This window comes from Pseudomonas arcuscaelestis, from assembly GCF_016881005.1.
GTDB classification, from domain to species: Bacteria; Pseudomonadota; Gammaproteobacteria; order Pseudomonadales; family Pseudomonadaceae; genus Aquipseudomonas; species Aquipseudomonas arcuscaelestis.
In genome coordinates, this window is sequence record NZ_JACOPV010000007.1 from 57,025 (window position 1) to 113,991 (window position 56,967).

General features: G+C 58.2%; 51 protein-coding genes and 2 pseudogenes (1 of these 53 only partly in view). 24 read left to right on the forward strand and 29 right to left on the reverse strand.

Annotation, left to right across the window (positions count from 1 at the left end; genetic code table 11):
- The 3 genes in view from dapD to H8F21_RS12205 are tightly spaced (at most 54 nt apart) and all read left to right on the forward strand, a layout consistent with a single transcriptional unit that may run on beyond the window.
- On the forward strand, positions 1-659 hold the 3' portion of the coding sequence (gene dapD / locus H8F21_RS12195; RefSeq protein ID WP_136477831.1) for a 2,3,4,5-tetrahydropyridine-2,6-dicarboxylate N-succinyltransferase. 376 nt of this gene lie to the left of the window's left edge; 659 of the gene's 1,035 nt are visible here — the last part of the coding sequence; the start codon falls outside the window, past its left edge; its stop codon occupies positions 657-659.
- 54 nt (positions 660-713) lie between these two features.
- On the forward strand, positions 714-1,919 hold the full coding sequence (locus tag H8F21_RS12200; protein ID WP_203584414.1) for an aminotransferase class V-fold PLP-dependent enzyme: 1,206 nt from the start codon (positions 714-716) through the stop codon (positions 1,917-1,919).
- Positions 1,916-2,326, forward strand: a complete 411-nt coding sequence (locus tag H8F21_RS12205; protein ID WP_203476075.1) for a SufE family protein — start codon at positions 1,916-1,918, stop codon at positions 2,324-2,326. The genes H8F21_RS12200 and H8F21_RS12205 overlap by 4 nt, the downstream gene beginning before the upstream one ends.
- Here the strand turns inward: H8F21_RS12205 and tcdA are convergent.
- Positions 2,305-3,126: a tRNA cyclic N6-threonylcarbamoyladenosine(37) synthase TcdA gene (gene tcdA / locus H8F21_RS12210; RefSeq protein WP_203476076.1), complete on the reverse strand. Its 822-nt coding sequence runs from the start codon at positions 3,124-3,126 to the stop codon at positions 2,305-2,307. The genes H8F21_RS12205 and tcdA overlap by 22 nt on opposite strands.
- A 287-nt stretch (positions 3,127-3,413) precedes the next feature.
- Here tcdA and H8F21_RS12215 point away from each other — a divergent pair, with 287 nt between their 5' ends.
- From H8F21_RS12215 to H8F21_RS12230, 4 genes are all read left to right on the forward strand, one after another.
- Entirely contained in the window at positions 3,414-6,005 is a 2,592-nt protein-coding gene (locus tag H8F21_RS12215) for a glycosyltransferase (protein ID WP_203476079.1), read from the forward strand.
- Positions 6,006-6,174: 169 nt separating this feature from the next.
- A complete protein-coding gene (gene dapE / locus H8F21_RS12220; RefSeq protein ID WP_203476083.1) occupies positions 6,175-7,326 on the forward strand; it encodes a succinyl-diaminopimelate desuccinylase in 1,152 nt (383 codons plus the stop codon).
- Positions 7,326-8,138, forward strand: coding sequence for a putative RNA methyltransferase (locus H8F21_RS12225; RefSeq protein ID WP_203584415.1), 813 nt, complete (start codon positions 7,326-7,328; stop codon positions 8,136-8,138). The genes dapE and H8F21_RS12225 overlap by 1 nt, the downstream gene beginning before the upstream one ends.
- An 18-nt stretch (positions 8,139-8,156) precedes the next feature.
- Complete coding sequence (locus H8F21_RS12230; RefSeq protein ID WP_136477838.1) at positions 8,157-8,534, forward strand: hypothetical protein; 378 nt, start codon at positions 8,157-8,159, stop codon at positions 8,532-8,534.
- 72 nt (positions 8,535-8,606) lie between these two features.
- Here H8F21_RS12230 and H8F21_RS12235 read toward each other — a convergent pair whose 3' ends face one another.
- Positions 8,607-8,816: a cold shock domain-containing protein gene (locus tag H8F21_RS12235; RefSeq protein ID WP_136477839.1), complete on the reverse strand. Its 210-nt coding sequence runs from the start codon at positions 8,814-8,816 to the stop codon at positions 8,607-8,609.
- 221 nt (positions 8,817-9,037) lie between these two features.
- On the opposite strand from H8F21_RS12235, the gene plsB reads away from it, so the two are divergent.
- The 4 genes from plsB to H8F21_RS12255 all read left to right on the forward strand — a co-directional run bounded on the left by plsB (position 9,038) and on the right by H8F21_RS12255 (position 13,173).
- Positions 9,038-11,524, forward strand: a complete 2,487-nt coding sequence (plsB, locus tag H8F21_RS12240; protein WP_203476095.1) for a glycerol-3-phosphate 1-O-acyltransferase PlsB — start codon at positions 9,038-9,040, stop codon at positions 11,522-11,524.
- Positions 11,525-11,605: 81 nt separating this feature from the next.
- A complete protein-coding gene (locus H8F21_RS12245) occupies positions 11,606-11,968 on the forward strand; it encodes a YbaY family lipoprotein (RefSeq protein WP_203476097.1) in 363 nt (120 codons plus the stop codon).
- A gap of 84 nt (positions 11,969-12,052) precedes the next feature.
- The gene (locus H8F21_RS12250; protein WP_203584416.1) at positions 12,053-12,451 is read left to right on the forward strand and encodes a YbaY family lipoprotein; all 399 of its coding nucleotides are present in this window, start codon (positions 12,053-12,055) and stop codon (positions 12,449-12,451) included.
- Between the two features lie 32 nt (positions 12,452-12,483).
- Positions 12,484-13,173 carry a DUF4197 domain-containing protein gene (locus H8F21_RS12255; RefSeq protein ID WP_203476101.1) on the forward strand — a complete coding sequence of 230 codons (690 nt, stop codon included), beginning with the start codon at positions 12,484-12,486 and terminating at the stop codon, positions 13,171-13,173.
- Positions 13,174-13,240: 67 nt separating this feature from the next.
- Here H8F21_RS12255 and H8F21_RS12260 read toward each other — a convergent pair whose 3' ends face one another.
- Positions 13,241-16,309 (reverse strand): efflux RND transporter permease subunit, encoded by a 3,069-nt coding sequence (locus H8F21_RS12260; protein ID WP_203542035.1) that lies wholly within the window; start codon positions 16,307-16,309, stop codon positions 13,241-13,243.
- Positions 16,310-16,315: 6 nt separating this feature from the next.
- Complete coding sequence (locus H8F21_RS12265; protein ID WP_203542036.1) at positions 16,316-17,416, reverse strand: efflux RND transporter periplasmic adaptor subunit; 1,101 nt, start codon at positions 17,414-17,416, stop codon at positions 16,316-16,318.
- Between the two features lie 161 nt (positions 17,417-17,577).
- Between H8F21_RS12265 and H8F21_RS12270 the strand changes: the two genes are divergently transcribed.
- Complete coding sequence (locus tag H8F21_RS12270) at positions 17,578-18,246, forward strand: TetR/AcrR family transcriptional regulator (RefSeq protein WP_236042991.1); 669 nt, start codon at positions 17,578-17,580, stop codon at positions 18,244-18,246.
- On the opposite strand, the gene H8F21_RS12275 is transcribed toward H8F21_RS12270, so the two are convergent.
- Positions 18,247-19,026 (reverse strand): class I SAM-dependent methyltransferase, encoded by a 780-nt coding sequence (locus tag H8F21_RS12275; protein WP_203584417.1) that lies wholly within the window; start codon positions 19,024-19,026, stop codon positions 18,247-18,249. It abuts the gene before it with no gap.
- 94 nt (positions 19,027-19,120) lie between these two features.
- On the opposite strand from H8F21_RS12275, the gene H8F21_RS12280 reads away from it, so the two are divergent.
- Positions 19,121-19,741 carry an energy transducer TonB gene (locus tag H8F21_RS12280; protein ID WP_203584418.1) on the forward strand — a complete coding sequence of 207 codons (621 nt, stop codon included), beginning with the start codon at positions 19,121-19,123 and terminating at the stop codon, positions 19,739-19,741.
- Between the two features lie 3 nt (positions 19,742-19,744).
- Here H8F21_RS12280 and H8F21_RS12285 read toward each other — a convergent pair whose 3' ends face one another.
- From H8F21_RS12285 to ppc, 7 genes are all read right to left on the reverse strand, one after another.
- Complete coding sequence (locus tag H8F21_RS12285) at positions 19,745-20,437, reverse strand: extensin-like domain-containing protein (RefSeq protein ID WP_203542039.1); 693 nt, start codon at positions 20,435-20,437, stop codon at positions 19,745-19,747.
- Positions 20,438-20,443: 6 nt separating this feature from the next.
- Complete coding sequence (locus tag H8F21_RS12290) at positions 20,444-21,274, reverse strand: isocitrate lyase/PEP mutase family protein (RefSeq protein ID WP_203584419.1); 831 nt, start codon at positions 21,272-21,274, stop codon at positions 20,444-20,446.
- Positions 21,275-21,306: 32 nt separating this feature from the next.
- Entirely contained in the window at positions 21,307-22,176 is an 870-nt protein-coding gene (locus H8F21_RS12295) for a DUF72 domain-containing protein (protein ID WP_203584420.1), read from the reverse strand.
- Positions 22,177-22,179: 3 nt separating this feature from the next.
- Positions 22,180-22,467, reverse strand: coding sequence for a hypothetical protein (locus H8F21_RS12300; protein ID WP_203476115.1), 288 nt, complete (start codon positions 22,465-22,467; stop codon positions 22,180-22,182).
- A gap of 129 nt (positions 22,468-22,596) precedes the next feature.
- On the reverse strand, positions 22,597-23,271 hold the full coding sequence (tsaB, locus tag H8F21_RS12305) for a tRNA (adenosine(37)-N6)-threonylcarbamoyltransferase complex dimerization subunit type 1 TsaB (RefSeq protein WP_203476122.1): 675 nt from the start codon (positions 23,269-23,271) through the stop codon (positions 22,597-22,599).
- 85 nt (positions 23,272-23,356) lie between these two features.
- Complete coding sequence (gene adk, locus H8F21_RS12310) at positions 23,357-24,007, reverse strand: adenylate kinase (protein ID WP_136477852.1); 651 nt, start codon at positions 24,005-24,007, stop codon at positions 23,357-23,359.
- A gap of 253 nt (positions 24,008-24,260) precedes the next feature.
- Positions 24,261-26,888, reverse strand: a complete 2,628-nt coding sequence (gene ppc, locus H8F21_RS12315) for a phosphoenolpyruvate carboxylase (RefSeq protein ID WP_203542043.1) — start codon at positions 26,886-26,888, stop codon at positions 24,261-24,263.
- A 134-nt stretch (positions 26,889-27,022) separates the two neighbouring features.
- Here ppc and H8F21_RS12320 point away from each other — a divergent pair, with 134 nt between their 5' ends.
- Positions 27,023-27,331: a hypothetical protein gene (locus H8F21_RS12320; protein WP_203584421.1), complete on the forward strand. Its 309-nt coding sequence runs from the start codon at positions 27,023-27,025 to the stop codon at positions 27,329-27,331.
- Between the two features lie 89 nt (positions 27,332-27,420).
- Positions 27,421-27,741, forward strand: a complete 321-nt coding sequence (locus H8F21_RS12325) for a hypothetical protein (RefSeq protein WP_054889485.1) — start codon at positions 27,421-27,423, stop codon at positions 27,739-27,741.
- Positions 27,742-27,774: 33 nt separating this feature from the next.
- On the opposite strand, the gene H8F21_RS12330 is transcribed toward H8F21_RS12325, so the two are convergent.
- Positions 27,775-29,547 (reverse strand): P-loop NTPase fold protein, encoded by a 1,773-nt coding sequence (locus H8F21_RS12330; RefSeq protein WP_203584422.1) that lies wholly within the window; start codon positions 29,545-29,547, stop codon positions 27,775-27,777.
- 53 nt (positions 29,548-29,600) lie between these two features.
- Complete coding sequence (locus tag H8F21_RS12335) at positions 29,601-31,238, reverse strand: hypothetical protein (protein ID WP_236042992.1); 1,638 nt, start codon at positions 31,236-31,238, stop codon at positions 29,601-29,603.
- A gap of 179 nt (positions 31,239-31,417) precedes the next feature.
- Between H8F21_RS12335 and H8F21_RS12340 the strand changes: the two are divergent.
- The 3 genes and pseudogenes from H8F21_RS12340 to H8F21_RS12350 all read left to right on the forward strand — a co-directional run.
- Positions 31,418-31,516: pseudogene (locus H8F21_RS12340) on the forward strand (pilin assembly protein); the annotation flags it as partial.
- Positions 31,517-31,769: 253 nt separating this feature from the next.
- The gene (locus H8F21_RS12345) at positions 31,770-32,183 is read left to right on the forward strand and encodes a DUF4398 domain-containing protein (protein ID WP_136477855.1); all 414 of its coding nucleotides are present in this window, start codon (positions 31,770-31,772) and stop codon (positions 32,181-32,183) included.
- 51 nt (positions 32,184-32,234) lie between these two features.
- On the forward strand, positions 32,235-33,023 hold the full coding sequence (locus H8F21_RS12350; protein WP_203584423.1) for an OmpA family protein: 789 nt from the start codon (positions 32,235-32,237) through the stop codon (positions 33,021-33,023).
- A 64-nt stretch (positions 33,024-33,087) separates the two neighbouring features.
- Here H8F21_RS12350 and H8F21_RS12355 read toward each other — a convergent pair whose 3' ends face one another.
- The 15 genes and pseudogenes from H8F21_RS12355 to H8F21_RS12425 all read right to left on the reverse strand — a co-directional run bounded on the left by H8F21_RS12355 (position 33,088) and on the right by H8F21_RS12425 (position 49,140).
- A complete protein-coding gene (locus H8F21_RS12355) occupies positions 33,088-33,414 on the reverse strand; it encodes a hypothetical protein (RefSeq protein ID WP_203542044.1) in 327 nt (108 codons plus the stop codon).
- The gene (locus tag H8F21_RS12360) at positions 33,411-34,334 is read right to left on the reverse strand and encodes an alpha/beta hydrolase (protein ID WP_203584424.1); all 924 of its coding nucleotides are present in this window, start codon (positions 34,332-34,334) and stop codon (positions 33,411-33,413) included. Before H8F21_RS12360 ends, H8F21_RS12355 begins: the two co-directional genes overlap by 4 nt.
- Positions 34,306-35,583, reverse strand: a complete 1,278-nt coding sequence (locus H8F21_RS12365; protein WP_203584425.1) for a flavohemoglobin expression-modulating QEGLA motif protein — start codon at positions 35,581-35,583, stop codon at positions 34,306-34,308. Before H8F21_RS12365 ends, H8F21_RS12360 begins: the two co-directional genes overlap by 29 nt.
- Before the next feature lie 24 nt (positions 35,584-35,607).
- The gene (locus H8F21_RS12370; protein ID WP_203584426.1) at positions 35,608-36,153 is read right to left on the reverse strand and encodes a hypothetical protein; all 546 of its coding nucleotides are present in this window, start codon (positions 36,151-36,153) and stop codon (positions 35,608-35,610) included.
- Positions 36,154-36,181: 28 nt separating this feature from the next.
- Positions 36,182-36,886 carry a TetR/AcrR family transcriptional regulator gene (locus H8F21_RS12375; RefSeq protein ID WP_203584464.1) on the reverse strand — a complete coding sequence of 235 codons (705 nt, stop codon included), beginning with the start codon at positions 36,884-36,886 and terminating at the stop codon, positions 36,182-36,184.
- A gap of 111 nt (positions 36,887-36,997) precedes the next feature.
- Positions 36,998-38,500 carry a lysine--tRNA ligase gene (gene lysS / locus H8F21_RS12380; RefSeq protein ID WP_101292663.1) on the reverse strand — a complete coding sequence of 501 codons (1,503 nt, stop codon included), beginning with the start codon at positions 38,498-38,500 and terminating at the stop codon, positions 36,998-37,000.
- Between the two features lie 95 nt (positions 38,501-38,595).
- Positions 38,596-39,691 (reverse strand): peptide chain release factor 2 gene (gene prfB / locus H8F21_RS12385; protein WP_203476138.1). Its coding sequence is split into 2 segments (ribosomal slippage): positions 38,596-39,618 and positions 39,620-39,691, totalling 1,095 coding nucleotides; the frame shifts between segments, so codons are not numbered across the junction.
- Positions 39,692-39,797: 106 nt separating this feature from the next.
- Positions 39,798-40,831, reverse strand: a pseudogene (locus H8F21_RS12390) (diguanylate cyclase).
- A 51-nt stretch (positions 40,832-40,882) separates the two neighbouring features.
- The gene (cheB, locus tag H8F21_RS12395) at positions 40,883-41,896 is read right to left on the reverse strand and encodes a chemotaxis response regulator protein-glutamate methylesterase (RefSeq protein ID WP_203476141.1); all 1,014 of its coding nucleotides are present in this window, start codon (positions 41,894-41,896) and stop codon (positions 40,883-40,885) included.
- Positions 41,893-44,187 carry a hybrid sensor histidine kinase/response regulator gene (locus H8F21_RS12400; protein ID WP_203476142.1) on the reverse strand — a complete coding sequence of 765 codons (2,295 nt, stop codon included), beginning with the start codon at positions 44,185-44,187 and terminating at the stop codon, positions 41,893-41,895. Before H8F21_RS12400 ends, cheB begins: the two co-directional genes overlap by 4 nt.
- Positions 44,184-44,849 (reverse strand): chemotaxis protein CheW, encoded by a 666-nt coding sequence (locus H8F21_RS12405; RefSeq protein ID WP_203584427.1) that lies wholly within the window; start codon positions 44,847-44,849, stop codon positions 44,184-44,186. The genes H8F21_RS12400 and H8F21_RS12405 overlap by 4 nt, the downstream gene beginning before the upstream one ends.
- Positions 44,846-46,120 carry a CheR family methyltransferase gene (locus H8F21_RS12410; protein WP_203542050.1) on the reverse strand — a complete coding sequence of 425 codons (1,275 nt, stop codon included), beginning with the start codon at positions 46,118-46,120 and terminating at the stop codon, positions 44,846-44,848. Before H8F21_RS12410 ends, H8F21_RS12405 begins: the two co-directional genes overlap by 4 nt.
- On the reverse strand, positions 46,117-46,653 hold the full coding sequence (locus tag H8F21_RS12415; protein WP_203584428.1) for a chemotaxis protein CheW: 537 nt from the start codon (positions 46,651-46,653) through the stop codon (positions 46,117-46,119). Before H8F21_RS12415 ends, H8F21_RS12410 begins: the two co-directional genes overlap by 4 nt.
- Before the next feature lie 6 nt (positions 46,654-46,659).
- A complete protein-coding gene (locus H8F21_RS12420; RefSeq protein WP_203584429.1) occupies positions 46,660-48,282 on the reverse strand; it encodes a methyl-accepting chemotaxis protein in 1,623 nt (540 codons plus the stop codon).
- A gap of 129 nt (positions 48,283-48,411) precedes the next feature.
- Positions 48,412-49,140, reverse strand: coding sequence for a tellurite resistance TerB family protein (locus tag H8F21_RS12425; protein ID WP_136477870.1), 729 nt, complete (start codon positions 49,138-49,140; stop codon positions 48,412-48,414).
- A gap of 156 nt (positions 49,141-49,296) precedes the next feature.
- Here H8F21_RS12425 and ydcS point away from each other — a divergent pair, with 156 nt between their 5' ends.
- The 6 genes from ydcS (at position 49,297) to H8F21_RS12455 (ending at position 56,600) form a co-directional block, all read left to right on the forward strand.
- Complete coding sequence (ydcS, locus tag H8F21_RS12430) at positions 49,297-50,448, forward strand: putative ABC transporter substrate-binding protein YdcS (protein WP_203476150.1); 1,152 nt, start codon at positions 49,297-49,299, stop codon at positions 50,446-50,448.
- 81 nt (positions 50,449-50,529) lie between these two features.
- Positions 50,530-51,570: an ABC transporter ATP-binding protein gene (locus tag H8F21_RS12435; protein WP_203584430.1), complete on the forward strand. Its 1,041-nt coding sequence runs from the start codon at positions 50,530-50,532 to the stop codon at positions 51,568-51,570.
- Positions 51,571-52,485, forward strand: coding sequence for an ABC transporter permease (locus H8F21_RS12440; protein WP_203476154.1), 915 nt, complete (start codon positions 51,571-51,573; stop codon positions 52,483-52,485).
- Entirely contained in the window at positions 52,475-53,281 is an 807-nt protein-coding gene (locus H8F21_RS12445; RefSeq protein ID WP_203542053.1) for an ABC transporter permease, read from the forward strand. Before H8F21_RS12440 ends, H8F21_RS12445 begins: the two co-directional genes overlap by 11 nt.
- Positions 53,282-53,299: 18 nt before the next feature.
- Positions 53,300-54,724 (forward strand): gamma-aminobutyraldehyde dehydrogenase, encoded by a 1,425-nt coding sequence (locus tag H8F21_RS12450; RefSeq protein WP_203476158.1) that lies wholly within the window; start codon positions 53,300-53,302, stop codon positions 54,722-54,724.
- Between the two features lie 13 nt (positions 54,725-54,737).
- On the forward strand, positions 54,738-56,600 hold the full coding sequence (locus tag H8F21_RS12455) for a flavin monoamine oxidase family protein (protein WP_203584431.1): 1,863 nt from the start codon (positions 54,738-54,740) through the stop codon (positions 56,598-56,600).
- The last annotated feature ends 367 nt before the right edge of the window (positions 56,601-56,967 follow it).

The window sequence follows — 56,967 nt, forward strand, 5'->3', positions numbered from 1 at the left end:
CTGGCATCTTCCCGTTGCTGCCTAACGTGGCCTGGACCAGCCAGGGCGCAGTGGACCTCGCCGAACTGGCCGGGCAACAACTGGAAGCGCGCCTGAAAGGCGAGCTGCTGGAAGTGTTCTCGGTAGACAAGTTCCCGAAAATGACCGACTACGTGGTGCCAGCTGGCGTTCGCATCGCCGACAGCGCCCGCGTGCGCCTGGGTGCCTACATCGGCGAAGGCACTACCATCATGCACGAAGGCTTCGTCAACTTTAATGCCGGCACCGAAGGCCCAGGCATGATCGAAGGCCGCGTCTCGGCTGGCGTATTCGTCGGCAAGGGTTCGGACCTCGGTGGTGGCTGCTCGACCATGGGCACCCTGTCAGGCGGCGGCAACATTGTGATCAAAGTCGGCGAAGGCTGCCTGATCGGCGCAAACGCCGGTATCGGCATTCCGCTGGGCGACCGCAACACCGTTGAAGCCGGCCTGTACATCACTGCCGGAACCAAGGTGAACCTGCTGGACGAGAACAACCAACTGGTCAAGGTCGTCAAGGCCCGTGATCTGGCTGGCCAGACCGACCTGCTGTTCCGTCGCAACTCGCTGAACGGCGCCGTAGAGTGCAAAACCCACAAGTCGGCCATCGAGCTGAACGAAGCGCTGCACGCTCACAACTAAGTGGTACCATCGGGTCTGGCCTAACGCCAGGCCCGATTTTCAGGTCCGACCATCATGTTCCAGCCTTCCCCTTGGCGCGCTGATTTTCCAGCCATCGCCGCTCTGCAGCGCCAGCACCAGACCTACCTGGACAACGCTGCTACCACACAAAAACCGCAGAATCTGCTCGATGCCTTGAGCCATTATTACGGCCATGGTGCTGCCAATGTGCACCGTGCCCAACACCTTCCAGGCGCCCTCGCTACCCAGGCGTTTGAACGAAGCCGGGAAAAAGTTGCAGGTTGGCTGAATGCCAGCGATGCACAACAAATCATTTTCACCCACGGCGCCACATCAGCGTTGAACCTGTTGGCCTACGGCCTGGAAAGTGGGTTTGAAAGTGGGGATGAAATCGCCATCAGTGCGCTTGAGCACCATGCCAACCTATTGCCGTGGCAACAATTGGCTCATCGCCGTGGACTCAAGCTGGTCGTTCTACCCCTGGACAGCCGAGGCCTGATTGATCTTGAAGTCGCGCTGCAATTGATCGGCCCGCGCACCCGGCTGTTGGCAGTCAGCCAACTGTCCAACGTGCTTGGCGCCTGGCAGCCACTTGCCCCGCTGTTGGCCCACGCCCGCGCGCAAGGGACGTTGACCGTCGTCGACGGCGCCCAGGGCGTGGTCCATGCTCGCCAGGACGTGCAACAGCTCGGTTGCGATTTCTATGTATTCTCCAGCCACAAACTCTACGGTCCAGACGGGGTTGGCGTGCTCTACGGCCGCAGCGAAGCACTGGCCCGCCTGAGACATTGGCAGTACGGTGGCGAGATGGTCCACGTGGCCGACTACCAGAGCGCCAGCTTCCGCCCGGCGCCTCTGGGCTTCGAGGCCGGCACGCCGCCAATTGCCGGTGTCATCGGCCTGGGTGCCAGCCTGGACTACCTTGCAGGGCTCGATGCCACTGCGGTTTGCGCACACGAAGCCGGCCTGCACCGCAGTCTATTGCGCGGATTGAATGATCGCGAAGGCATCCGTGTGTTGGGTCAACCACAGCTAGCCCTGGCCAGCTTTGTGGTCGAAGGTGTCCACAACGCCGACCTTGCGCACATGCTGACCGAACAGGGGATCGCCGTACGCGCCGGGCATCACTGCGCCATGCCGCTGCTCAAGTCCCTGGGCCTGGACGGCGCTATTCGCGTATCGCTGGCCTTGTACAACGACTCAGACGACCTACAGCGCTTCTTCGAGGCACTGGATCAAGCCCTGGAGCTGCTGCAATGAAGCTGTCCGACAATGCACAGAATGCGCTGCTCAGCTTCGAGCAAGCGACTGGCTGGGAGCAGCGCGCGCGCTTGCTGATGCAATGGGGCGAGCGCCTGGCGCCGTTGAGCGATGCGCAAAAGTCAGAATCCAACCGGGTTCATGGCTGTGAAAGCCAGGTCTGGCTGGTTGCCGAACAAGAGGATGGGCTTTGGCGCTTCAAAGGTGCCAGCGATGCCCGAATCATCCGCGGGCTGCTGGCGCTGCTGCTGGTACGGGTAGAGGGGTTGACCAATGCCGAGCTGCAACAACTCGACCTGCCCGGCTGGTTCAACCAGCTAGGACTCGGGCGCCAGCTTTCCCCTTCGCGCAGCAACGGCCTGAATGCCGTGCTGCAGCGTATGGCTCAGCTTGCCGCTGGCAACTGAGCCTGACGCTCACTTGGGCGACGTGCACCCGCTACCAATTTTTCCACCGCCTTGCTGGCGGCAACCATGCCAAACGTCGCCGTGACCATCATCACGGCACCGAAGCCGCCCGAACAATCGAGTTTGACCCCTTCACCGACAAAGCTCTTCTGCAGGCACACGCTGCCGTCACCCTTGGGATAGCGCAGTTGCTCGGTGGAAAACACGCAGGGCACACTGTAGTTGCGGGTGACCGTGCGCGAAAAGCCATAGTCGCGACGCAAGGTTGAACGCACTCGCGACGCCAGCGGGTCGTTGAAGGTCTTGTTCAGGTCAGCGACGCGGATCTGGGTAGGATCTATCTGCCCACCGGCACCACCGGTGCTGATAATGGTGACCTTGTGGCGCTTGCACCAACCAATGAGCGCAGCCTTGGCCATGACACTATCGATACAATCGATCACACAGTCGATGTGCTCGCCGATGTATTCAGGGAGGGTTTCCTTGGTCACGAAATCAACCACCGCATGTACCTTGCACGCCGGGTTGATCGCGCGCAGCCGCTCTGCCATGACCTCAGCCTTGGCGCGACCAATGTTGCCTTCCTGGGCGTGCAACTGACGATTGGTGTTGCTGACGCAAACATCATCGAGGTCGAACAGCGATATTTCCCCCACACCGCTTCGCGCCATGGCTTCAGCTGCCCAGGAGCCAACACCGCCGATACCGACGATAGCCACATGGGCCTCGCGCAGGCGCTGCAGACCGTTGTCTCCGTATAACCGGGCAACACCGGCAAAGCGTGGATCATCTGTACTCATGGCCAAACCCCGAAAAACCGGCGCGCATTATAGGCCTCTTGAAGCCTGATGCCATCCCGCATCGGACCAGTCGCCATGGGCACATTGGGAAGTCAGCGGTATTCCTGCTTTAATGTGCCAGGCAATCCCTGGTCCAGGACGACAACAGCACGGGCCGCAGAACTTCAACGTTTGAAGTCTATCTAACCTACAGCGCCCACCTGTGCCTTCACAGCATAGGCGCTCGTATAGCAGGAATAGCGCCATGTGGCGCTCGCCCGTTCCACCTTTCGGAACCCGAACTATCTATGTCATCGCGTAAATTTGGTATCAACCTGGTAATAGTCATGGCCATCGCCGCGCTATTCACCGGGTTCTGGGCGCTGATCAACCGCCCGGTTTCCGCACCCAACTGGCCGGAGCAGATTTCCGGTTTCTCCTACTCGCCGTTTCGCCTGGGAGAAAGCCCACAGAAAGGCCAGTACCCTACTGAAGACGAACTGCGCCAGGATCTGGAACAGCTTAGCAAGCTGACCGACAGTATTCGTATTTATACCGTTGAAGGCACCCAGGCTGAAATTCCGCGCCTGGCCGAAGAGTTCGGCCTGCGGGTATCGCTCGGCGTGTGGATCAGTCCGGACCTCGAGCGCAATGAGCGGGAAATACAGAAAGCCATCGAACTGGCCAACAGCTCGCGCAGTGTTGTGCGAGTGATGGTCGGTAACGAAGCCCTGTTCCGTGAGGAAATCACCCCTGAGGCATTGATTCAGTACCTGGATCGCGTGCGTGCGGCGGTGAAGGTACCGGTGACCACCAGTGAGCAGTGGCATATCTGGAAAGAACACCCGGAACTGGCCAAACACGTTGACCTGATTGCCGCGCACATCCTGCCGTACTGGGAGTTCATCCCGATGAAGGAGGCCGGCCAATTCGTGCTCGACCGTGCCCGCGACCTCAAGCAACAGTTCCCGCGTAAACCACTTCTGCTCTCGGAAGTCGGCTGGCCAAGCAACGGCCGTATGCGTGGCGGCGCCGACGCAACCCAGGCTGACCAGGCCATTTACCTGCGCACCCTGGTCAACAAGCTCAACCGCCAGGGCTACAACTACTTCGTCATCGAGGCCTATGACCAGCCGTGGAAGGCCAGCGATGAGGGTTCTGTTGGCGCCTACTGGGGCGTGTTCAACGCCGCTCGCCAACAAAAATTCAACTTCGAAGGGCCGGTAGTGGCCATTCCGCAGTGGCGGGTCTTGGCCGTCGGTTCAGTGGTGTTGGCGATGCTGTCGTTGACCTTGCTGCTGATCGACGGCTCGGCTCTGCGACAGCGTGGTCGTACCTTCCTGACCTTCATCGCCTTTCTCTGTGGGTCGGTGCTGGTGTGGATCGGCTACGACTACAGCCAGCAATACAGCACCTGGTTCAGTCTGACGGTAGGCTTTTTGCTGGCGCTCGGTGCGCTGGGGGTATTCATTGTATTGCTGACCGAGGCCCATGAACTGGCCGAAGCCGTGTGGATTCACAAACGGCGGCGGGAGTTCCTACCCGTTCAGGCCGACAGCGCGTACCGACCGAAAGTCTCAGTGCATGTACCGTGCTACAACGAGCCACCAGAGATGGTCAAACAGACCCTCAATGCCCTGGCAGCACTGGATTACCCGGATTACGAAGTGTTGATCATCGACAACAACACCAAGGACCCGGCAGTTTGGGAGCCGATCAAGGCGCACTGTGAAATGCTCGGTGAGCGCTTCAAGTTTTTCCACGTAGCGCCCCTGGCCGGCTTCAAAGGTGGCGCACTGAATTACCTGATCCCGCACACCGCTAAGGATGCCGAGGTGATCGCAGTGATCGACTCCGATTACTGTGTGGACCGCAACTGGCTCAAGCACATGGTGCCGCATTTCGCCGACCCGAAAATCGCCGTGGTGCAGTCGCCACAGGACTACCGCGACCAGAACGAAAGCACCTTCAAGAAGCTGTGCTACAGCGAGTACAAGGGCTTCTTCCATATTGGCATGGTGACCCGCAATGATCGTGACGCGATCATCCAGCACGGCACCATGACCATGACCCGGCGCTCGGTGCTTGAAGAACTGGGCTGGGCCGACTGGTGCATTTGTGAAGACGCTGAACTGGGCCTGCGGGTGTTCGAGAAAGGCTATTCGGCAGCCTACTCCCATGAGAGTTATGGCAAAGGCCTGATGCCGGACACTTTCATCGACTTCAAGAAGCAGCGCTTCCGCTGGGCCTATGGCGCCATCCAGATCATCAAGCGCCATGCTGCCAGCCTGTTGCGCGGCAAGGACTCGGAGCTCACCCGTGGGCAGCGCTACCACTTCCTCGCAGGTTGGTTGCCGTGGATTGCCGACGGCATGAACATCTTCTTTACCGTCGGTGCGTTGCTCTGGTCTGCTGCGATGATCATCGTGCCGCAACGGGTCGACCCACCGTTGCTGATTTTCGCTATTCCGCCCCTGGCACTGTTTGTGTTCAAGGTCGGCAAGATCGTGTTCCTTTACCGCCGCGCGGTCGGGGTCAACCTCAAGGACGCCTTCGCTGCGGCCCTGGCCGGTCTGGCGTTATCGCACACCATTGCCAAAGCCGTGCTCTACGGTTTCTTCACCAGCAGTATTCCGTTCTTCCGCACGCCCAAGAACGCCGACAGCCATGGCTTGCTGGTGGCACTCTCCGAGGCCCGGGAAGAATTGTTCATCATGCTGCTGCTGTGGGGGGCCGCTGCCGGGATTTACCTGGTCCAGGGACTGCCGAGCAATGACATGCGCTTCTGGGTGACCATGCTGCTGGTGCAGTCGCTGCCCTACCTGGCGGCGCTGATCATGGCCATGCTGTCGTCACTGCCCAAGCCGCTGAGTGCTGCCCAGCCAGCCCAAGCTTCCTGACGCACCCCGGTAGGGGCGGACTTGCCCCGCGATTGCGATCTGCCAACCACATCGCATAGCGGAGCAAGCCCGTTCCTGCCCAAGCTCACCGGCAACCCTCACTCGATCGTTTTGCTATAAGATAACGCCCCTCGAATTCGTGCCCTGCCTTGCCCCCGGAGTTCCTTCAATGACGGCCCCAGCCGACCTTTCGCCTACCTTAGAACTGGCCTGCGACCTGATCCGTCGTCCTTCGGTAACCCCTCTGGACTTCGACTGCCAGAAACAAATGATGCAGCGCCTGGGCGATGCCGGTTTCATGCTCGAGCCAATGCGCATTGAGGATGTCGATAACTTCTGGGCCACCCATGGCAACCAGGAAGGTCCGGTATTGTGCTTTGCCGGCCACACCGACGTGGTGCCTACCGGCCCCGTGCAAGCATGGCAAAACGATCCATTCAATGCGCTGATCGATGCCGATGGCATGCTCTGTGGTCGCGGTGCTGCCGACATGAAAGGCAGCCTGGCAGCCATGGTCGTGGCCACCGAGCGTTTCGTTGCCGACTATCCGAATCACCGCGGTAAAGTCGCCTTTCTGATTACCAGCGACGAAGAAGGCCCGGCCCACCATGGCACCAAGGCCGTGGTCGAGCGCCTGGCTGCACGCAAAGAGCGCCTGGACTGGTGCATTGTCGGTGAACCGTCTAGCACCAGCCTGGTCGGTGACGTGGTCAAGAACGGTCGCCGCGGCTCGCTCGGCGCCAAGCTGACAGTACGCGGCGTACAAGGCCATGTAGCGTATCCGCACCTGGCGAAAAACCCGATTCATCTCGCCACCCCGGCGCTGGCAGAGCTGGCCGCCGAGCACTGGGACGAGGGCAATGCGTTCTTCCCGCCGACCAGTTTCCAGATTTCCAACCTGAACGCGGGCACTGGCGCGACCAATGTTGTGCCGGGCGAACTCACAGCACTTTTCAACTTCCGCTTCTCCACCGAGTCGACCGTTGAAGGCCTGCAACAGCGGGTAGCAGCCATTCTCGACAAGCACCAACTCGACTGGCACGTGGACTGGGCGCTGTCCGGCTTGCCCTTCCTGACCGAACCGGGTGACTTGCTCGATGCAGTGTCTGCCAGCATCAAGGCGGTCACTGGCCGTGACACCCAGGCATCGACCAGCGGCGGTACTTCCGATGGTCGCTTCATTGCCACCCTGGGTACCCAAGTGGTTGAACTGGGCCCGGTCAATGCCACTATCCATCAGGTCAACGAGCGGATTCTGGCCAGCGATCTCGACGTCCTGACCGAAATCTATTACCAGACCCTCATCCGGTTGCTTGCCTGATGCTCACCTGCCCCCTCTGCAGCGCTCCGCTGAACGCCCTCGACAACGGCGTGGCTTGCCCGGCCGGACACCGCTTCGATCGTGCGCGGCAGGGCTACCTGAACCTGTTGCCGGTGCAGCACAAGAACAGTCGCGACCCAGGCGACAACCAGGCTATGGTTGAAGCCCGCCGCGATTTTCTCAATGCTGGGCATTACGCCCCGGTAGCTCGCCGGCTGGCGGAACTTACCGCTGAACGTGCACCACAGCGCTGGCTGGATATCGGTTGTGGCGAGGGCTACTACACCGCGCAGATCGCCCAGGCGCTGCCCAACGCCGACGGCTATGCCCTGGACATTTCCCGCGAAGCGGTCAAACGCGCCTGCAAGCGCAACCCCGCGTTGACATGGCTGGTAGCGAGCATGGCCCGCGTGCCGCTGGCTGACGCCAGTTGCCAGTTTCTGGCCAGTGTATTCAGTCCACTCGACTGGCAGGAAGCCCTGCGCCTGCTCGCACCGGGAGGCGGCCTGATGCGTGTCGGCCCAACCAACGAGCACCTGATCGAACTGCGCCACAAGCTCTATGATGAAGTGCGCGACTATGCCGACGACAAGCATTTGGCATTGGTCCCGGCAGGCATGCAGCACGCTCACAGCGAAACCCTCAAATTCCGCTTAAGCCTTGTCGATGGCAAATCCCGCGCCGATTTGCTGGCCATGACGCCTCATGGCTGGCGGGCCAGCGCTGAAAAACGAGCTCGCGTCATCGAACAGGCCGAGCCTTTCGAGGTCACGGTATCGATGCGATATGACTATTTCATGCGCCAAGACTGAGCACACCCGGAGCCCCCAATGCGCCAACCCGATATCGAGATTTACTTAAAAGACGCCGACGTCGATCACAAGCAGATCGCTGCGTGGCTGACCGAAGCACTGGGCCCTTGCAGTGAATGGCAGCAGAAAGGCCAGACCTACAAGTGCATGGCCGGTAACATTCCGGTTACCTGGTTACCGAAGGCTGTGGGCAAATGGAACAGTTTGTACCTGGAAAGTGACAAGACCCCGTGGGATGACGATATCGCCTGCGCTCGTGCTGCGTTCGCTGCGCTGAACGTCGAAGTGCGTTGCGCACCTGGCAGTTGGGTCGAAGAAGAAGGGGAGGAAGATGCCGATCGCTGGATTCGCATCAGCGCCGATGGCGAAGAAGAAATCACCTGGAGGACGCAGTAGCTCGACGCTGTGAGCTGCAAGCTACAAGTCGAGCACGATCAACTTGTAGCTTACAGCTTCATTCTTGCTGCGTCAGAGGCCTATAACGTCTTCTGCCTGCAGGCCTTTCTGGCCCTGAGTCAGATTGTATTCGACCTGCTGGCCCTCGATCAGGGTGCGATGCCCCTCACCACGAATGGCACGGTAGTGAACGAACACATCCGCACCATCTCCACGCTGAATGAAGCCATAACCTTTAGCATCGTTGAACCACTTCACACTTCCAGTCTCACGAGACGACATCTGAACTACTCCGAATTTTTATTTTGGAATCGCCTTGCAAGCGAAGGATCACCCTCCTTCGCTGACGCAGCTTGAGCATTACTCCTGCAAGCTGCGGACCGAGTATATGTCAGGCTAGAAATATTTTTTATGACGGCCGAGCATTTTGCTGAAGTTGCGCAGATACGTCACACTAACCGACTGAGCAATCACTCAAAAAAATCACCCAGAGCACACACTGTATGACCCGTTCTCCCCTGCGCCGCCTGATCTTTGGCGCCCTGCGTCGCCTGTTGTACCTGTGGGTTCGCTCCGAGACCATCAACCAGTCCTCCTTCACCCTGAACCTGGATCGCAGCCGACCCGTGTTCTATGCCCTGCAGTCACCTTCCCTGACCGATCTGGCGGTGCTTGATCGAGAGTGCACCAAAGCGGGGCTGCCACGCCCGGTATTGCCGGTCGCCGTTGGCACGCTGCACGAGCCCGCGGCGTTTTTCTACCTGACTCCCGAACCAGACTGGCTGGGTCGCCAGGACAAACGCGGCGCCCCACCGACACTGTCGCGCCTGGTCAATGCCATCAGCCAGCATGCAGAAGAAGACGCGCAGATTATTCCGGTCAGTGTGTTCTGGGGGCAATCGCCTGCCAGTGAGTCCAGCCCGTGGAAATTGCTGTTTGCCGATAGCTGGGCTGTTACCGGACGATTGCGTCGGTTGCTGACGGTGTTGATTCTGGGGCGCAAAACCCGGGTTCAGTTCTCTGCCCCGATCCACCTGCGCGAACTGGTCCAGCACAACAAGGGTCATGAGCGCACGGTACGAATGGCTCAACGCATGCTGCGGGTGCACTTTCGCAACCTCAAGACCGCGGTCATCGGCCCGGACATCTCGCACCGGCGTAACCTGGTCAAAGGCCTGGTTCACGATCCATTGGTGCGCCAGGCCATTGCCGACGAGGCGGAGCGCGAAAAAATCACACTTGCCAAAGCCGAGGCGCAGGCCTTGCGTTACGGCAATGAAATTGCCTCGGACTACACCTATACCGCCATCCGCTTTCTCGAAGTGGTGCTCAGCTGGTTCTGGAACAAAATCTATGACGGCATCAAGGTCAATAACATCGAGCAGGTACAAGGCATAGCCCCAGGTCACGAAGTTATCTACGTACCTTGCCACCGAAGTCACATTGATTACCTGCTGCTGTCCTACCTGCTGTTTCGCAACGGCCTGACACCACCGCACATTGCCGCCGGGATCAACCTGAACATGCCGGTGATCGGCGGCCTGCTGCGCCGTGGCGGGGCATTCTTCATGCGCCGCACGTTCAAGGGCAATCCGCTGTACACGGCGGTTTTCAATGAGTACCTGCACACCCTGTTTACCAAAGGCTTCCCAGTCGAGTATTTCGTCGAAGGCGGCCGATCGCGTACCGGTCGCATGCTGCAACCGAAGACCGGCATGCTGGCCATCACCCTGCGCAGCTACCTGCGTTCATCTCGCACTCCAATAGTCTTCGTGCCGGTGTACATCGGCTATGAACGCGTGCTGGAGGGGCGTACCTACCTGGGCGAGCTGCGCGGCGCGAGCAAAAAGAAAGAATCGATCTTCGATATTTTCAAAGTCGTTGGCGCCCTCAAACAGCGCTTTGGCCAGGTAGCAGTGAACTTTGGCGAGCCGATCCGTCTTGGCGCTTTCCTCGACCAGCAGCAACCGGGCTGGCGCGAACAGTCCTACGCGCCGCAGTTCCGCCCGGCTTGGCTTAATGAGACCACCTCACGCCTGGGTGAGAAAGTTGCCCAGCACCTCAACGAGGCAGCGGCGATCAATCCGGTCAACCTGGTGGCCCTCGCGTTGCTCTCCACCAGCCGCCTGGCCCTGGACGAACGCGCCCTGGCACGGGTATTGGATCTGTACCTGGCGTTACTGCGCAAAGTTCCTTACTCACCGCACACCACCTTGCCAGAAGGCGACGGCCTGGCCCTGATCAGCTACGTCAGGGGTATGGACTTGTTGGCCGAGCAAAGCGATGCCCTGGGCAGGATTCTCTACCTGGACGAACAGAACGCGGTCTTGATGACCTACTACCGCAACAATGTCCTGCACATCTTCGCCCTGCCGGCATTGTTGGCGAGCTTCTTCCAGAGCAGCTCGCGCATGAGCCGCGAGTTGATCCTGCAGTACACCCGGGCCTTGTACCCGTATCTGCAGTCCGAGCTTTTCATTCGCTGGCAGCCACAAGAGCTGGATGCGGTAATTGACCAGTGGCTGCAGGCGTTTGTCGAGCAAGGTCTGCTGCGCTATGAAAACGGTGTGTACTTGCGTCCGGCACCCAGCTCGCGGCAGTTTGTATTGCTGACATTGCTGGCCCGGGCCATCACCCAGACCCTGCAACGCTTCTACATGGCTACCGCCTTGCTGCTCAATAGTGGCCAGCACACCCTGAGCGCTGAAGAACTTGAAGACTTGTGCGTGGTAATGGCCCAGCGCCTATCTATTCTGCATGGCCTGAATGCGCCAGAGTTCTTCGACAAGACCTTGTTCCGCCACTTCATCCAGACCCAGATCACGCAGGGTGTTTTGCGCCCGGATACAAATGGCAAGCTTGGATACCATGAAAAACTGAGTGAACTGGCCGAAGGGGCGGCCAAGCGTGTGCTGTCGGCGGAAATTCGTTTGTCAATTCGCCAGGTAGCGCTGCACCGTGACGACGCCTCAGGAACCACACAAGAGTAAAGGTTTCTATCTGCAAGAGTCCCTTGGGAGGATTCAGGATGCACGAGCAATCTCGATCTGAATCCCTCCAAGGAGCACCACATGCACAACGACTGGTATAAATACCTTGATGTCGAAGTTCTCTACATGCAGCGCATTGGACTGCCACAAGGCGTCACGGTCAGCCTGGACCTGAACGACGTCTCACAGCAGGATGTCGCTGCGAAACCTCTGGCCTCTCAGAGCGTCAGGACCAATGGCAATGTACCTATCCACTTTCAGTTGCGCTACGACCCCAGAGTGGTTGACGCCGACCTCAGCTATTCCCTAACAGCTCGAATCGAACTGGACGGGCTGCTTCTATTCACCAACACCAACAGTTATCTGGTCACCCTCAATGGCAGTCAGGCTAAAATCATGATGGTTCTACAGGGTTCACCTTTAGGCTTTGCCGCACAGCTCTAACCCGTGCGTTTAGGCTCACACGAAAAAATCCGTTAAAGTTCAGGACGGTCGTGAAAAATCGACATTACTGCCTACGGAATTTTTATGAAAAAATTAGTTTTACTGTTATGTAGCTCTTTGCTTGCCGCCTGTTCGAGCTCCAGTCTCCCTTCTAAGGCCTCGCTCGACGGCGAGGTCTTCTACCTGCAGCGTATCGCTCTGCCACCCACAGCCACCCTGAATGTGAGCCTGCAGGACGTGTCGCTGATGGATGCCCCAGCGGTCACCTTGGCAAGCCAGAACGGTCCGATCAACGGCAGCGTTCCGCTGCCTTTTCATTTGAGCTATGACCCTGCGCAAGTAAAACCTGGCCATCGCTATGCAGTCAGCGCGCGTATCGAAGCGGATGGCAAACTGCTGTTCATCAACACTGAGCATCATGGCGTTCAACTCGACGGCAGCGATCCGCAGCCGGTACGCATCAAAGTTGATGCAGTTCGCTGATAACCGTTCCAACTACAGATAAGGATGCTGCCATGTTCCGCCCTGCTCTTACCTTGACCGGCTTGTGCGCCGGTCTGCTGCTCTCGGCCAGCGCCATGGCGCTGTCTCTCGGCGACCTGTCACAGAAGGACGCCTCTGGTGGCCTGAAGGACGCACTGACCCAAGGGGCTCAGGTCGCCGTAAAGCAACTCGGCACACCGGGTGGCTTCAGCAACAATCCTGAGGTACGCATCGAATTGCCGGGCAACCTTGGCAAAGTCGCGAAGAAGATGAAGCAGTTTGGTATGGGTGCCGAGGTCGAAGCACTTGAGACAAGCATGAACCAGGCTGCCGAAGCTGCGGTGCCACAAGCTCAGGCCCTGCTGGTGGATGCAGTCAAGAAGATGACCGTCGAAGACGCCAAGGGCATTCTTGCCGGCGGTAATGACTCAGCCACTCAGTACCTGAACAAGACCAGCCGCGAACAGATCCGCGCCAAGTTCCTGCCCATCGTCAAGAAAGCTACCGATCAGGTTGGCCTGGCCCAGCAGTACAACAACTTCGCCGGCCAAGCCGCGACCTTTGGGGTGCTCGATGCCAAGAACGCCAATGTTGAGGGCTATGTGACCGAACAGGCGCTCGATGGCCTATTCGAGATGATCGCCAAGCAGGAAGAAACCATTCGCCAGAACCCGGCTGCTGCTGCAACCGGCTTGGCCAAGAAGGTGTTTGGCGCGCTTTGAGCGCGCCAGCTACAAGCTGCAAGCCTCAAGCTGCAAGCGGGGTTGAACAACCCTTCGCTTGCAGCAGCTAGCCGCCCTTCCTGACCCTGAACCAGGCCGCATACAGTGCCGGCAGGAACAACAGCGTAAGCGCGGTCGCCACAATAAGCCCGCCCATGATCGCCACCGCCATCGGCCCGAAGAACACGCTGCGTGACAGCGGGATCATTGCCAACACCGCTGCCAGTGCGGTCAACACGATGGGACGAAAACGTCGTACTGTGGCTTCGATAATCGCCTGCCAACGGTCCAGGCCCGCGGCAATGTCCTGCTCGATCTGGTCGACTAGAATTACCGAGTTGCGCATGATCATTCCTGACAGTGCAATGGTGCCGAGCATCGCGACAAAGCCGAACGGCTGACGGAACACCAACAGGAACAGGGTCACGCCGATCAGCCCAAGCGGTGCGGTGAGGAACACCATCACCGTGCGCGAGAAGCTGCGCAACTGCAGCATCAGCAAGGTCAACACGACAACGATGAACAGCGGCACACCCGCATTCACCGACTGCTGCCCCCGCGTCGAGTCTTCCACCGTTCCGCCCACGTCCAGCAGGTAGCCGTCAGGCAGTTCTGCACGTATCGAGTCCAGGGTCGGAAGGATCTGCTGGACCAGAGTCACAGGCTGCTCCTTACCGTATATATCGGCCCGCACGGTAACGTTCGGCAGTCGGTTGCGGTGCCAGATGATGCCTTCCTCGAAGCCATACTCCAGCGTCGCTACCTGCGACAGGGCAACACTGCGGCCATTGTCAGTCGGCACCGCCAGGCTCGGCAGGCTGGCAAGTTCGCTGCGTTCCTGCTGAGTACCACGCAGAAGGATTTCGATCAGCTCGTTGTCTTCACGGAACTGGCTGACGGATGAACCGGTCAGCGAACTCTGCAAGAACTTGGCAAGGTTGGCGGTGCTTACGCCAAGAGCACGCGCGCGGTCCTGATCGATGTTGAGGTAAACCACCTTGCTCGGCTCTTCCCAGTCCAGGTGCACATTGACCACATGTGGATTCTCGCGCACCTTGGCCGCCACCTTGCGCGCCAGGGCACGTACCTGCTCGATGTGTTCGCCAGTAACCCGGAACTGCACTGGATAGCCCACAGGTGGACCGTTTTCCAGGCGGGTGACGCGCGAGCGCATTTCGGGGAACTGCTCATCGAGGGTCGCGATCAGCCAGGTTCTCAAGGCTTCACGCTCTTCGATGGTCTTGGCCAGCACCACGAACTGGGCAAAACTGGCGGCTGGAAGTTGCTGGTCCAACGGTAGATAGAAGCGCGGTGACCCCGTGCCGACATAAGCCACATAGTTATCGATGCCGGCGCGGTCCTTGAGCATTGTCTCCAGACGCTTGACCTGCTCGGCTGTGTTGCTCAGCGATGCGCCTTCGGCCAACTTCAGATCGACCATCAGTTCCAGGCGCCCGGAGGCAGGGAAGAATTGCTGGGGTACGAAGCGGAACAACACAATGCTGCCAATGAACAGCGCAATGGTCGCCACGATTACTGTCTTGCGCCGCTCCACACACCAGCCTACCACCCGCCGTACACGCTGATAGAACGGCGTGCCGTAAGGATCAGGTCCGCCGTCTGCCGTACCGTGCTTGGCGGCATGCCGCTTGGCGAGGTCCGGCAGCAGACGCTCGCCCAGGTAGGGCACAAATACTACCGCGGCAATCCAAGAGGCAACCAGGGCGATGGTGACCACCTGAAAGATCGAGCGAGTGTATTCACCGGTACTGGACTGCGCGGTAGCAATGGGCAAAAAGCCCGCCGCGGTGATCAGGGTTCCGGTCAGCATCGGGAACGCGGTGCTGGTCCACGCGTAGCTGGCGGCCTTGATACGGTCGAAGCCCTGCTCCATCTTGATAGCCATCATCTCCACCGCGATGATGGCGTCATCCACCAGCAACCCGAGAGCGAGCACCAGGGCGCCGAGAGAAATCTTGTGCAGGCCAATTCCGAGGTAATACATAGTGGCAAAGGTCATTGCCAGTACCAACGGTATTGCCAGGGCCACCACCAGACCGGTGCGCATGCCCAGGGAGAAGAAACTTACCAGCAAGACGATCGCCAGTGCTTCGATCAGCACCTGAACAAACTCGCCGACCCCGGTTTTCACAGCAGCCGGCTGATCGGAAACCTTACGCAGTTCCATGCCGGCAGGAAGGTTGTGGGCAATGCGCGCGAACTCAGCCTCCAGTGCCTTGCCCAGCACCAGTATGTCGCCGCCGGCCTTCATGGACACCGCAAGACCGATAGCGTCCTCGCCCATGAAGCGCATGCGCGGTGCAGGAGGGTCATTGAAACCACGACGAACCTGAGCCACATCGCCGATACGGAAGGTGCGATCCCCCACACGAATCGGGAACTGCTCGATCTGCTCGACGGTGTCGAAGCGACCACTCACCCGCAGCTGCAAGCGCTCGCTGGGTGTTTCAAAAAAGCCCGCGGTACTGACCGCGTTCTGCTCTTCGAGGGCCTGCTGCACGGCTGCCAGAGGTAAACCAAGGGTCGCCAGCTTGAGGTTGGACAGCTCGATCCAGATCTTTTCGTCCTGCAGCCCCAGCAGCTCGACCTTGCCCACATCCTTGACCCGCTGCAGTTGAATCTGCACGCGGTCGGCGTAGTCTTTGAGCACGGCATAGTCGAAACCTTTGCCCGTCAATGCGTAGATGTTGCCAAAGGTCGTGCCAAACTCGTCATTGAAAAACGGACCCTGGATGCCGGGCGGCAGGGTATGCCGAATATCTGCGACTTTCTTGCGGATCTGATACCACAACTCGGGTATGTCGGCCGAATGCATTGAGTCGCGGGCCATGAAGGTAACCTGCGATTCACCCGGCCGGGAGAACGAAATGATTTTCTCGTACTCCCCCGTCTCCATCAGCTTCTTTTCAATGCGCTCGGTTACCTGGCGCGAAACTTCTTCTGCGCTGGCTCCAGGCCAATTGGTGCGAATCACCATGGCTTTGAAAGTAAAGGGAGGGTCTTCGCTCTGCCCCAACTTCGTGTAGGACAACGCGCCGACAACAGCCAGCAAAATCATCAGGAACAGCACAATCTGCCGATTGCGCAGGGCCCAGGCGGAAAGGTTGAAACCCATCGGGACTTACTCCTTGGCCGCTAGATTCACCACACGATTGGACCGATCCACCGGCCGTACCTGTTGCCCCTCCTGGAGCACATGCACGCCAGCCGCCACTACCCAGTCCGAGGCACTCAATCCTTCAAGCACCGGGACAGTTTTTTCGCCATAGGCACCCACACGAACCGGAACGCGCTTGAGCGTGTTATCGGCCTCCACACGCCAAACATAGCTCTGGCCATTTTCAGCGGTTAATGCCGACAGCGGCACCGCTAGTGCAACCTGTTGCTCATGCTGGATAAAAACCCGTGCACTCTGACCAAGCTCTGCTGGCACCTTACCGGCGCTGAAAGCAATGCGCGCAGCAAAGGTCCGCGAGCGTGGATCGGCTGCCGGTGACAGTTCACGAATACGTCCGCTGAAGCGCTGATCCGGCTGCGACCAAAGCTCGACCGCCACGGGTTGACCGACCTTGAAGCGGCCGAACTGCTGCTCGGGCAGGCCAATCAACACCTCGCGCTCACCGTCGGCAGCCAGGGTGAATACGGTTTGACCTGCAGCGACCACTTGCCCCACCTCGACCTGACGCTTGGCGATCACCCCGTCCTGGGAGGCGCGGAGCACCGCGTACTCTGCCTGATTGCCAGCCACATCGAACTCAGCGCGCATTTGCTTGAGCCGGGCAAGACCGGCGCGATAGAGGTTTTCGCTGTTATCAAACTGAGAACGGCTGACCATTTGTCGCTCCAGCAAGGTCTGGTAGCGATCGCGCTCAGCTTTTACCAACCTTAGGTTGGCCTCGGCGGCAGCCAACTGTGCACGACTGGCCTCCAACTGCAGGCGCACATCCTGCGGGTCCAGCTCGGCCAGCGGCTGCTCAGCCTTGACCCGCTGCCCTTCTTCCACCAGGCGTTTACTGACTTTGCCACCAATGCGAAACGCCAGCTCAGGTTCGAAGCGCGCGCGCACCTCGCCCGGATAGCTATCGGCAGCGGCGCTGGCCGGTTGCGGCTGCACCACCAAGGCAGGGCGCAGGGAAGTCTGCGGCGCACTTTCCTGCCCACACGCTATCAGCAGCAAGGCAAGACCAATGGGCAGAGCGAGGGGCAAGGCATGGCGCAACATGATGAATGACCTTTCGCGAGTGACGCTTGGAATATTTATACTCGCGAGTATATTAAATCAGCGAATCAAACCGGGGAAGCGTCTGCCCAAGAGAAAAAATGTATTAACAGCGCTTCGTTATGACGATATCTGTCAGGCCTGTCATGGCCTGGCGATGTACCATGCTCACTTACCGGAATCTGTACAAGTCACCCATGCACAACGATCTCACCGCTCCCGTCGGCCCAGGCCGGCCCAAGGATCTGGCAAAACGCCAGGCAATTCTCGAGGCGGCCAAGCAGCTGTTTCTTACGCTTGGCTATGCCAGCACCAGCATGGATGCGGTCGCGACAGCGGCAGGTGTTTCAAAATTAACCGTCTATAGCCATTTCACCGACAAAGAAACGCTGTTCACCGCGGCCATTTCCGCCACGTGTACGGCGCAATTGCCGGAACTGATCTTCGAGCTGCCCGACGGTGTGCCATTGGAGCAGGTTCTGCTCAACATCGGCTGCAATTTCCAGGCGTTGATCAGCAGCGACCAGTCGGTGCAATTGACCCGCTTGATCATGACCCTCGGAAACCAGGACCCCAAGCTCAGCCAGATTTTTTTCGAGGCGGGCCCATTAAGGGTGTTGCGGGAAATGGAACTGTTGTTGCGCCGCGTCGATCAGCGCGGCCTGCTTCGTATCGAACACCCCGATAAGGCGGCGGAGCACTTCTTCTGTCTGCTCAAGGGCGCACCGAACTATCGCCTTTTGCTCGGTTACGCCCCGCCGCTGGACGATGAAGCCGCCAAGGCTCATGTCGCAGAGGTGGTTGAAGTGTTCTTGCGCGCCTACCGCTCCTGATCACTTGAGGGCTTTTTTCGGGTAGATATCGTAGCGACTCGACTTGCCTTCCAAGCTGTGACTCGGCTTGGGCCCCTCAATGATTGGCGCCTTGCGCGGACGCTTCACCACTACCCGGTGACTGGCCAGCGCCAGGGCTGCCTCAAGCAGTGCAGGTGCGTCCAGGTCATCGCCAACCAATGGCCGGAACACCCGCATCTCCTTTTTCACCAGAGCGCTCTTGTCCCGGTGCGGAAACATCGGATCGAGGTAAATGACCTGTGGCGGCTCGCCCTGCCAGCTACGCATGCGCTCGATGGCGTTGCCAGTGAGCAACTGCATGCGAGCCACGATGGGCCCCACCTCGGCATCACCCGCCGCCCGAGCCAGCCCATCCTCAAGCAGTGCAGCCACCAGCGGCTGTCGTTCTATCAGGGTCATTTGACAGCCAAGGCTGGCCAATACAAAGGCATCCTTACCAAGCCCTGCCGTGGCATCAAGCACCTGCGGTCGAACGCCTTGGGCGACGCCCACTGCCTTGGCAATCATCTGCCCGCTACCACCACCAAACACGCGTCGGTGCGCTGCCGCACCCTCGACGAAGTCGACGCGCACCGGGCCTGGGGCCTGAGCGCCGAGTTGCTGGATCTGCAGGCCGCTGGCGCCCACCTGCACGGCGAAGCCGGCTTGCGTGTCTTCCAGAGGCAGGCCCAAACGCTGTGCCCACTCTTGCGCCTTAGATTGATAATCGGCTGTCAGCGCCTCGACCCGGATACCGCCGTCTGCCTGTTGCTCCACCATCGAACCCTGTACTCAAAAAAATTAAATGATCGCCGGCCACTGCCGATATACGAAGTATTCGCTATTTTGCCAGACCTTACGGCCCGCGACTGCCATGACCGACATTCTTCAGCTCAGCTCAGGTTACTTATCGCCCGTTGGCGACTATGGCCGGCACAACACCCAGGCACTGGGCGGCGTCAGCCACCTGTGGCAGGATTTTTTTGCCCGCGCCCTGGCTGAGCAGCAAGCTGAAGTCGAGCCGGAAACGGCCCTCGCCATCGAACAATTCGACAAGGCCACTGGCGAACCCTTGGGTGGCAGCCAATTGCTGGCGCACATCCATACCCAGCGCCAATGCAATGTGCTGGACACCGAGATCGCCCCGCCCGAGCCCCTGTTCCTGCCGATTGCCGAATTCGAACCAGAGTTGCTGGAGAAACTGGCACCGCCGTTCGACGACGTCGAACTGATTGAGCAACAGCGCCAACTGGACATCAGCAATACCTGGATGCGCCCGGTGGTCATGAGCCAGGGTCAGCCAATCCCGGAACCTGGCCCTGGACCACTACCCAAATCGCTGTTCCTGCCTATCGCCGAGTTCGAAATGGACCTGCTCGACAAAGCACCTGAGCCATTCGACGAGCCTACGCTGGTAGCCCAGCAATCGGCACTGGACTTCGACACCCGCTGGGCTCGTCCGGTGGTGCTGAACAATGTGCGCATCGCTGCCTGAGTCTCAGCGACAGATCTGCCAGAACCCCATGTCCACATGAAAGTGATTACGGTGGGCGGCGTTATAGTCCGGCCCCAGAACCGTGTTGAAGCTGTCGCAGGCACTGGCATGAACATCCTTGAGAAAGCGCGCTTTGGCGCCCTCGCCCTGCCAGTCCTTGAGTAGATTGATACGCCGGCCATCCGCCAGGCGAAAGCCGGCGATGTCCAGCGCGTTGGCCGTGGCATGCTGGCTGAGCCGTCCCTCTTTGCGGTTGTACATGTTGCGACAGGCAAAGCTGCCGAGGTGATCGACTTGCACCACGCGCTGGGCAAATGCCCGCTGCGCGGCCGGCTGTAACGCATGGCGTTCGAACAGGGCATAGGCAACCGCCAAGGGGCAACTGGCGAGAAAACTGCTGCTCAGGCGCACGGATGAACCCTCGACACGCACCACGTTCTGCAACGGGCACTGCGCTGTGGGCGCGCTGTCGGCTTGCGGGCGATAACGCAGATCCGAACTTGCCAGGGCTTGTGCACAGAGCTGCGGATTATCCTGCAATCGCCCAAGCTTATAAGGCGTCAGCAGGTTCGGCGGCTCGCGCACATCGAGCACGGCCCATGGGTTCCATGCATCCGGGACACGCCAACCCTGACGCCAGGCGTATACCGTTAGGCCGATCAACACCAGGCACAGCAGGACCACGCCTTTACGCATACAGGATCAACGCCGAAACAGCTGATTCAAATGATCGAAAGGCAGTGCCTGATCGCCATAACTGAACGAGCCTTGATTGAAAATCTCTTCGGCACCACGGTAAAACGCTCCGTACGCAGCACGTGCCAACGACGACCCGACGCTGATACGCCGAACGCCAAGGTCTTGAAGTTGATTGACGCTCAACGCCACCCCACTCATGCCCATCAACACGTTGACCGGTTTAGGCGCTACAGCCTGAACCACCGCGCGAATTTCTTCTGCCGTGCGTAAGCCAGGGGCGTAAAGCACATCCGCGCCAACTTCAGCGAACGCTTGCAGGCGAGCGATGGTGTCGTCCAGGTCCAGGCGACCGTGCAAAAGGTTTTCCGCGCGGGCACAGAGCATGAAGGGAAAGTCCAGGCTGCGAGCCGCCGCCACAGCGGCTTCGACCCGCTCCACGGCGTGATGGAAGCTGTAGATCGGCTCCTCGGTGTTACCACTGGCGTCCTCGATGGAGCCACCCACCAAGCCTGCCTGCGCGCCCTGCAAGATAGCCTCGGCACACTCCTTGGCACTTTCACCGAAGCCATTTTCCAGATCGGCTGCTACCGGCAGAGCGGTCGCATCGACAATAGCGCGGGCGTTTGCCAAGGTTTCTTCAAGACTCATGGCGCCTTCGGCGTCTGGTCGACCCAAGGAGAAAGCCAACCCAGCACTGGTAGTCGCCAAGGCCTCGAAGCCGAGGCTCGCTAGCAGTTTGGCGGAACCGGCATCCCAAGGGTTGGGAATGACAAATGCCCTGTCGCGTTCATGCAGGGCTTTGAAGGCTTCGGCACGTAGCGTTTGTACATCCATGATCACAGCTCCCGGGCAAATGACAGGAGCGCTCAAAGCAGTCCGAGTTGTTCGGCCTCTGGCGCCCTGTCCAGTTCTGGCAAAGCCGGTAACCCGGGTAGGCGTTCCATCAGGCCGCGATGAAAACGCTGAGCCAGGGCAGCGGCCAGTCGGTTATCGGCAGTATGCAGGAAAACATAGGGGCTGCGACCCTCCTCGATCCAGGCTGCTACTTTGTCCAGCCAGGGCAGCAGAAAGGGTTCGTTGGCCGCCAAATCCGGATGACCAATGAACCGCACCTGTGGATGCTGGCTGAAAGCCGTCGGCCGCGGTGGTACCCGTGGCTTTTTTGATTGGGCGTCGAGCACTCCCGGGGCTTGCGAGGTACAACTGAACAAGGCGCGTGGATCGAGGCAGATTCGTTCGACACCCCGACCCTGCAACAAGCGATTCAACTCGCGCTCCTCATCACCCCTGGCAAAAAAAGCGCGATTGCGCACTTCCACAGCGACCGGTACATCGACCTCATCGAGAAAGGCTACCAACTCGCTAAGACGCGCCGGCCCGAAGGTTGACGGTAATTGCAGCCAATAAGGAGCAACGCGGGGCCCGAGGGGTTTGAGCAATTGGATAAAGGTCTGAGCAGCCGTCAATTGATCCCGCAAGTCGCCAGCATGGCTGATGTCACGCCCAAACTTGGCCGTGAAGCGAAAATGCGCGGGCATGACCTGTGCCCAGCGCTCGATGGTTGCCGGTGCCGGCCGGGCATAGAAGGTAGTGTTGCCTTCTACAGCGTTGAACACTTGGCTGTAGAGGCCCAACAGGTCACCGGTTTTAGCGTGCGCAGGATAAAGATACTCACGCCAGGCGCTTTCACTCCAGGAGGGACAACCGAGAAAATAAGGAAGCGTGGACAGAGTCATCCATCAAATGTACAGGTCCAGCCCCAGCACTTCCATCTCCCAATCGACAAAGCCCGCGGTGGTCAGGTAGCTGGTGAGGGCCTGGGCTGTGCGCTTGTTGCAAGCACGGGGAAAGATCATGTCCTGCTGGCGCGCGGGCAACCCCCCGGTGCGCGCCTGTCCAGTGGTGGCTTGCGGCTGCACTTCGAACTCGCCCGGTAGATCCTCGTCCACATCGTCGCTGAGCACCGGCGCTCTGCGCGGGGTTCGTCTGATCGGATAGGACTGTGAGGAAAAACCGTCGATGCGCATGGCGATCTCTCAGGAGCAATGATGGCAATTTAGCAGCATCAGAGTGCCTTCGCTAATGCCCGATTGATAACTGGACCACAGTTCGGGCAAAAGGTTTTGTTTGCTCTGGAAATAATAGACGAGCAGCCGTCAGCGCGCCTTAGGGGTCGCCACGTTATCGCGCAGATACACGGGCTGGGCAAGATCGGCAGCAATGGCCTCACCGCGCTGCCAGGCAAAGGTAGCCAAGGTCAATAAATCCTGCGCGTGAGGCAACAGACTTGCATCCTGACCGCACAATTTCACCCCAATGCGCTCGGCATAGCCCCAGCCGGTGCCTGCGCCAAACCACTCACCGCTGGCACCCGCAGGAAGCACCGCACGCTCTGGAGACAGCACCGCTTCGCTGCCGAGCAAACGCATCTCCCCTGCCGTTTCCTGGTAGCAGCCCCAGTAGACTTCGTCCATGCGCGCATCGATAGCCGCGGCGACCTGGCTTATACCCTGCTCGCGCAACGCGCGCTGGGCCAGCACTGCAAGATTGGAAACCGGCAGCACCGGCCGCTCCAAGGCAAAGGCAAGCCCCTGGACGACGCCAATGGCGATACGCACACCGGTGAACGCACCTGGACCACGACCAAAGGCAATGGCATCGACCGCCGCCAGGGTGATGCCGGCGTCTGCCAGCAACTGCTGGATCATCGGCAGCAGCTTTTGCGCGTGCAGGCGCGGGATCACCTCGTAATGGCTGGAAACCTTGCCGTCATGCAGCAAGGCAACGGAGCAGGCTTCAGTGGCGGTATCCAGGGCCAGCAAGGTGGTCATCGGGGGTTCCAGGCGAGAGAAAAAAGAGCGGCATTATAAACAACAACGGCCCGCAAGCGGGCCGTTGTCTGCTACCGAGTATCAATCAGCTCAGCGCAGCCAGTACCTTGGCGGTGATGGCGTCAACCGAACCTACGCCTTCGATATGGGCGTACTTCGGTTTGCCGCCATTGGCAGCCGACAGCTTCTGGTAAAAATCTACCAGCGGCTTGGTCTGGTCATGGTAGACAGCCAGGCGATGACGCACGGTTTCTTCGGTGTCATCTTTACGCTGAACCAGCGCTTCACCGGTTTCGTCGTCTTTGCCTTCAACCTTCGGCGGGTTGTAGACGATGTGGTAGACGCGACCAGAACCTTCGTGAACGCGGCGACCGGCGATACGCTGAACGATCTCTTCGTCTTCGACGGCGATTTCAACGACGGCATCAATTTCAACGCCAGCAGTCACCAGGGCTTCCGCCTGAGGAATAGTGCGCGGGAAACCGTCGAACAGGAAGCCGTTCGCGCAGTCGGCCTGGGCGATGCGGTCCTTGACCAGGTTGATGATCAGCTCGTCCGAAACCAGCTTGCCCGCGTCCATGATCGCCTTGGCTTCCAGGCCCAACGGAGTGCCGGCCTTTACAGCAGCACGCAGCATGTCGCCGGTGGAGATCTGTGGAATGGCGAATTTTTCGGTGATGAACTTTGCCTGAGTACCTTTACCGGCCCCGGGAGCTCCCAGCAGAATCACGCGCATATTGTGCTCCTCATTTTTGTAAGCAAATCAATGGAGTCGGCGCAGAGGGCCAAGTCCGGAATTGGGTCATGACCACAAATCGGTCAAAAGGCTGCTCAAGATACACAGCGGCTTCAAGCCACACAAGCGCTCGAAAGTCGGAAGAAAGCACACACACGCGCCGTACAAAGCAAAGGTTGCGCCGAGCGCAACCCATTGCTTTGCAAGCATTCTCCTCCTCGCTTCAAGGCGGCTCGCAGCGTTGCGCCTGAACTCAACCGGTATTGCGCAAGCCTGCGGCAATACCTGCCACAGTAACCAGCAGAGCCTGTTCCAATGGGCTGTCCAGAGCGGCTTCACGTGTGCGCGAACGCGCCAGCAACTCCGCCTGCAATAGATGTAGCGGGTCCAGGTAGGTATTGCGCAAACGGATGAATTCCAGGGTTTCGGGACTGTGCGCCAGTAGCACCGGCTGCCCGGTCAGCCCCAGCACCACACTGCACGCCTGCGACAATAGGTCGCGCAAATGTGCACCCAAAGGTCGCAGTTCTGGTTGCACTAGACGTTCGTCGTAAGAGCGGGCAATTTCGGCATCGGCCTTGGCCAGGACCATTTCCAGCATGTCGATACGCGTGCGAAAAAACGGCCATTGCTCACGCATCTGCGCCAGCAGATCGCCCTGACCGCGACTCAAGGCGTTGTTCAATGCTGCTTCCCAACCCAGCCAGGCTGGCAGCATCAAGCGCGTCTGCGTCCAGCCGAAGATCCACGGAATTGCGCGCAAGCTCTCGATGCCTCCCGCACGGCGCTTGGCCGGGCGGCTACCCAAGGGCAAACGTCCAAGTTCCTGCTCCGGGGTGGACTGACGGAAATACTCGACGAACTCGGGATTATCCCGCACGACGCCGCGGTAGGCCTTGACCCCGTCGGCGGCCAACGCATCCATCAACGCCCGCCAGGCTGGCTGGGGCGGCGGTGGCGGCAATAAGGTCGCTTCCAGCACTGCCGCCAAATACAGGTTCAGGTTCTGCTCGGCGATATCCGGCAGACCAAACTTGAAGCGAATCATCTCGCCTTGCTCGGTCGTGCGAAAGCGCCCTGCGACCGATCCTGGCGGCTGCGAAAGAATGGCCGCATGGGCTGGGCCGCCGCCACGTCCAACCGTGCCACCACGGCCATGAAACAGCAGCAACTCGACTTGCTGCTCGCGACAGATACGGACTAGCGTTTCCTGCGCCCGATACTGCGCCCACGCGGCTGCGGTGGTACCGGCATCCTTGGCTGAATCGGAGTAACCGATCATGACTTCCTGCGGACCATGCAGGGCGCTGCGATAACCCGGCAGTCCAAGCAGGCGCTCCATCACGGGACCGGCGTTATCCAGGTCCGCCAGCGTTTCGAAGAGCGGCACCACACGCATCGGGCGCAGTACACCGGCCTCCTTAAGCAGCAACTGCACGGCCAGCACGTCGGAAGCAGCACCCGCCATGGAGATTACATAGGAACCCAGCGACGCAGCCGGTGCAGCAGCGATCTCGCGGCAAGTGGCAAGAACCTCGGCAGTGTCGGCCTGCGGCTGGAAATAGCCAGGCAGCAACGGACGTCGGCTAGTGAGTTCTTGGGCCAGGAAGGCGATACGCGCCTCCTCGTCCCAGTCGGCGTAACGTCCAAGCCCCAGATACTCGGTGATCTCACTCAGCGCGGCGGTGTGCCGGGCAGCATCCTGACGCACGTCCAGGCGCACCAGGAACAGGCCAAAGGTAACCGCTCGGCGCAGGCAGTCCAGCAGCGGCCCATTGGCAATCACACCCATGCCACAGGCATGCAGGGACTCGAAACACAGGTGCAACGGCTCGAACAGCTCATGGTTGTCCTGCAGCACCAGCGGCGACGGCACCTGCGGCGACTTCAATGCGCTGTGCGCCCAGGCACGGGTTTCCCGCAAACGGTCACGCAGCTGTTTGAGTATCACCCGATAGGGTTCGGCAGAGTCACCAGCCTTGGCCTTCAGAGCCTCGCTGGCCTGCTGCATGGACAGCTCGGCAGCCAGGGATTCGACGTCACGCAAAAACAGATCAGCGGCCATCCAGCGCGCCAACAACAGCACTTCGCGAGTTACCGGGGCAGTGACATTGGGATTGCCGTCACGGTCACCGCCCATCCACGAGGCAAAGCGGATAGGCGCCGCTTCCAGCGGCAAGTGCAGGCCAGTGGCGGCATGAAGCGCCTTGTCGACCCTGCGCAGATGATGGGGAATAGCGTGCCAGAGCGAATGCTCGATCACCGCGAAGCCCCACTTGGCCTCGTCGACGGGCGTTGGCCGAGTACGGCGAATTTCTTCGGTGTGCCAGGCTTCAGCGATCAAGCGTTGCAGGCGCTGACGCACCTGGTCGCGCTCGGCAGGGGTCAGGTCACGGTGATCCTGAGCAGCCAACTGCGCAGCAATCGCGTCGTATTTTTGAATCAGTGTGCGACGAGCGACTTCGGTGGGATGAGCGGTCAATACCAGTTCGATACTCAGCTTGCCGACCTGGCGCGCCAAGGCGTCGTCACTGTGCCCTGCTGCCTTGAGTCGCGCCAGCAACTCCGGCAGTACTCGTGCTTCGAACGGCTCCGCTTGACCGCTATCGCGCCGGCGTATCAATTGATATTGCTCGGCGATGTTGGCCAGATTGAGAAACTGGTTGAATGCTCTTGCGACCGGCAGCAGCTCATCGTCAGCCAGGTCATTGAGGGTAGTGCTCAATTGCTCGGCAGCACCACTGCGATCCGCTTTGGCGCTGCGGCGGATATCTTCGATTTTCTGCAGGAACGCCTCACCGTGCTGATCACGTATGGTGTCCCCCAACAACTCACCCAACAAATGAACATCTTCACGCAAGCGCACATCGATATCAGTCATCAGCCTTGTCTCCGGCATTCCTGGAAAACCGCTTTGGCCAAAGAGTGCCCCACTACCGGTCATGCTTCAAGGCAGACCAATGGCTGCGCAGTGACTACGCTGAAAGCAGATCCTTCAGGATTGATGAGGTAATCATGAAAATTCGTGAGCTTGCCCAGCATTGGGAACAACACGACAAAGGCCGCTTGAGCCCCACCGGCCATGTCCTGCATCTGGACGTAGAATCGGCGGCGCGCCTGGCGGCGTTGGCGCAAATGTACCCCAGGCGACGCCCCGAAGAATTACTCGGCGAGCTGCTGGGTGCTGCGCTGGAAGAGTTGGAAGCAAGCTTCCCCTACATCCAGGGACAGCACGTAATCGCCACCGATGAAGAAGGCAATCCGCTTTACGAAGAAAGCGAGCACGCAATAGGAAAAACTCAAGGTCTCTTGAAGGCCGCGTAGAACATGGGTTTGCGATCATTTCAGCGAACCATGAGCGGTAAAGACAGTCACAGATTTACGAACATATGTAGCCAAGCCGGAGATACCCCATGGACACCTTCAAGACCATGCTCAGCAACTGGGAAAACAAGGCTCACGAAGCCTCGGAGCTTGCTGAAATCACCCTGACCATCCGCAAACAAGACCTAGTGAAAATCAAAGCCTTTGCGGAAGCCTACGAACTGGATGAAAGCGTCATCACTGAGGGGCTAATTCACACTGCTATAAAAGAAGCGGAAACAGCCATGCCCTACGTCAAAGGGTCTGAGGTGATCCGAGTGGAGGAAGGTGAAGAGATTTTTGCCGACGCTGGTAAGACACCCGCCTACGTCGAAGCTGAACAAGCAATTTCAAAGACCCTACGGGGATAGGGTCTGAAATCCTGAATCGAGCCTCGCAAGAGGCTATTCAGGTTGACCTTGTTGACTAGCCAGTTTCTGAACTGCCTGAGCATAAAGCGTTTCGTAACCTTGAAATTTGCTCATTCTGGCCTTATTGAGCAAAGAACCTTCCGACATTTTCATTAGGCAGTGGTAGGTTTTTACAAAAACATTCTGATAGCCGTCCTGAATATCTTTATCAGGAGAACTAACCTGACCACACTTCAAACACATTCTCACATAATTTGTAAAATTATAATCATTGAGGTTAGAGAAATATTCTAAATACTCGGCTTCGGTTTTTTTTGCGACGCTATTCCTTACGCCAGCACTATCAAATCCAGAAACGTTGTAAGCGTAATTCATTAGTTCAGATAAACTTCTCTCTATCACCAAACTATCAAAATACTCTTCAAGCTTCTGCTGAATATACACATTTGAAGGCCAGCGAAAAATATCACTTTTTTCACGTATGTCGCTAGGAATGATCACTTCAGAAAAATACGCGTCAATAGCTTCATTAATTTTTACTATTTTCCCCACATCATAGTAAATAGAAGCGATTGAACCCAAATCATTTATTGTAAACTTTACAAGAGCGACATCCATAGCCAAATCGAAAGCTGCAAAAACCTCATCATCATTATTCAAAAAAGAAGCATGAAAAACATTCCATGCCTTTTGCAACAGAGCAATATCTTCTTCATGTTTTATCTTAGACTCCAAGGTCTGGACTAGATTCTGCAATGACTCATCATCAGCATAACCTTTTTTAACCAAATCTATGATTGCAACATCAAACTCATCACAGGCTCCAAAACCGTATGATTCAAGATATTCTATCTTTGAATCTATCACTGCTTGTGCCGCTAACTCTTCTGGTGTCGGTTCATCACCGGGCAAACGATAGCCTGAAAAATTGCCCTCATAATTCAATACGAAATCAATATCTACGACTGCTGATTTCCCACCATATATTGAGAGTATAGCGAGGGGCAATATCTTATAAGCCTGCTGTTTTATTTGTTCCTGACAGCCATTAAGCCGATCATGAAGAAGCCCCGCAAAGTAATCAACCTTCTTCAACAATCGCACATTATTTATTTTCAGCTTAGCAACATTACCGGAAACGATCTTGCGTGTTTCATCCGACGGATTAAAAACCAAAGAAACAGATTCTTGCACTGACGGACTGAAAAAAACTTCGTAATCGAATACCTTTTCACTATAGGTAAAAAACTCATCATCAGGCTTCAAAGAACCTTCATTGAGAATAAGAATTACAGAGCAATTCTTTTTTTCAATCAAATTTGAAACCAACCCCAAAACATCCCGAGCGGCTAGGGAGTTACCACGACGCTCGAAATCATCAATACATACAATTGTTTCTGTCACCAGTGAATATTGAATTGAATCAATAACCCCACCAAAACTTCCAACAAATGGAATTTTAGCTTCTCTGCCATGGCCGAAATTTCTTCTCAGCCATCCAACCCCATCGCTGAAATCAAGCTTCTTCAAATTCTCTACAACAGAATCTTTACTGGTAACATCACCAGCCTTTTTGCTGGGAACTGTATTCTCAAAAATTGAACGTTTTAAGTCCGCTAATGAGTTAATTCCAAACAGTGAAACATAGGAATAATTAGCGTGAGCAAAATCAGCTCTATACTTTTCAATTACCGAATTCCAGAGAAAGGTTTTACCCGTGCCCCACTCTCCTTTCAGAACAATTGCAGAACCCATTTTCTTGACTGAAAAATCATGAAGTGCTTTTTCTACCTGAATGATTGACACCAGAATAATGCTCCTTTAAAAACTTACACACTTCAAAGAAAACCTGAATGAATTTAATTTTCGATCAGGACAGGTGAACTTTCATCCTCAATTGAAATCACTGATTCGCTAGAGTTATTCGCCCTACCTAGGCACCACAAAGACTTGAAGTCAGATTCTCGTATACTTGAATAGAAAACGATATCGTAAGAAGAAACCTTCTTCGTCAATTTGGGCAGTCGGATAGTATTACCAAAAAAATCAATTTTAGGTGAATTTGTAATCGTAACCTGAGTGTGTTCTTCCGAGCAGAAAACATTTATGGCCTTGCTTTCCGCTTCGTCAATACGAGCGGAAAAAATATATTCGCCATAATCAAGTTTACGAATTACATCACCTTTCAATAGTTGAGCATACAACTCTAAATAGCGTTCATCTTTCACTGTCAAATCAAGAGTTTTCAATTTTAACGACTTAGAAATTTTTGCGGCGATGATTCTAGACCACTCAGCTATTTCCACTATTCTTTTCAAGCGGTTGAACAGTTCGGTAAAATCCGAATGCGTTCCATCCCAAAGACGCATGGGATGCCCATTCAGCACAATTTCAATAGAGACTTTAGACTTCGGATATTTCACAACGAAGTCATATGCTCTTTTAATCCGATGATAATGTCTCAGATTATTGATCGACTGCCCGAGCCATCCAGCAACGTCGAACGTATACGTTGCGTCCACCTTGTAGCGGTCATGAATAAAATAGCGATAAGTAAAAAATCCATCTAACGCAGATCCTTCAATGTCAAATTGTTTTGACCCCTTCCCCATAAATGATTCAGTAGCAGCAAGCTCGAATTCCGCATCATCACTGACAAAATAGATGCACGTTTCTAGTCGTCGTTTACTGGGAGTGAGCGTAAGAGTTCCACCTACGATGACATCATTAAGATGTTCGAATAGTTTTGAACCTACGAATTTGAAATCATTTGTAGGGATGTGGATACTCTCCCCTACCTCAATCATTTTCTGCCAAGCGAGATCAGCAGAAATGTTAGCATCATCATCATTAAAAACCATCTGAATTGGCGGTGCAGGGCTGGTGACTGGGACCAATTCATGCACAACAGAATCGCTCGTGGCGGTAACGACAACCTTAAAATTTGGATCGATATTGTTTATTGTTTGTTCATAGCCTTCTACGACTGCAGAGACATCGAAATTTGCCGGACTGCCTGCCTTTGTAATCAAGAAGATGGTTGCTTCAAGAATCCCCGCACGAATTTCAGATTTGGCTTCGAATGGTGCCATTGGCACTACACCGACCCATCCAGACACATAGACTTGATGGCGAGCCTTCATTTCTTTTAAATGAGCTACTGTGTGAAATGTCTCTTCGTTGTCGATCAGCTTGGAGCACGAATAGCAAAGCCAGATACCGTTATCGAAATGTCTTCTCTGGGCTTTCGTTTGGCTCGCGTCAAACCGCTTGGCACCCGGCCCACTCGCAGCCGCACAAATGTGTGCAGCGACACCAATGCTATTTTTCCTGTCGCCAGCATCTGTGGAGCCAATCGTGAAGACATGGCAACGCGAACAGAGGTTCGCCGCTCTCACAAGCAGCTCAATCTTAGTCACATCAGAAAAGTCGTCGCGGGTGCTTACGCTGATTCCTTCTTCAACAACCTTTGGTGCTCTGTTCTTCCGTGGTGCCATCGTTCATAACTCGCTATCGTATGAGCGGAATCCTGTACAGGCGTTTTAACATCGAACGCTCAAGCACACCAAGTAATGGTGCTGGGATTGCCGCCCGGATACGACCACTACCCTCGACCGATTTGGACTGAGCTGGATTGTGAGGGACAACCTCGGCCACGAAATTTTCCTTTGTATAACCTATATCCGAGGACATCGGCCCCACTCCCCGCTTCCTCGCCTTGTCTCGTCGCTATCTGCACGACCTGAGCAGCCAGAAAGACGAACCGACCCACTGAAATCCCTCTTCAGCTCCGGTATCGGGCGCTCGCGCATGCGCCCGCGTACCCCGCGCAACGCTCGAAGTTCCGGCAAAAAAGCACTGACTGATCAGTCAGAAAAACCCGCTTTTTTGACGCGATTTTTTCTGAACTATTGAAAAAACACCTCGGTCACAGCCAGTAGCCATCACGGCAAAGCCCATCAGCCACCGAAGCTGACCGGACTGCCGATGGACTGTTACGGAATCTGTTGTTCATCAGGAGCGATCCAATGGAGTTGACCAGTATGAAGACCCATACCGCTAACACCTCACCCTCTCACCTGCGCGGGCTCAAACTGGCTGCGCTGGCACTGGGCAGCAGCCTGGTGCTGGCAGGCTGTGCCGGTAATCCGCCCACCGAGCAGTACGCCGTCACCCAGTCGGCTGTCAACTCGGCAGTCAGCGCCGGCGGAACCGAGTTTGCCGCAGTGGAAATGAAGGCCGCCCAGGACAAGCTCAAGCAGGCTGAAATCGCCATGCACGACAAGCAATACGACGATGCCAAGCGCCTGGCCGAACAGGCCGAATGGGATGCACGTGTTGCCGAGCGCAAGGCGCAAGCCGCCAAGGCCGAGAAAGCCGTACAAGATGCCCACGAGGGCGTTCAGGACTTGCGTGAGGAAGGCATGCGCAGCGCTCAGTGAGCGCCGCACTGTCGACCCAAGCATTCGTAATTGATCAAAGGATGAACCATTATGCGCAAACACATGATGATCCCCGCCCTGCTGGCGCTGAGCGTCGGTCTGGCCGCTTGCTCAACACAGCCGAACGCCAATCTGGAATCGGCACGGACCAACTTTTCAACCCTGCAGAACAATCCGCAGGCCAGCAAAGTTGCCGCGCTGGAAACCAAGGACGCCCAGGACTGGCTGAATAAAGCCGATGCGGCCTACATGAACAAGGATGACGAGAAGAAGGTCGATCAACTCGCCTACCTGACCAACCAGCGCATTGAAGTTGCCAAGCAGACCATCGCCCTGCGCACCGCCGAAGGTAACTTGAAAGATGCCTCTGCCCAGCGCGCCAAGGCCCGCCTGGAATCACGTGATGCACAGATCCAGAAACTGCAGGACAGCCTCAACGCCAAGCAGACCGATCGCGGCACCTTGGTGACCTTTGGCGATGTACTGTTTGATTTCGACAAAGCCAACCTGAAAAGCAGCGCCCTGCCCAACATCACCACGTTGGCTCGCTACCTCCAGGAAAACCCTGACCGCAAAGTGATTGTCGAGGGCTACACCGACAGCAAAGGTCGCGCCAACTACAACCAGACGCTGTCAGAGCGTCGCGCAGCCTCGGTGCGCATGGCGCTGGTACGTGCAGGTGTCGATCCATCGCGAATCGTTGCCCAGGGCTACGGCAAGGAATACCCCATTGCCGATAATGCGAGCAACTCGGGCCGCGCCCAGAACCGTCGCGTGGAAGTGACTATTTCCAACGACAACCAACCCGTGGCACCGCGCTCGGTAAGCCAGGCGCATTGATGTAAAGCTGTATCGCAAAAGCATGCCCGCCCCACGAAATCCAATCCGTGGGGCGGGCTTGCCGTTACTGTTCTTGTTGCGGCGTCTCTTGACCCATGCATCGCACGGCTTGCTTCTTGTTGTCCACCAGCACACCGGTCAGGCCTTTTTGCGACATATCGAACAACACCAACACTCCATCGACACATTGAGCGACCTGGTTGGCCGGCTTGAGCGAAATCTTGTAGTCCTCCCCCGGTATTGTCTTGAGCATGGTGAAATCCGACAGCAGTAGCGCATCTTCCGGCTTGGCAAAATGCAGGTAGCCGTAGTACCACAGCGCTGCAACGGTGCCGATGATGCTGCAAACACCGGTAATGATCAGGGGGACAGCGTTACGTTCTTCACTCATTGTGACGTCTCGTCAGGGTAATTAGGGACTTCGACCAAACGCCGCAGCCCATTGAAATGATCCGGATCTTGCAAAAAGCGCAGCATCACCTGCCGCCAGGTACGGTCGGCAAACGTCTGCACATGACCACCACGGGTCAATTGCAACACCCTTGGCGGCGGCGCTGCCTGATACAGCTCAATGCCATTGGCCAGCGGCACAATAGGATCGTCGATACTGTGGAAGAATAACTTCGGCGGTGTCTTGAGCTGCGCAATCGAGTTGATCGCACTGTCGCTGTCAGGCACTAGCCACGACAGGGGTACTTGCAATGGCCATGTCACCCACCAATTGCTCAGGGCAAAGCGTCCGACCTGACGATAGCTGGCCGGCACGCCGTCGAACACCATCGCCTTGAAACGCTTGGCCTGCTGTGGGTTGTGCGCCAGGTAATGAATGGCCATGGCGCCGCCCAGGCTCTGCCCCAACAGTATTTGCGGCTTGCCCTGTACCTGTGGGGCCTTGTCGAGCCAGTCCAGTGCTGCGGCAATGTCCTGGTAGACCTCAGGCAGCGCCGGCTTGCCCTGGGACAAGCCGTAACCGCGGTAGTCCAGCAACAGAACCTGATAACCGTGCTCCGGTAGCCACCAACTGCCACCCAGATGCCAGGCCAGGTTGCCACCATTGCCATGCAAGTGCAGAACCGTGCCCTTGACCTCGACCCCAGTTTTGGCTGGCAGCCACCAGCCGTGCAGGCGCGTACCGTCAGCAGCCGTAAGCGTTACGTCGCGGTATTCAAGCTTGGCTTTCTCGGGAGTGAACGGCTGGCCAGGCTCGGGGTAGAACAGCAGCGAACTGCAACCCCCCAGCGTCAGCACCACCAGCAGCAAGCCCAGGGTTCTGCGCCCAGATTCAGAGAATATTCGAATAATCGGCTTCAATCCGGTCCAGGCTCAGGTGGTTAAGGAAGTTGGAGAAGCACATCCAGGCCGATAGCGCGTTGAGGTCACGAAACTGTTCCGGCAAGTACTTGGGTGGTTCCACCAGGCCTTCATCGACCAATTGGCGCAAGGTGCGCATGTCCTCAAGCGTGGTCTTGCCACAAAACAGCAACGGGATCTGTTCAAGCTTGCCCTTGCGCACGGCCAACTGAATATAGTTGTAAACCATGATGAAGCCTTTGAGGTAGGACAAATCCTTGGTAAATGGCAGCCCATTGGGCACCGACCCACGGAACACCCGACTGGCATTGCCGTAGCTCTCCGGCATGCCGAAGCCCTGGGCGCGGAAAAACTCGTAGACCTGAATGAAGTCAGCGCCCTCCTCGACCATATGGATGGCCCGGGTGCGGTTGGTCAGCTTGCGCAGGCGACTCGGGTAAGAGGCAAAGGCAATGACCTCCATGAGTATCGCCAGGCCTTCCTGCGTAACAGTCGACGAGGGCGGCCCCTTGGCCAGAAAGGTGCAGATTGGCTGGTTCAAGCCATTGAGCGTGGTGCCCACATGCACCAACCCTTCGTGGACCTCCAGTGCCCGCACGTCGCGGCTGTTGAACATCGCATCGGCGCGTATCTTGATGTAGTCGGCACCCGCTGCGGCGTCGGCGACGATACCGTCGGACTCGAACACCCGAATAGTGTCCTCGGCTTCGTTGAAAACCTTGTTCAAACGCCCCTGCAGCATCTCGACGGCTTGTTTGGCCGTGAGGTTCTTCGGTTCGTCCTTGAGGTCGCCTCGGCCGTCGATATTGTTCAGATAATCCGAGAGCATCAACCCCAGGTCAGCTAGGGTCGGGTCGCCGGCGTGAAACGCATCGGAAGCGGCACCGTAAAGCTCCTGAGAAATCAGCCCGAAGTCGTCGGTGCCGCGCGCCTCGAGCATGCGCACCACCATGCGGTACTCCTTGCACATGCGCCGCATGATCTGCCCGACCGGGTTGAACTGGCCCAGTTGACGGGTAATGTCACGCTCGATGTTCTGGAACTCGAGCTTTACTGCGCCAGAATCGAACGATAATGGCCGGCCCTGGTAATAAGCCCGATCAACCGCGGGCATCTCCTTGCCCTTGGCCTTGAGAAACCCCTGGCGAATGTTGTCGTCCCACTTCACCGCATCGAGCACGCGAATGGGCGTTTGTGCCAGGACAATGCGATCAGACAGGGCACGTATCGTCTGCTGGTACTCGTCCACCCTACTCTCCTTGAATTGACTCTTTTACTTGCCAGCCCGCTGGAACCGCGCCACTTCGATAAAAAGGTCGGAGTTGGCCGGGTCGTCAAGGTAGGCCAGAACCCGCTCGGCCGGACTGTCGATCAGCATGCCCTCACCGTTGTCCTCTGGAACCTCATAGGTGCGACCGCTGAGCTCTTTCTTCTCAACGGCCTGGTTGACTTGCTCGACATCGAGGTTGTAGACCACCAGTTCCTTGCCATCGACGACCTCGAACCCGCCAATCAGGAAATTCCCACCGAGTCGCTTGGGTACACCCGCCGAGAGATACCAGCGGTTGCCGTGGCGGGACACCGTGAATACATACTCATCGCGCTTCTTGTCCTTGCCAATAGCCAGCGCCTTGTAGGCGTCACCACCGCTACGACTGATCTGCAGACTCAACGGTTCCCCCCAGGCGTCCTTGCTGGTCCATTTGCCCAGCAGCGCCTTGGGCGCGGCCTCGTTGGCCGGCATGGGCTCATTAAAGGTGACCAGACAACCGCCAAGCAGCAAAAACGACAACGCCAACAACAGACTTCTGGCTTTCATCGGGTTCTCCTTGAAATAGGGTCGCACCTCACACGGCGGCCAGCACCAGATGCAAGTACCGAGTAAGGATAGCGAGCATCTGCGTATGCGCATCGGCCTGTGAACCGTCGAGCAGGCCCTGATATTCCATCTGCTCGACAATCGCCGTCAACACCAGCGCATCCTGTTGCGGCTGACATGAACCGACAACCTCAAGCATCTGGCAGGCGCCATGAAGCAAAATCTGCTCGTGCAGCTTAACCAGTTCGGCCAGGCGCGAGCATAGCAGCGCCTCCTGGCGAAAGGCCTGCTCGGCCATGAGAAAATCACGACGGTTGTGCAGTTGGCGCTGGACGTAGTCGACCATCATCTTCGCCACTTCATCGGCCAGGAGCGCGCGACAGGGCAGGCTTTGATCACCTTGGGAAAGCAACTGACGCAAGACCACCTCAGTGTGCTCCCACAGCTTTGCCATGTAAGCGGCACTGCGCTCCACATACTGGGCAAAGGTATCGGTCAGCAGGTCTTCAATGTCATTGAAGTAATAGGTGGTCGCCGACAAAGGCACCCCGGCCTCGGCCGCTACCGCGCGGTGCCGCACACCGCGCACACCATCACGAACGACAATGCGCATGGCCGCATCGAGAATATCCTGCCGGCGCTGCTCGCTGCCCTGGCGACTGGCCTTTCGGCCCTGATATCGAACACTTTCGGCCACGGCGGTTGCTACGCCGGCGGCGCCTTGATGGGCCATCGTCACGGGGTACCTCGGGAAAGTTGGATGGTGGAGCACTCCACGTCGCTGCATCCGCTCTTGCAGCTCAATAAAAAACCGCCTGGAAAGGCGGTTTTTTCATTACTCCCCTCAGGCTTGTGGGCGCATGTGCGGGAACAGGATAACGTCGCGAATTGACGGCGAGTTGGTCAACAGCATCACCAGACGGTCGATACCGATACCCTCACCCGCGGTTGGCGGCATGCCGTATTCCAGGGCGCGAACAAAGTCAGCATCGTAATGCATGGCTTCGTCGTCACCAGCGTCCTTGTCGGCAACCTGCGCCATGAAGCGCTCGGCCTGGTCTTCGGCATCATTGAGCTCGGAGTAGGCGTTGGCAATCTCACGGCCACCGATGAACAACTCGAAGCGATCGGTAACGTTCGGATTTTCGTCGTTGCGACGGGCCAATGGCGAGACTTCGAACGGGTACTGGGTAATGAAGTGTGGCTGTTCCAGCTTGTGCTCGACCAGCTCTTCGAAAATCATCACCTGCAGCTTGCCCAGACCTTCGAAACCGAGAACCTTGGCACCGGCTTTCTTGGCGATGGCACGGGCTTTATCGATGTCGTTGAGGTCGTCAGCAGTCAGCTCAGGGTTGTACTTGAGGATCGAGTCGAATACCGACAGACGCACGAATGGCTCGCCGAAGTGGAACACCTTGTCGCCATACGGCACGTCGGTGCTGCCCAGAACCAGCTGCGCCAGCTCGCGGAACAGCTCTTCGGTAAGGTCCATGTTGTCTTCGTAGTCAGCGTAGGCCTGGTAGAACTCGAGCATGGTGAACTCGGGGTTGTGCCGGGTCGAAACACCTTCGTTACGGAAGTTGCGGTTGATCTCGAAAACTTTCTCGAAGCCACCCACCACCAGGCGCTTGAGGTACAGCTCCGGCGCGATACGCAGGAACATGGCCATGTCCAGGGCGTTGTGGTGGGTTTCGAACGGCTTGGCTGCTGCACCACCCGGGATGGTCTGCAGCATTGGCGTTTCCACTTCCAGGAAGTCGCGCTGGATCAGGAAGTTGCGAATATGGTTGATGACCTGGGAGCGCACGCGGAAAGTATCGCGCACTTCTTCGTTGACCATCAGGTCGACATAACGCTGGCGATAGCGCTGCTCGGTGTCGGTCAGGCCATGGTGTTTATCCGGCAGCGGGCGCAGCGACTTGGTCAGCAGGCGCACATTGGTCATCTCGACGTACAGGTCGCCCTTGCCGGACCGCGCCAGGGTGCCTTCGGCGGCAATGATGTCGCCCAAGTCCCAGGTCTTGACTGCGGCGAGAGTTTCTTCCGGCAGGGTCTTGCGGTTGACGTAGACCTGGATACGGCCGGTCATGTCCTGGATCACCATGAACGAGCCGCGGTTGAGCATGATGCGCCCGGCAACCTTGACCGGAATCGCTGCAGCTTCCAGCTCTTCCTTGGTCTTGTCGACATACTGTTTCTGCAGATCGTTGCAGTAGCTGTCACGGCGGAAGTCGTTGGGGAAGGCATTGCCCTTGGCACGTTCTGCGGCAAGTTTTTCCTTGCGCAGAGCGATCAGGGTGTTTTCTTCCTGTTGCAGGTCTTGCGGGTCGAGTTTTAGGTCGCTCATGTCGTCACATCTTCCATCACAGGTTCATTGTCCCAGGGCCTGGGATCGCGGGGCAAGCGCTACAGGTGCGCTTGCCCGCGGCATCGGTGTCGCGGTTACAGCCCCTGCTTGAGGCTGGCTTCCAGGTATTCGTCGATATCGCCGTCGAGCACCTTGTCGCAGTCGCTGCGCTCGATGTTGGTGCGTAGATCCTTGATCCGCGAGGCGTCAAGCACGTACGAGCGGATCTGGTGACCCCAGCCAATGTCCGACTTGCTGTCTTCCAGGGCCTGGGACGCCGCGTTGCGCTTTTGCATTTCCAGCTCGTACAACTTGGCCCGCAGCATTTTCATGGCGGTGTCTTTGTTGGCGTGCTGGGAACGTTCGTTCTGGCAACTGACCACGGTGTTGGTCGGTACGTGAGTGATACGTACGGCCGAGTCGGTGGTGTTAACGTGCTGGCCACCCGCGCCCGAAGAGCGATAGGTGTCGATACGCAGGTCCGACGGGTTGATATCGATTTCGACCTTGTCGTCGATCTCGGGGGACACGAACACCGCCGAGAACGAAGTGTGGCGGCGGTTGCCGGAGTCGAACGGGCTTTTGCGTACCAGACGGTGAACACCAATTTCGGTGCGCAGCCAGCCAAAGGCATATTCGCCTTTGATGTGCACGGTAGCACCCTTGATCCCGGCGACTTCACCGGCCGACAGCTCCATGATGGTAGCCTCGAAACCGCGCTTGTCAGCCCAGCGCAGGTACATGCGCAAGAGGATGTTGGCCCAGTCCTGGGCTTCGGTACCGCCGGAGCCGGCCTGGATATCCAGATAAGCGTTATTGGCATCCATTTCACCGCTGAACATGCGGCGGAATTCCAACTGTGCAAGAGACGCTTCTAGGCCTTCAAGCATCTCGACGACATCGTTGACGGAGCTTTCGTCGTTTTCTTCAACAGCCATGTCGAGCAATTCGCGCGAGTCGGCCAGGCCACTGGCCATTTCGTCGAGCGTGTCGACGATCTGCGCCAGCGCAGCGCGCTCGCGGCCCAGCTCCTGGGCGTATTCAGGCTTATTCCAGACACTAGGGTCTTCAAGCTCACGGTTGACTTCGATCAGACGCTCATTCTTTTGATCGTAGTCAAAGATACCCCCGAATAGACTCGGAACGCTCGGTCAGGTCCTTGATGGTATTCAGGATTGGTTGGATTTCCATGGGCGGGCGGCTCTCGTGCGTAATCTGTAGAAAAGCCGGAGAGTATAACTGAGTCTGGAACCCGACGGCAGCCCGTCGGGCGGTTGTTGCACAAGGATCTGCATCGCTAAATCGGGGCTGGCACCAAGGCCTGCCTCATGCCACGCCAACCTGGTTGCGACCATTGTTCTTGGCCAGGTACAAGCCTTTGTCTGCTGCCGAAATCAGCTGCCGACAATGGCTGCCAATCGCAGGCGTAAGGGTCGACAAACCGATACTCACCGTCAAGTTGGCGTCCGCGACCGGCATGTTGTGCGCAATGTTCATCCCAACCACAATCTGGCGCAGCTTTTCCGCTACCAGGCGCGCGCCACCCGGCGAGGTGTTGGGCAGTACCAGCGCAAACTCTTCACCACCATAACGGGCAGGAAGATCGGTAGGACGAGCACAGGAGCCGCGAATGGCCTCGGCAACCTTGCGCAGCGCCTCATCGCCTGCCAGATGCCCGAACGTATCATTGAATGCCTTGAAGTAATCAACGTCGATCATAAGCAGCGAAAGCTGAGCTTGCTCGCGCATCGCCCGGCGCCATTCAAGCTCCAGGTACTCATCGAAATGACGACGATTGGACAGCCCGGTGAGGCCGTCGGAGTTCATCAAGCGCTGCAGCACCAGATTGGTATCAAGCAACTGCTGCTGGCTCACGCGCAGGGCGCGATACGCCTCGTCACGTTGCAACAAGGTCAGGTATGAACGTGAGTGGTAGCGAATTCGCGCTACCAATTCAATGTTATCGGGCAGTTTGACCAGGTAATCGTTGGCGCCGGCGGCAAAGGCTGCGCTTTTTACCAGCGGGTCTTCCTTGGTCGACAGAACGATGATCGGAATGTCCTGGGTTGCCGGATTGTTCCGGTACTCACGCACCAGCGTCAGACCGTCGAGCCCGGGCATGATCAAGTCCTGGAGAATCACCGTTGGTTTGATCTGCACAGCTTGTGCAACGGCCTGATGAGGGTCGGCACAGAAGTGGAAATCGATGTTCTCTTCATGAGCCAGCCCACGCCGCACCGCCTCACCGATCATTGCCTGATCGTCGACCAGCAGGACCATTGCCGAATTTTCATTGGCGGCCGGAAAACCGTCGAGCGGTAAATCATTCATGCGTTGTCACCTGGTCACTGCCGGAGGTCCGGCGTGGCGAAATACATATCGTCATTTTGGAAAAAATTCCATCAATCGTGCAGCAATTCGCTCCAGAGGGCGAATTTCCATGGCCGCATCTATCGCAGCCGCGGCCTTGGGCATGCCGTAAACGGCGCTGCTGTATTGGTCCTGAGCGATGGTCAGGAAGCTTTGCTGGCGCATCAATTTCAGACCTTGGGCACCGTCGCGGCCCATCCCGGTCAACAGCACACCTATTGCGTCCCCGCGCCAGTAACGGGCAACGCTTTCAAAAAATACATCAATCGAAGGCCGGTAGATTTCGTTCACCGGTTCTGCGGTGTAAGCCAGGGTGCCGTTCTTGAGCAGGCGAATGTGGTGGTTGGTGCCGGCCAGCAGTACCTGCCCTGGTTGCGGCGCTTCTCCCTCACAGGCCAAGCGCACGGTCAAACCCGAGGCGCTACTGAGCCATTCAGCCATGCCAGCGGCGAATACCTGATCGACGTGCTGCACCAGCACGATGGCGGCAGGAAAATCCCGCGGCAAACCTTTGAGCAGTACTTCGAGAGCCGCCGGACCACCAGCCGATGAGCCAATGGCTACCAGTTTCTGGCGCTGCGCGAGTTCGCGCGCGGGCGCCGCCATTGGCTGCGGGGTGTTGCTGCGTTGTTGGCCGATCAACCAGCCGATATTGAGGATTTTGCGCAGCAGCGGCGCTGCCGCTTCCTTGGGATCACCCGCTCCCAGCGCCGGGGTGTCGACCACGTCCAGCGCGCCATGCCCCATGGCTTCGAATACGCGGTGGACATTCTGCTGACGGTCCACGGTGACAATCACAATGGCGCAGGGTGTCTCGGCCATAATTCGCCGGGTGGCCTCTACGCCATCCATGACAGGCATGATCAGATCCATCAGGATCAGGTCCGGCGTCTGTCCGGCACACAACTTCACGGCTTCGGCACCGTTGCTGGCCACCCAGATGACTTGATGCAGCGGCTCGAACGCTAGCGCCCGGCGCAGAGCCTCCACAGCCATGGGCATGTCGTTGACGATAGCGATTTTCATCCCTGGGCTCCCCCGATCAACTCGACCACAGCATCCAGCAAGGCATCGTCATGGAAACTTGCCTTCGCCAAATAGTAGTCGGCTCCGGCGTCCAGTCCACGACGACGATCTTCTTCACGATCCTTGTAGGACACCACCATGACGGGCAGCGATTGCAGGCGGCTGTCGCGACGCAACAGCGTGACCAGCTCGATACCATCCATGCGCGGCATGTCGATATCGGTGATCAGCAAATCGAAATCCTCACCACGCAGCGCGTTCCAGCCGTCCATGCCGTCAACCGCCACCGCAACTTCATAGCCGCGATTGCTGAGCAGCTTGCGCTGCAGTTCGCGCACGGTCAGTGAGTCATCAACCACCAGGATGCGCTTGCGTGCCGCCTCGCGAGTATTGCGGTGACCACGCTCGATGCGCTCCAGACGGCCGGTGCTGAGTAACTTCTCGACCGAGCGCAACAGATCTTCGACGTCGATGATCAACACCACACTGCCATCATCCAGCAGGGCCCCAGAGGAAATATCCTGGACTTTGCCCAACCGCGCATCGAGCGGCATAACCACCAACACCCGCTCGCCGACCAGGCGTTCGACTGCCACGCCGTAGAGCATGTCTCGCTCCCGGATAACCACTACTTTAATCGTCGGCGCATCAGTCTCGGTCGGCGGCCGATTGAGCAACTGATTGGCCGCAACCAGGCCGACATGCCGGCCTTCATGCCAGAAGTGCTGGCGACCCTCTATCTGTACGATGGCCTCAGGGGGCAGTTCCAGGGTTCGTTCGATGTGTGCCAGCGGAAAGGCATAGGCCTCCGCGCCGACTTCCACAACCAGACTGCGCACGACTGAAAGGGTCAGGGGTACTTCCAGGTGAAAACAGCTGCCCTGCCCGTTAGTCTGGGTAAGCACGATAGACCCGCGCAGTTGGCGGACCATGTGCTGCACTGCGTCCAGGCCAACGCCACGCCCGGAAACCTCGGTAACCTTGTCGCGCAGACTGAAGCCCGGCAGGAACAGGAAGGTAAGCAGCTCGGCCTCGCTCATCTGCGCCACGGTTTCAGCCGGAGACAACTGCCGCTCGATAATGCTCTGGCGCAACCGCTGCAGGTCGACTCCACCGCCGTCATCACTGAGTTCCAATACCAACAGGCCCGCCTGGTGGGACGCTCGCAAACGGATATGGCCTTCCGGCGATTTACCAGCCAACAGCCGCCGCTCGGGCAACTCGATGCCATGGTCGACTGCATTGCGTAACAGATGGGTCAACGGCGCTTCGAGCTTTTCCAGAACGTCGCGATCTACCTGGGTCTTCTCACCTTCGATCTCCAGGCGAACCTGCTTGCCCAGCGAGCGCCCCAGGTCGCGGACCATTCGGCTTTGCCCGGTCAACACATCGGCAAACGGGCGCATGCGGCACGCCAGGGCTGTGTCATAGAGCAGTTGTGCGCGTTGACTGGCCTGCCAACCGAATTCGTCCAGATCGGCGGCCTGTTGCAGCAGAATCTGCTGGGTTTGCCCCAGTAGCTGCTGGGCCTGGGCCAGCGACTCCTGGACTTCCAGGCTCTGGCCACTGGCTTCGAGCTGGATCTTGAGCCCGTCAAGGGCCCGGATGCTTTGGCTGTGCATGCGTTTGAGGCGCTGCAGAGTGGCCAGGTAAGGCTTGAGCCGCTGGGTTTCGACCATCGACTTGCTGGACAGGTCGAGCAGGCTGTTCAGGCGCTCAGCAGTTACTCGCAAAATCCGTTCACCACCTTCAGCGGCGCGCTTGCCGCTACGCTTGCTGGCGACCTCTGGTTCGTTATCAAAGCCTGTGGGCTCCACTGCCGGCTCAGCTACCGCTTCCCTCGGCTGCGGCGCTGGCGCAGTGGCAATCGGCGCCATTGGTGCGGCTATCGCTGGCGCAGCAGAGGGGTCGAGCAGCGCGGCCATTTGCAGCAGAAAAGCCTGCACGGCGGGCTCCAACGCCGCATCGCCAGGCGTGGCAATGCGCATCAACAGATCAGTACCCTGCAACAAGGCGTCGATGTGTTCAGCACGCAAGCGTAGGCGCCCTTCCTGCGCGCCCACCAGGCAGTCTTCCATCACATGCGCAACGCTGACCCCGGCGTCGACGCCAACGATACGCGCCGCGCCCTTGAGCGAGTGAGCTGCACGCATGCAGGCTTCCAACTGGTCAGCCTGGGTTGGGTTGCGCTCCAGCGCCAACAGACCGGCGCTGAGCACTTGAGTCTGGGCTTCGGCTTCCAGGCTGAACAACTCGAGCAAGGACGCGTCCCGCATTTGCTCTGGGGTCATGAAAGGCTCCGGTTCACAGCAGAAAGCACCTGTTCTTCATCCAGCACCCGCACACTGCGCTCGCGCCACTGCAGGACGGCAGCGGTAAAGCGTGCTGCCTCGCTGTGCTCCTGCTGCACAAGCTCCGGGTCAAGGCCGTGGATACCATCGACTTCATCTACCCGCACCACCACCGAACCGCCAGCAGCGGCCAGGATCAACATACGCGGCATGATTCTGGCCGAGGAACTGACATCAGCCTGAACCTCCAGGCCCAACAGGTCTGCCAGCGACAGGCACGGCACCAGGGCGCCACGCACATTGGCTACACCCTGCAGCACTCGCGAACGTTGATGAGGCAGCGAATGCACTGGCTGCAACGGCGCGACCTCAACCAGACAGCGAGTGGCCAGTGCCAGCCACTCTTCACCAAGGCGAAACAGCAGCATCGAGCGAGTGGCCCGCTGCTCCAGGACCTGAACCTGCTGGTGGGCGTCCTGGGACAACGAATAACGGTCCAACAAGCGCGTTGCAGCACTGGCATAGACATCGCAGTTGCGGCAGTGAATGTGCTCGACCAACAACGGGCAGCTTTTATCGCCGCGCACACCGATACGATTCCAGCAATCATCGATTGCGCTGGCATCGGCGGCGACGAGTAGAACCTGATCGTCAGCAATCATTGTTCAGACTCCCGATCGGCCCGTCGCGCAGCGCGCTCCTGCAGACGACGCGCGCCAGCGACATCGCCCTGGGACGCCAATAATGCCGCCAGATGTGCCAGTGCCTCGGCATGCTGCGGGTCGAGGTAGAGTGCTTTGCGATAGTGGCTAAGCGCTTCGCCCGCATCACCTGCCGTATCACTGAGCAGCCCAAGCCAGTAGAACACCTCGGCATGCGGCGGATACTGCTGCAAGTAGCGAGTACAGGCAGCCTTGGCCTCGGCACTGCTGCCGTTGTTAGCCAGCCGGGTGATCTGCGCCAGCAATTCGTCACGGCTGCCCGGCAGCGAGGCCTGAATAACAGCAGGCGGTGCAACGATCTTGGGTTTACGCGCGGTTACCGGCACGGGTGCGGGCACGCTTTTGGCGGCCGGTATTGGCGGCATAGGCGCCAGTAGCGGTTTAGTGGAAAACAGCGGCGCCGGCTCGACGATCTCTGCCTGGCGCATATAGGCAAAGGATTGGGCGATACCCAGCGGACGCATGCCCATGCGCGCCAACAAGCTACCTTCGGCCGGACCGATGAACAGCACCCCCTCCTCATGAATCAAGCTCTTGAGTACTTCAAAAACCCGTTTCTGGGTGGGTACGTCAAAATAGATCAGCAAATTGCGGCAGAAGACAAAATCATAACTGCCTTGCAGGCTGAGCAGCGCCGGGTCGAGCACATTGCCGACTTGCAGTTTGACCTGTTGACGCACTCGCTCATGAAGCCGGTGACCCTCTTCGCTTTCATCAAAATGCCGCTGACGAAATTGCAGATCGGACCCGCGAAAAGAGTTCCGCCCGTACAGGCCTTGCTCGGCCCGGCTTATTGAGATTGGGCTGATGTCCATGCCGTCGACACGAAACGCGTGCGCGCCAAGCCCGGCATCCAGCAGGGTCATGGCAATCGAGTAAGGTTCCTCTCCGGTGGAGCACGGCAGGCTGAGAATACGCAATGGACGCGCCCCAGCCAGCTCGGCCAAACGCTTGCGGGCAAGGCTTGCCAACGCCGAAAATGACTCCGGATAACGAAAAAACCAGGTTTCGGGGACGATCACTGCCTCGATCAGCGCCTGCTTTTCCTCACTCGACTGCTGCAGCCGCAGCCAGTAGTCATCCAGATCGACCGCCTCTACTGCAGCGCAACGCTGACGCAATGCGCGCTCGACCATCGAGTTGCCGACCGAAGCGACATCAAGACCGATACGCTCCTGCAGAAATCGGAAAAAACGTTGTTCATTGCTCATGGCTGCTCCCCGTGCGCTGGCACCTGTTCCTCAGGCAAGGGATAGAGCAAGGCACGTACCTCGTCGCTGAGCAGGTCCTGTACGCTGATGCGCTGCACCAAGCCCTGAGCATCCTCGCGCACCGGCCCAAGGTAGCGAGCCTGATGGTTATCCACGCCGTAGGGTTGGAACTCTTGTGCCAAGCAACGCAAGGTGTCGGTGGCCTGTTCAAGGATCAACCCCAGCAATCGCTCAGGTTGCAACGGGTGGTTACGGTAGTGCACCAGCACCAGGCGTGTACTGGTACGCACCGGCGCAGGCACACCAAAGCTTAACGCCCCGACGTCAATCACCGGCACCAATGCAGCTCGATGAGCCAACACCCCGGCAACCCAGGCAGGGGTGTGGGCCAGAGGTTTGAGCGGCAGACGCGGCAATACCTCGGCAATTTCATGTGCGTCCAACGCGAAGCGCTGCTCACCCATTCGGAACAACAAGTACAACGTTCCGTGAGCGCTCATGTGCTGGCTACGATCAAGCTTGAGGTCAGTCATCGTCAATCAGACTTTGAACCGCGACACGCCACCACGCAGGCCGGTAGCAACCTGGCTCAACTCGTCGATGGCAAAGCTGGCCTGACGCAGCGATTCAACCGTCTGGCTGCTGGCATCGCCCAACTGGGCCAGCGCGTGATTGATCTGCTCGGCGCCGGTGGCCTGGGCCTGCATCCCCTCATTGACCATCAGCACTCGCGGCGCCAGGGCCTGGACTTGATGAATGATCTGACTCAGTTGCTCACCCACCTGTTGCACCTCGAACATGCCACGGCGCACTTCTTCGGAGAACTTGTCCATGCCCATCACCCCGGCGGACACCGCTGACTGGATCTCACGGACCATCTGCTCAATGTCATAGGTAGCAACTGCTGTCTGGTCTGCCAGGCGTCGTACTTCAGTGGCCACCACCGCAAAGCCCCGGCCATATTCGCCAGCCTTCTCCGCTTCGATGGCCGCGTTGAGCGAGAGCAGGTTAGTTTGATCGGCAACTTTGACGATTGTGACCACGACCTGGTTGATGTTGCCGGCCTTCTCATTGAGGATCGCCAGCTTGTTGTTGACCAGGTCGGCGGCGCCCATCACCTGGTGCATGGTTTCTTCCATGCGTGCCAGGCCTTGTTGGCCGGAGCCTGCAAGATTCGAAGCCTGGTCGGCGGCCGAGGTAACTTCGGTCATCGTGCGCACCAGGTCACGAGAGGTTGCCGCAATTTCCCGTGAGGTGGCGCCAATCTCAGTGGTAGTGGCTGCCGTTTCGGTAGCGGTAGCCTGCTGTTGCTTGGAGGTGGCAGCAATTTCGGTGACCGACGTAGTCACTTGCACGGATGAGCGCTGGGCCTGGGAGACCAGGCTGGTCAACTCGCCCATCATTTCATTGAAGCCGGTTTCCACTGCACCGAATTCGTCTTTGCGGTCGAGGTTCATGCGCACGCTCAGGTCGCCGCTGCTGAGCTTATCCAGGGCGTGGACGATACGTTGCATCGGCGCGGTAATGGCACGCATCAGCAGCAAGCCGCAGATAGTTGCTGCGATAATCGCCAGGACCAGAGAGGTGATCATGCTGAACTTGGCCGTCACCACAGCGCCGACGATCGATTCGGCTGCTTCTTCGGCAGAATGGCGGTTGCGCTCGATTACTGCGTTCAGGTGATTGCGACCAATGTTCCAGGCCGGGGTCAACACCTCGTTGATCAGGCGCTCAGCTTCGCTGTAGTCCTTGCGACGATAGGCTTCAAGCACCGTCTCGATCGACTTGATGTAGCCGTCTTCGAGGTGTTCGAACTCATCGAAACTGGCTTGATCCTGTGGATCCTTGATGGTGCCTTGGTAGCTGGCCATGTGCTGTTTCAGGCGTGCCTCAAAGCCCTTGTACAACGCCAGGTCAGCAGAGGTGATCTCGCGATTGCCGCTCAAGCCCACCAATTGCTGGGTCAACACGTAACTGTCGACCCAGGCACTGCGGATCATGGAGCTGTAGTACACCCCGGGAATGCTGTCGGTTCGAACCGCTTCCTCGCCGGATTCGATGGTCACCAGCCTTGAATAGGCCGCCACCACCATCAACAGCATGATGGCGATAATCACGGCGAAGCTCGCCAGAATCCGTTGGCGCAAGGTCCAGTTTTTCACAGTCAGCCCTCAAGTGTTCTACGCGAGCAGAAAAATGGGCAGAGTATAGCCCAGGCTCCAAGGGCTTTTGCGCCTGACTTTCAGGCTGGACCGGACCTAGCAGCCAGGATAATGGCCACTAGCCTGAAATCATTGGCCAATAGCTTGTTTTACCTGGTTCTCGAGTTCTACTTTCAATGCCGGGTCCAACTTCAGTTGCCGCGCCAATTCGTCAAGGTAAGCGCGCTCCATGAAGTGCTCCTCGTCGACCAGCATGACACTGGCGATATACATCTCCGCGGCCATTTCCGGCGTAGTAGCGGCGCGCGCGACATCAGCGGGATCCAGGGGTTTGTTGAGCTCGGCATGCAACCAGTGCTGCAGCTCCTGATCGTTGGAAAGCTTGACGAATTCACCTTCGATAAGCGCTCGCTCGCGCTCATCGACATGACCATCGGACTTGGCCGCCGCCACCAGGGCCTTGAGGATGGCCTGGCTGTGTTGCTCGACCTGCGCCGGGGGCAGGCGATCGAGCGTCTGCGGCTCGCCCTGCACCGCAGTGCCCTGTTTGGCCTGCCAGTTGCCATAAGCCTTGTACGCCAGCACGCCAAGTGCCGCCAGGCCGCCGTAGGTCAGGGCCTTGCCGCCATACTTGCGCGCCTTTTTGCTGCCCATCAACAGCCCCATTGCACCTGCTGCCAGGGCGCCGCCACCGGCTCCGGAAAGCAGACTGCCCAGGCCACCGCCGCCTTTGCCTCCCAGCAGATCGCCAAGACCGCCTGACCCACCAGCCTTGCCGGCTGAGTTCTTGCCAGCCTGATTCTGCAGCAGGTCCTGACCGGATTTGAGCAACTGATCGAGCAAACCACGGGTGTTCATCTGGAACCTCCAAGGACGGGAAATAAACCCCAAGATTACTGCCGCAAGCTGAAATCAAGCTGAATGCATTTGCATCCAGATGTTGCACTACGCTTAAAGCGATGTGCCACCGCTTTCATGACTCACCCGATCATAATTTGAACAAGAGGGAACACCATGCTTGTGAACAAGACCGCTTTGCTCAGTGCCCTGGGTACCGCCTTGCTGGCCAGCACCAGCCTGCAGGCGGCGCAACCTCTGAAGGCTGTAGGCGCTGGCGAAGGGCAACTGGATATCGTCGCCTGGCCCGGTTATATCGAGCGCGGTGAAAGTGACAAAGCCTACGATTGGGTTAGCGGCTTCGAGAAGGAAACCGGCTGCAAAGTCAGCGTCAAGACCGCTGCCACTTCCGACGAGATGGTCAGTTTGATGACCAAGGGTGGTTACGACCTGGTCACGGCGTCCGGCGATGCTTCGCTGCGCCTGATTGCGGGCAAACGTATTCAGCCGATCAACACTGCATTGATCCCGAACTGGAAAAACCTCGATCCACGGCTCAAGGATGGCGCCTGGTATGTAGTGAACGACCAGGTATACGGCACCCCTTACCAGTGGGGTCCCAATGTGCTGTTGTATAACACCAACGTTTTCAAGCAAGCGCCTACCAGTTGGAGCGTGGTCTTCGAGCCGCAAGACTTGCCTGACGGCAAGCCGAACAAGGGTCGCGTCCAGGCCTACGATGGCCCCATCTATATAGCCGACGCAGCGTTGTACCTGAAGTCGACCAAGCCCGATTTGGGCATCCAGAACCCTTACGAACTCAATGAAACACAATACAAGGCCGTACTCGATCTGCTGCGCCAGCAACAACCGTTGATTCATCGCTACTGGCACGATGCGACGGTCCAGATGAGCGATGTAAAAAACGAAGGCGTGGTCGCGTCCAGTTCCTGGGGCTACATGGTCAACACCCTCAAGGCCGACAACCAACCGGTGGCCTCGACCATTCCCAAGGAAGGCGCCACCGGCTGGGCCGATACCACCATGCTGCATGCAGAGGCCAAACACCCCAACTGTGCCTACAAATGGATGGATTGGTCGTTGCAACCCAAGGTTCAGGGCGATGTGGCAGCCTGGTTCGGCTCGCTGCCTGCAGTACCGGCGGCCTGCACCGGCAGTGAACTGCTTGGCGCTGAGGGCTGTAAAACCAACGGCTTCGACAACTTCGACAAAATCGCTTTCTGGAAAACCCCGCAGGCAGAGGGTGGCAAGTTTGTGCCGTACAGCCGCTGGACCCAGGACTATATCGCGATCATGGGCGGCCGCTGAGGCCCTGTCGCCGGGCAAGCGGCGCCGCCACAGCGCGCGGCTTGCCCGGCGATTCCGTCTAGACACCGGGAGCACCGCAGCATGACCCTTGCAGTCCAGTTCACCGATGTTTCCCGCTATTTTGGCGAGGTCAGGGCCGTCGACCGGGTGTCCATCGACATCCAGGACGGCGAATTTTTCTCGATGCTCGGTCCCTCCGGTTCGGGAAAAACCACTTGCCTGCGCCTGATTGCCGGCTTCGAGCAACCCAGCGCCGGTTCTATTCGCATTCATGGTGAGGAAGCGGCCGGGCTGCCGCCCTACCAACGTGACGTCAATACGGTATTCCAGGATTACGCCCTGTTTCCGCATATGAATGTCCGCGACAACGTCGCCTATGGCCTTAAGGTCAAAGGCGTTGGCAAGCAGGATCGTCTGGCCCGTGCCGAAGAAGCCCTGGCCATGGTCGCCCTGGAAGGTTACGGGCAACGCAAGCCGGTTCAACTGTCGGGCGGCCAGCGTCAGCGCGTGGCCCTGGCCCGGGCGCTGGTCAACCGCCCCCGAGTGCTGCTGCTGGACGAACCCCTGGGCGCACTGGACCTGAAGCTGCGCGAGCAAATGCAGAGCGAGCTGAAGAAGCTCCAGCGTCAATTGGGTATTACCTTCATTTTCGTTACCCATGACCAGACCGAAGCGCTGTCGATGTCCGATCGTGTCGCGGTATTCAACCGCGGTCGCATCGAGCAGGTGGATACCCCGCGCAACCTATACATGAAACCGGCCACCACCTTCGTCGCCGAGTTTGTCGGTACCTCCAACGTGCTGCGTGGGGAGCTGGCGACCCAGTTGAATGGCAGTCACCTGCCCTTCTCTATTCGCCCGGAACACATCCGTCTGGGCGAACAAGCAACTGCCGGCGATGAGATCCAGGTCAGCGGGTTGCTCCACGATGTCCAGTATCAGGGCAGTGCCACCCGCTACGAGCTGAAACTGGACAACGGCCAATTGCTCAATGTCAGCCAGGCCAATAATCAATGGCAAGAGCAGGCCGCGCCCTGGCAGCCCGGCCAGCGCCTGCAGGCTCGTTGGTCACGGGAAGCGATGACCTCACTGCAGGAAACTGTCTTGAACGAGGGCCCATAGATGAGCCAGGCCCTGCGCAGCTTTTCAAATTTGCTCTACCGCAGACCCAACCTGTATCTGACGCTGCTGCTGATACCACCGCTGATCTGGTTCGGTGCCATCTACCTTGGCTCGTTGCTTAGCCTGCTCTGGCAGGGTTTCTACACGTTTGACGACTTCACCATGGCGGTCACCCCGACGCTGACCCTGGCCAATTTCGCCGCCCTGTTCAATCCATCGAATTTCGACATCATCCTGCGCACGCTGGGCATGGCTGTTGCGGTATCCATCGCCAGCGCCGCCCTGGCGTTTCCAATCGCCTATTACATGGCCCGCTACACCACGGGCAAAACCAAGGCGTTTTTCTACATCGCGGTGATGATGCCGATGTGGGCCAGCTATATCGTCAAGGCCTATGCCTGGACCCTGCTGCTGGCTAAAGGCGGCGTGGCGCAGTGGTTTGTCCAGCAACTGCATATGGAGCCGTTGCTGCAGTTCATCCTCGGCATTCCCGGCGTTGGCGGCAGCACATTGTCCACGTCGCACCTGGGACGCTTTCTGGTGTTTGTGTACATCTGGCTGCCGTTCATGATCCTGCCCATCCAGGCCTCGCTGGAGCGTTTGCCACCGTCGTTGCTGCAAGCCTCGGCGGATTTAGGCGCCAAACCCCGACAAACCTTTATGCAGGTGATTCTACCGCTGTCGGTTCCCGGAATCGCAGCCGGCTCGATCTTCACGTTTTCACTGACCCTGGGCGACTTTATCGTGCCGCAACTGGTGGGCCCACCGGGTTACTTCATTGGCAGCATGGTCTACGCCCAGCAAGGCGCCATTGGCAACATGCCCATGGCAGCAGCTTTCACCCTGGTGCCCATCGTGCTGATTGCCATCTACCTGTCCATGGTCAAACGTCTGGGGGCTTTCGATGCACTCTGAGCGCGCTTCGTGGGGCCTGCGCCTGGCGGCCTGGGGCGGATTGGTGTTCTTGCACTTCCCAATCCTGATTATCTTTCTGTATGCCTTCAACACCCAGGATGCGGCGTTCAGCTTCCCGCCGCAGGGCTTTACCTTGAAATGGTTCAGCGTGGCCTTTTCCCGTCCCGATGTACTGGAGTCAATCAAGCTGTCGCTGCAAGTTGCCTGCCTGGCCACTCTGATCGCGCTGGTGCTCGGCACGCTGGCATCCGCAGCGCTGTATCGACGCAGTTTCTTTGGCAAGGAAAGCATCTCGCTGATGTTGATCCTGCCTATCGCACTGCCCGGGATCATCACCGGCATCGCCCTGCTTTCGGCGTTCAAAACCCTGGGGATCGAGCCAGGCATATTCACCATTGTCGTGGGCCACGCGACCTTCTGCGTGGTGATCGTCTATAACAACGTCATCGCCAGATTGCGCCGCACCTCCCATAGTCTGATCGAAGCGTCGATGGACCTGGGCGCTGACGGTTGGCAAACCTTCCGCTACATCATCCTGCCCAATCTGGGGTCGGCGATGCTGGCCGGCGGCATGCTGGCATTTGCCTTGTCATTCGATGAAATCATTGTCACCACCTTCACCGCCGGACACGAACGAACCTTGCCGATCTGGTTGCTCAACCAGCTCAGTCGCCCCCGGGACGTACCGGTGACTAACGTGGTCGCCATGCTGGTCATGCTGGTCACCATGCTGCCGATTCTTGGCGCCTATTACCTTACCCGCGGCGGCGAAAGCGTTGCCGGCAGTGGCAAATAACTCCAAGAGGACTTTACGATGCAAACCCAACTGTTGATCAACGGCCAACTGGTAGCTGGCGAAGGTAACGCGCTGGCAGTCCTCAACCCGGCGTTGGGCAGCGTGCTGGTGGAAATCAACGAAGCCAGCGAAGCTCAAGTCGATGCCGCTGTACGCGCTGCCGATCGTGCGTTCGAGAGCTGGTCGCAGACCACGCCCAAGGACCGCTCACTGCTGTTACTGAAGCTGGCCCAGAGCATTGAGGCACATGGCGAGGAACTGGCCCGTCTGGAGTCGGACAACTGCGGAAAACCCTACGCTGCCGCGCTCAACGATGAGATTCCGGCGATTGCCGACGTGTTCCGCTTTTTCGCCGGCGCCACCCGTTGCCTGGGAGGATCGGCCGCGGGCGAATACCTGCCAGGGCATACCTCGATGATTCGTCGCGACCCGCTCGGCGTGGTCGCCTCCATCGCACCGTGGAACTACCCATTGATGATGGTTGCGTGGAAAATCGCCCCGGCCCTGGCGGCAGGCAACACCGTGGTGCTCAAGCCTTCGGAGCAAACACCGCTGACCGCTTTGCGCCTGGCACAGCTGGCTGCCGATCTGTTCCCCGCTGGCGTGCTGAATATTCTTTTTGGCCGTGGGCCGAGCGTCGGCACACCGCTGGTCACCCACCCGAAGGTGCGCATGGTATCGCTGACCGGTTCCATAGCCACCGGCGCCAACATCATTGCCAGCACGGCAGAACGTGTAAAACGCATGCACATGGAGCTCGGCGGCAAGGCCCCGGTCATCATCTTCGACGATGCCGATATTGACGCCGCCGTCGAAGGCATCCGCACCTTCGGTTTCTACAATGCTGGCCAGGACTGCACGGCAGCCTGCCGGATTTATGCGCAGAGCGGCATCTACGAACAATTCGTGGAAAAGCTCGGCAACGCCGTGGCCAGTATCAAGCATGGCCTGCAGAACGATCCACAGACCGAACTCGGGCCGCTGATTACCGCCCAGCACCGTGATCGCGTCGCGGCCATGGTCGAACGCGCCGTCGCCCAGCCGCATGTTCGTCTGGTAACCGGTGGCAAGGCCGTGTCAGGGGACGGCTTCTTCTTCGAGCCCACAGTGCTGGCCGATGTGCAGCAGGATGACGAAATCGTCCGGCGCGAAGTCTTCGGGCCGGTGGTCTCAGTCACTCGCTTTGACGACGAAACCCAGGCCCTGGCGTGGGCCAATGACTCCGACTACGGCCTCGCCTCTTCGCTTTGGACCCAGGATGTGGGGCGCGCCCACCGGGTTTCGGCACGATTGCAATACGGTTGTACCTGGGTCAACACGCACTTTATGCTGGTCAGTGAAATGCCCCACGGTGGTCAGAAACTGTCGGGGTATGGCAAGGATATGTCCATGTACGGACTGGAAGACTACACCTGCGTTCGGCATGTGATGTTCAAACATTAAGGTAAGGAAACCCATGGAAATTACCCGACGCGACTTCATCAATGGAGTCGCTATCGGCATTGCGGCGGGCCTGACGCCACTGCAACTGCTGCAGGCGGCCCAGAGCGAGCGCTATTACCCTCCCGCCTTGACCGGGCTGCGTGGCAGCCATGTTGGCGCGTTCGAGGTGGCTCACCAGATGGGCTGGGAGAAAAAGCGCTTTGCAACCGACGCCCTGCCGATCAGCGAGGAATATGACCTGGTGGTGGTTGGCGCTGGTATCAGCGGGCTCTCGGCGGCGTATTTCTATCGGGAAAGGCATCCCACGGCAAAAATCCTCATTATCGAAAACCACGATGATTTTGGCGGCCATGCCAAGCGCAACGAATTCAGCGTCGATGGCCGGATGATTATTGGCTACGGCGGCAGCGAGGCGTTCCAGTCTCCCAATCATCTGTACAGTCCCGAGGTCAACGGACTGCTGAAAAAGCTTGGTGTTGATATCAAGCGCTTTGAAAGCGCTTTTGACCGCAACTTCTACCCGGACCTGGGTCTGTCTCGCGGGGTGTTTTTCGACAAAGAGAATTTCGGCGAAGACAAACTGGTCAGCGGCGACCCAACGCCGATGGTCGCAGACGATATTGCCCCTGAACGCCTCAACGCTCGCCCAATCCGCGCCTTCATCAACGATTTCCCTCTGCCCGAGAGCGACCGCACGGCGCTGATCGACCTGCATGAAGCCCCCAGGGATTACCTGGCGGGCAAGTCGCTGGAGGACAAGACCGCCTACCTGGAACGCACCAGCTACCAAGACTTCCTGCTCAAGGATGTCGGGCTGTCGCCAGCGGCGGTGAAGTACTTCCAGGGCCGCAGCAACGACTTCATGGCGCTGAGTATCGATGCCGTGGCCGCGGCTGACGCCTATTACGTTGGCTTCCCCGGGTTTGGGGCAATGAACCTTGAGCCTATCAGTGAAGAAGCCCAGGCGGAGATGGAGGAGCCCTACATCTACCACTTCCCTGACGGCAATGCTTCTCTGGCGCGCCTATTGGTGCGTAGCCTGATTCCAGGCGTGGCAGCGGGCAAGGACATGAATGATATCGTTCTGGCCAACTTCGACTACAGCCAACTCGACCGTGCAGCGCACCCGGTACGCCTGCGCCTGAACAGTACTGCGGTCAGCGTACGCAACGTCGACGGCGGCGTGAACATTGGCTACAGCCGGGACGGCAATTTGACCCAAGTGCGTGGCAAGCACTGCATCCTGGCTTGCTACAACATGATGATCCCATTCCTGTTGCGCGACCTCTCGGCCGAACAAGCGTTTGCGCTGAGCCAGAATGTGAAATTCCCCCTGGTCTACACCAAGGTCATCGTGCGCAACTGGCACGCCTTCGAGAAACTCGGCGTGCATGAAATCTACGCCGCCACCCAACCCTATAGCCGGATCAAGCTGGACTACCCGGTAAGCATGGGCGGGTATGAGCATCCACGTGACCCGACGCAGCCAATCGGCCTGCACATGGTCTACGTGCCCACCAGCCCGGACAGCGGCATGAACAGCCGCGACCAGGCCCGCGCCGGACGTGGCAGGTTGTACGGCACACCGTTTGAAGCGCTGGAAAGCCAACTGCGTGACCAACTGCAGCGCATGCTTGGGCCTGGCGGCTTCGATCACAACCAGGACATCCTGGCGATCACCGTCAACCGTTGGCCACATGGTTACGCCTGTTTCACCAACACCCTCTACGACAATGCCGAGCAGACAGAGCAATGGATAGAACTGGCACGCAAACCGCTGGGCAAGGTCAGCATCGCCAACTCCGATGCCGCCTGGAGCGCCTATGCCCATGCTGCAATCGACGAGGCGTGGCGGGCGGTTGGCGAGCAAGCTTAGACGCGTATCACCGGCCAAGCCCTTCACTGAAGGAAGGCACTTCAACCTGCTTTTGACCTGCTTTTGACCTGCTTTTGATCTTGATCCACCTGCCCCGTTAACCAGAAGGGCCGAGTGAAGGTGTTGCGAAAGGGCTAGCGCGCAGCGCCTTCGGCCTTGGCCGAAGTTGCGAATCGTAGTGTTGCTTGCAACACGTAGATCGCAATGCCCTGTAGCGACACCGTAGCGAGGGTACCCGAAGCGCAGCGTAGGGCCCCTGGTGGGGCAAGCCCTTTGCTTACTTTGGGGCGACTGCCAAAGTAAGGCGCCGTAAGGGCGCAAAGGTGACTCAGCGCCACCCGAGCAAACGGATCAGCCCCAAATCGAA

What these genes read in the sequence shown, in the direction of transcription:
- cheB (WP_203476141.1), bottom strand. Translation starts at nt 41,896, where the DNA reads ATGAAAATCGCTATCGTCAACGACATGCCCATGGCTGTGGAGGCTCTG.
- H8F21_RS12290 (WP_203584419.1), bottom strand. Translation starts at nt 21,274, where the DNA reads ATGGATGTACAAACGCTACGTGCCGAAGCCTTCAAAGCCCTGCATGAA.
- H8F21_RS12350 (WP_203584423.1), top strand. Translation starts at nt 32,235, where the DNA reads ATGCGCAAACACATGATGATCCCCGCCCTGCTGGCGCTGAGCGTCGGT.
- H8F21_RS12440 (WP_203476154.1), top strand. Translation starts at nt 51,571, where the DNA reads ATGAGCCAGGCCCTGCGCAGCTTTTCAAATTTGCTCTACCGCAGACCC.
- lysS (WP_101292663.1), bottom strand. Translation starts at nt 38,500, where the DNA reads ATGAGCGACCTAAAACTCGACCCGCAAGACCTGCAACAGGAAGAAAAC.
- tcdA (WP_203476076.1), bottom strand. Translation starts at nt 3,126, where the DNA reads ATGAGTACAGATGATCCACGCTTTGCCGGTGTTGCCCGGTTATACGGA.
- H8F21_RS12260 (WP_203542035.1), bottom strand. Translation starts at nt 16,309, where the DNA reads ATGGGTTTCAACCTTTCCGCCTGGGCCCTGCGCAATCGGCAGATTGTG.
- H8F21_RS12225 (WP_203584415.1), top strand. Translation starts at nt 7,326, where the DNA reads ATGCTCACCTGCCCCCTCTGCAGCGCTCCGCTGAACGCCCTCGACAAC.
- H8F21_RS12400 (WP_203476142.1), bottom strand. Translation starts at nt 44,187, where the DNA reads ATGACCCCAGAGCAAATGCGGGACGCGTCCTTGCTCGAGTTGTTCAGC.
- H8F21_RS12255 (WP_203476101.1), top strand. Translation starts at nt 12,484, where the DNA reads ATGTTCCGCCCTGCTCTTACCTTGACCGGCTTGTGCGCCGGTCTGCTG.
- H8F21_RS12270 (WP_236042991.1), top strand. Translation starts at nt 17,578, where the DNA reads ATGCTCACTTACCGGAATCTGTACAAGTCACCCATGCACAACGATCTC.
- adk (WP_136477852.1), bottom strand. Translation starts at nt 24,007, where the DNA reads ATGCGCGTGATTCTGCTGGGAGCTCCCGGGGCCGGTAAAGGTACTCAG.
- ppc (WP_203542043.1), bottom strand. Translation starts at nt 26,888, where the DNA reads ATGACTGATATCGATGTGCGCTTGCGTGAAGATGTTCATTTGTTGGGT.
- H8F21_RS12335 (WP_236042992.1), bottom strand. Translation starts at nt 31,238, where the DNA reads ATGGCACCACGGAAGAACAGAGCACCAAAGGTTGTTGAAGAAGGAATC.
- ydcS (WP_203476150.1), top strand. Translation starts at nt 49,297, where the DNA reads ATGCTTGTGAACAAGACCGCTTTGCTCAGTGCCCTGGGTACCGCCTTG.
- plsB (WP_203476095.1), top strand. Translation starts at nt 9,038, where the DNA reads ATGACCCGTTCTCCCCTGCGCCGCCTGATCTTTGGCGCCCTGCGTCGC.
- H8F21_RS12280 (WP_203584418.1), top strand. Translation starts at nt 19,121, where the DNA reads ATGACCGACATTCTTCAGCTCAGCTCAGGTTACTTATCGCCCGTTGGC.
- H8F21_RS12320 (WP_203584421.1), top strand. Translation starts at nt 27,023, where the DNA reads ATGAAAATTCGTGAGCTTGCCCAGCATTGGGAACAACACGACAAAGGC.
- H8F21_RS12345 (WP_136477855.1), top strand. Translation starts at nt 31,770, where the DNA reads ATGGAGTTGACCAGTATGAAGACCCATACCGCTAACACCTCACCCTCT.
- H8F21_RS12200 (WP_203584414.1), top strand. Translation starts at nt 714, where the DNA reads ATGTTCCAGCCTTCCCCTTGGCGCGCTGATTTTCCAGCCATCGCCGCT.
- H8F21_RS12230 (WP_136477838.1), top strand. Translation starts at nt 8,157, where the DNA reads ATGCGCCAACCCGATATCGAGATTTACTTAAAAGACGCCGACGTCGAT.
- tsaB (WP_203476122.1), bottom strand. Translation starts at nt 23,271, where the DNA reads ATGACCACCTTGCTGGCCCTGGATACCGCCACTGAAGCCTGCTCCGTT.
- H8F21_RS12375 (WP_203584464.1), bottom strand. Translation starts at nt 36,886, where the DNA reads ATGGCCCATCAAGGCGCCGCCGGCGTAGCAACCGCCGTGGCCGAAAGT.
- H8F21_RS12370 (WP_203584426.1), bottom strand. Translation starts at nt 36,153, where the DNA reads ATGAAAGCCAGAAGTCTGTTGTTGGCGTTGTCGTTTTTGCTGCTTGGC.
- H8F21_RS12410 (WP_203542050.1), bottom strand. Translation starts at nt 46,120, where the DNA reads ATGAGCAATGAACAACGTTTTTTCCGATTTCTGCAGGAGCGTATCGGT.
- H8F21_RS12435 (WP_203584430.1), top strand. Translation starts at nt 50,530, where the DNA reads ATGACCCTTGCAGTCCAGTTCACCGATGTTTCCCGCTATTTTGGCGAG.
- H8F21_RS12250 (WP_203584416.1), top strand. Translation starts at nt 12,053, where the DNA reads ATGAAAAAATTAGTTTTACTGTTATGTAGCTCTTTGCTTGCCGCCTGT.
- H8F21_RS12235 (WP_136477839.1), bottom strand. Translation starts at nt 8,816, where the DNA reads ATGTCGTCTCGTGAGACTGGAAGTGTGAAGTGGTTCAACGATGCTAAA.
- H8F21_RS12415 (WP_203584428.1), bottom strand. Translation starts at nt 46,653, where the DNA reads ATGACTGACCTCAAGCTTGATCGTAGCCAGCACATGAGCGCTCACGGA.
- H8F21_RS12295 (WP_203584420.1), bottom strand. Translation starts at nt 22,176, where the DNA reads ATGACTCTGTCCACGCTTCCTTATTTTCTCGGTTGTCCCTCCTGGAGT.
- dapE (WP_203476083.1), top strand. Translation starts at nt 6,175, where the DNA reads ATGACGGCCCCAGCCGACCTTTCGCCTACCTTAGAACTGGCCTGCGAC.
- H8F21_RS12245 (WP_203476097.1), top strand. Translation starts at nt 11,606, where the DNA reads ATGCACAACGACTGGTATAAATACCTTGATGTCGAAGTTCTCTACATG.
- H8F21_RS12445 (WP_203542053.1), top strand. Translation starts at nt 52,475, where the DNA reads ATGCACTCTGAGCGCGCTTCGTGGGGCCTGCGCCTGGCGGCCTGGGGC.
- H8F21_RS12205 (WP_203476075.1), top strand. Translation starts at nt 1,916, where the DNA reads ATGAAGCTGTCCGACAATGCACAGAATGCGCTGCTCAGCTTCGAGCAA.
- H8F21_RS12450 (WP_203476158.1), top strand. Translation starts at nt 53,300, where the DNA reads ATGCAAACCCAACTGTTGATCAACGGCCAACTGGTAGCTGGCGAAGGT.
- H8F21_RS12265 (WP_203542036.1), bottom strand. Translation starts at nt 17,416, where the DNA reads ATGTTGCGCCATGCCTTGCCCCTCGCTCTGCCCATTGGTCTTGCCTTG.
- H8F21_RS12285 (WP_203542039.1), bottom strand. Translation starts at nt 20,437, where the DNA reads ATGCGTAAAGGCGTGGTCCTGCTGTGCCTGGTGTTGATCGGCCTAACG.
- H8F21_RS12405 (WP_203584427.1), bottom strand. Translation starts at nt 44,849, where the DNA reads ATGATTGCTGACGATCAGGTTCTACTCGTCGCCGCCGATGCCAGCGCA.
- H8F21_RS12215 (WP_203476079.1), top strand. Translation starts at nt 3,414, where the DNA reads ATGTCATCGCGTAAATTTGGTATCAACCTGGTAATAGTCATGGCCATC.
- H8F21_RS12325 (WP_054889485.1), top strand. Translation starts at nt 27,421, where the DNA reads ATGGACACCTTCAAGACCATGCTCAGCAACTGGGAAAACAAGGCTCAC.
- H8F21_RS12300 (WP_203476115.1), bottom strand. Translation starts at nt 22,467, where the DNA reads ATGCGCATCGACGGTTTTTCCTCACAGTCCTATCCGATCAGACGAACC.
- H8F21_RS12425 (WP_136477870.1), bottom strand. Translation starts at nt 49,140, where the DNA reads ATGAACACCCGTGGTTTGCTCGATCAGTTGCTCAAATCCGGTCAGGAC.
- H8F21_RS12355 (WP_203542044.1), bottom strand. Translation starts at nt 33,414, where the DNA reads ATGAGTGAAGAACGTAACGCTGTCCCCCTGATCATTACCGGTGTTTGC.
- H8F21_RS12275 (WP_203584417.1), bottom strand. Translation starts at nt 19,026, where the DNA reads ATGGTGGAGCAACAGGCAGACGGCGGTATCCGGGTCGAGGCGCTGACA.
- H8F21_RS12455 (WP_203584431.1), top strand. Translation starts at nt 54,738, where the DNA reads ATGGAAATTACCCGACGCGACTTCATCAATGGAGTCGCTATCGGCATT.